At 62.2% G+C, this 56985-nt stretch carries 52 protein-coding genes, 1 other RNA gene and 1 riboswitch (1 of these 54 only partly in view); of the genes, 30 read left to right on the forward strand and 23 right to left on the reverse strand.

All coding sequences use genetic code 11. The features are described 5' to 3' along the window. Positions 1–133: 133 nt before the first annotated feature. The 8 genes from ybgF to ABIB42_RS18625 form a co-directional block, all read right to left on the reverse strand. Positions 134–889, reverse strand: coding sequence for a tol-pal system protein YbgF (gene ybgF / locus ABIB42_RS18590; RefSeq protein ID WP_071363434.1), 756 nt, complete (start codon positions 887–889; stop codon positions 134–136). Positions 890–1000: 111 nt separating this feature from the next. After that, the gene (gene pal / locus ABIB42_RS18595; protein ID WP_005671244.1) at positions 1001–1525 is read right to left on the reverse strand and encodes a peptidoglycan-associated lipoprotein Pal; all 525 of its coding nucleotides are present in this window, start codon (positions 1523–1525) and stop codon (positions 1001–1003) included. A 34-nt stretch (positions 1526–1559) separates the two neighbouring features. Further along, a complete protein-coding gene (tolB, locus tag ABIB42_RS18600; protein ID WP_005671246.1) occupies positions 1560–2831 on the reverse strand; it encodes a Tol-Pal system beta propeller repeat protein TolB in 1272 nt (423 codons plus the stop codon). Positions 2832–2862: 31 nt separating this feature from the next. Next, positions 2863–3738 (reverse strand): cell envelope integrity protein TolA, encoded by an 876-nt coding sequence (tolA, locus tag ABIB42_RS18605; protein ID WP_229409935.1) that lies wholly within the window; start codon positions 3736–3738, stop codon positions 2863–2865. A 112-nt stretch (positions 3739–3850) separates the two neighbouring features. Continuing rightward, positions 3851–4282 carry a biopolymer transporter ExbD gene (locus ABIB42_RS18610; RefSeq protein WP_005671249.1) on the reverse strand — a complete coding sequence of 144 codons (432 nt, stop codon included), beginning with the start codon at positions 4280–4282 and terminating at the stop codon, positions 3851–3853. Positions 4283–4312: 30 nt separating this feature from the next. Then, positions 4313–4996, reverse strand: a complete 684-nt coding sequence (tolQ, locus tag ABIB42_RS18615) for a protein TolQ (protein ID WP_005671250.1) — start codon at positions 4994–4996, stop codon at positions 4313–4315. A 20-nt stretch (positions 4997–5016) separates the two neighbouring features. Next, positions 5017–5421 carry a tol-pal system-associated acyl-CoA thioesterase gene (ybgC, locus tag ABIB42_RS18620; RefSeq protein ID WP_005671252.1) on the reverse strand — a complete coding sequence of 135 codons (405 nt, stop codon included), beginning with the start codon at positions 5419–5421 and terminating at the stop codon, positions 5017–5019. 273 nt (positions 5422–5694) lie between these two features. Beyond that, positions 5695–6441 (reverse strand): SDR family oxidoreductase, encoded by a 747-nt coding sequence (locus ABIB42_RS18625; RefSeq protein ID WP_005671253.1) that lies wholly within the window; start codon positions 6439–6441, stop codon positions 5695–5697. Positions 6442–6610: 169 nt separating this feature from the next. Then, positions 6611–6730: riboswitch (ZMP/ZTP riboswitch) on the forward strand. A gap of 109 nt (positions 6731–6839) precedes the next feature. On the opposite strand from ABIB42_RS18625, the gene glyA reads away from it, so the two are divergent. From glyA to ABIB42_RS18700, 15 genes are all read left to right on the forward strand, one after another. After that, the gene (gene glyA / locus ABIB42_RS18630) at positions 6840–8087 is read left to right on the forward strand and encodes a serine hydroxymethyltransferase (protein WP_429248790.1); all 1248 of its coding nucleotides are present in this window, start codon (positions 6840–6842) and stop codon (positions 8085–8087) included. Between the two features lie 79 nt (positions 8088–8166). Continuing rightward, positions 8167–8634: a transcriptional regulator NrdR gene (gene nrdR / locus ABIB42_RS18635; RefSeq protein ID WP_005671257.1), complete on the forward strand. Its 468-nt coding sequence runs from the start codon at positions 8167–8169 to the stop codon at positions 8632–8634. 109 nt (positions 8635–8743) lie between these two features. Continuing rightward, a complete protein-coding gene (gene pilV, locus ABIB42_RS18640) occupies positions 8744–9280 on the forward strand; it encodes a type IV pilus modification protein PilV (RefSeq protein ID WP_071363430.1) in 537 nt (178 codons plus the stop codon). Further along, the gene (locus ABIB42_RS18645) at positions 9277–10215 is read left to right on the forward strand and encodes a PilW family protein (RefSeq protein WP_429248791.1); all 939 of its coding nucleotides are present in this window, start codon (positions 9277–9279) and stop codon (positions 10213–10215) included. The genes pilV and ABIB42_RS18645 overlap by 4 nt, the downstream gene beginning before the upstream one ends. Before the next feature lie 7 nt (positions 10216–10222). After that, on the forward strand, positions 10223–10903 hold the full coding sequence (locus ABIB42_RS18650) for a pilus assembly PilX family protein (RefSeq protein WP_051205230.1): 681 nt from the start codon (positions 10223–10225) through the stop codon (positions 10901–10903). Continuing rightward, positions 10900–11352, forward strand: a complete 453-nt coding sequence (locus tag ABIB42_RS18655; RefSeq protein ID WP_005671262.1) for a type IV pilin protein — start codon at positions 10900–10902, stop codon at positions 11350–11352. The genes ABIB42_RS18650 and ABIB42_RS18655 overlap by 4 nt, the downstream gene beginning before the upstream one ends. Before the next feature lie 8 nt (positions 11353–11360). Next, entirely contained in the window at positions 11361–11930 is a 570-nt protein-coding gene (locus ABIB42_RS18660; RefSeq protein WP_429248792.1) for a GspH/FimT family pseudopilin, read from the forward strand. Between the two features lie 9 nt (positions 11931–11939). Further along, positions 11940–13076, forward strand: a complete 1137-nt coding sequence (gene ribD, locus ABIB42_RS18665; protein WP_005671264.1) for a bifunctional diaminohydroxyphosphoribosylaminopyrimidine deaminase/5-amino-6-(5-phosphoribosylamino)uracil reductase RibD — start codon at positions 11940–11942, stop codon at positions 13074–13076. Positions 13077–13107: 31 nt separating this feature from the next. Next, on the forward strand, positions 13108–13746 hold the full coding sequence (locus tag ABIB42_RS18670; protein ID WP_429248793.1) for a riboflavin synthase: 639 nt from the start codon (positions 13108–13110) through the stop codon (positions 13744–13746). Between the two features lie 55 nt (positions 13747–13801). After that, positions 13802–15097, forward strand: a complete 1296-nt coding sequence (locus ABIB42_RS18675) for a tyrosine-type recombinase/integrase (protein WP_429248794.1) — start codon at positions 13802–13804, stop codon at positions 15095–15097. Next, entirely contained in the window at positions 15094–15645 is a 552-nt protein-coding gene (locus ABIB42_RS18680; RefSeq protein ID WP_429248795.1) for a helix-turn-helix transcriptional regulator, read from the forward strand. Before ABIB42_RS18675 ends, ABIB42_RS18680 begins: the two co-directional genes overlap by 4 nt. Before the next feature lie 360 nt (positions 15646–16005). Further along, entirely contained in the window at positions 16006–17193 is a 1188-nt protein-coding gene (locus ABIB42_RS18685; protein WP_429248796.1) for a hypothetical protein, read from the forward strand. Between the two features lie 177 nt (positions 17194–17370). Continuing rightward, the gene (locus ABIB42_RS18690; protein WP_429248797.1) at positions 17371–17577 is read left to right on the forward strand and encodes an AbrB/MazE/SpoVT family DNA-binding domain-containing protein; all 207 of its coding nucleotides are present in this window, start codon (positions 17371–17373) and stop codon (positions 17575–17577) included. Positions 17578–17748: 171 nt separating this feature from the next. Beyond that, positions 17749–18153 carry a very short patch repair endonuclease gene (locus ABIB42_RS18695; protein WP_429248798.1) on the forward strand — a complete coding sequence of 135 codons (405 nt, stop codon included), beginning with the start codon at positions 17749–17751 and terminating at the stop codon, positions 18151–18153. Between the two features lie 82 nt (positions 18154–18235). Beyond that, positions 18236–19513 (forward strand): DNA cytosine methyltransferase, encoded by a 1278-nt coding sequence (locus ABIB42_RS18700; RefSeq protein ID WP_429248799.1) that lies wholly within the window; start codon positions 18236–18238, stop codon positions 19511–19513. A gap of 29 nt (positions 19514–19542) precedes the next feature. On the opposite strand, the gene ABIB42_RS18705 is transcribed toward ABIB42_RS18700, so the two are convergent. Next, complete coding sequence (locus ABIB42_RS18705) at positions 19543–20400, reverse strand: hypothetical protein (RefSeq protein WP_429248800.1); 858 nt, start codon at positions 20398–20400, stop codon at positions 19543–19545. A 284-nt stretch (positions 20401–20684) separates the two neighbouring features. On the opposite strand from ABIB42_RS18705, the gene ABIB42_RS18710 reads away from it, so the two are divergent. The 4 genes from ABIB42_RS18710 to ABIB42_RS18725 all read left to right on the forward strand — a co-directional run bounded on the left by ABIB42_RS18710 (position 20685) and on the right by ABIB42_RS18725 (position 26477). Next, positions 20685–22442 (forward strand): AIPR family protein, encoded by a 1758-nt coding sequence (locus ABIB42_RS18710; RefSeq protein ID WP_429248801.1) that lies wholly within the window; start codon positions 20685–20687, stop codon positions 22440–22442. A 409-nt stretch (positions 22443–22851) separates the two neighbouring features. Next, a complete protein-coding gene (locus tag ABIB42_RS18715) occupies positions 22852–23871 on the forward strand; it encodes a DUF5694 domain-containing protein (protein WP_429248802.1) in 1020 nt (339 codons plus the stop codon). A 342-nt stretch (positions 23872–24213) separates the two neighbouring features. Then, positions 24214–25467 (forward strand): hypothetical protein, encoded by a 1254-nt coding sequence (locus ABIB42_RS18720; RefSeq protein WP_429248803.1) that lies wholly within the window; start codon positions 24214–24216, stop codon positions 25465–25467. Further along, on the forward strand, positions 25464–26477 hold the full coding sequence (locus ABIB42_RS18725; RefSeq protein WP_429248804.1) for a hypothetical protein: 1014 nt from the start codon (positions 25464–25466) through the stop codon (positions 26475–26477). Before ABIB42_RS18720 ends, ABIB42_RS18725 begins: the two co-directional genes overlap by 4 nt. Before the next feature lie 264 nt (positions 26478–26741). Here ABIB42_RS18725 and ABIB42_RS18730 read toward each other — a convergent pair whose 3' ends face one another. Both ABIB42_RS18730 and ABIB42_RS18735 read right to left on the reverse strand, forming a co-directional pair. After that, positions 26742–27701 (reverse strand): site-specific integrase, encoded by a 960-nt coding sequence (locus ABIB42_RS18730; RefSeq protein ID WP_429248805.1) that lies wholly within the window; start codon positions 27699–27701, stop codon positions 26742–26744. Between the two features lie 523 nt (positions 27702–28224). Next, on the reverse strand, positions 28225–28722 hold the full coding sequence (locus ABIB42_RS18735; RefSeq protein WP_429248806.1) for a hypothetical protein: 498 nt from the start codon (positions 28720–28722) through the stop codon (positions 28225–28227). A 127-nt stretch (positions 28723–28849) separates the two neighbouring features. On the opposite strand from ABIB42_RS18735, the gene ABIB42_RS18740 reads away from it, so the two are divergent. Then, a complete protein-coding gene (locus ABIB42_RS18740) occupies positions 28850–29107 on the forward strand; it encodes a helix-turn-helix domain-containing protein (protein ID WP_429248807.1) in 258 nt (85 codons plus the stop codon). 49 nt (positions 29108–29156) lie between these two features. Here ABIB42_RS18740 and ABIB42_RS18745 read toward each other — a convergent pair whose 3' ends face one another. From ABIB42_RS18745 to ABIB42_RS18775, 7 genes are all read right to left on the reverse strand, one after another. Then, positions 29157–29669: a hypothetical protein gene (locus tag ABIB42_RS18745; RefSeq protein WP_429248808.1), complete on the reverse strand. Its 513-nt coding sequence runs from the start codon at positions 29667–29669 to the stop codon at positions 29157–29159. 1059 nt (positions 29670–30728) lie between these two features. After that, a complete protein-coding gene (locus ABIB42_RS18750; RefSeq protein WP_005671266.1) occupies positions 30729–31025 on the reverse strand; it encodes a DUF3325 domain-containing protein in 297 nt (98 codons plus the stop codon). Then, positions 31022–32572, reverse strand: a complete 1551-nt coding sequence (locus tag ABIB42_RS18755; protein ID WP_005671267.1) for a PepSY-associated TM helix domain-containing protein — start codon at positions 32570–32572, stop codon at positions 31022–31024. Before ABIB42_RS18755 ends, ABIB42_RS18750 begins: the two co-directional genes overlap by 4 nt. A 9-nt stretch (positions 32573–32581) precedes the next feature. After that, the gene (locus ABIB42_RS18760) at positions 32582–32854 is read right to left on the reverse strand and encodes a hypothetical protein (RefSeq protein WP_005671268.1); all 273 of its coding nucleotides are present in this window, start codon (positions 32852–32854) and stop codon (positions 32582–32584) included. Next, positions 32838–34961, reverse strand: a complete 2124-nt coding sequence (locus ABIB42_RS18765) for a TonB-dependent receptor (protein ID WP_429248809.1) — start codon at positions 34959–34961, stop codon at positions 32838–32840. The genes ABIB42_RS18760 and ABIB42_RS18765 overlap by 17 nt, the downstream gene beginning before the upstream one ends. Before the next feature lie 98 nt (positions 34962–35059). Beyond that, positions 35060–37987: a M16 family metallopeptidase gene (locus ABIB42_RS18770; protein WP_005671270.1), complete on the reverse strand. Its 2928-nt coding sequence runs from the start codon at positions 37985–37987 to the stop codon at positions 35060–35062. Between the two features lie 93 nt (positions 37988–38080). Further along, positions 38081–40747: a two-component system response regulator gene (locus ABIB42_RS18775; RefSeq protein WP_184239929.1), complete on the reverse strand. Its 2667-nt coding sequence runs from the start codon at positions 40745–40747 to the stop codon at positions 38081–38083. 347 nt (positions 40748–41094) lie between these two features. Here ABIB42_RS18775 and ribBA point away from each other — a divergent pair, with 347 nt between their 5' ends. The 3 genes from ribBA to nusB are packed head-to-tail and all read left to right on the forward strand — an operon-like array spanning position 41095 to position 43209. Further along, positions 41095–42207, forward strand: a complete 1113-nt coding sequence (gene ribBA / locus ABIB42_RS18780) for a bifunctional 3,4-dihydroxy-2-butanone-4-phosphate synthase/GTP cyclohydrolase II (RefSeq protein ID WP_005671272.1) — start codon at positions 41095–41097, stop codon at positions 42205–42207. A 32-nt stretch (positions 42208–42239) separates the two neighbouring features. Next, positions 42240–42719, forward strand: a complete 480-nt coding sequence (gene ribH, locus ABIB42_RS18785) for a 6,7-dimethyl-8-ribityllumazine synthase (protein WP_005671273.1) — start codon at positions 42240–42242, stop codon at positions 42717–42719. Between the two features lie 19 nt (positions 42720–42738). After that, entirely contained in the window at positions 42739–43209 is a 471-nt protein-coding gene (nusB, locus tag ABIB42_RS18790) for a transcription antitermination factor NusB (RefSeq protein ID WP_005671275.1), read from the forward strand. A gap of 283 nt (positions 43210–43492) precedes the next feature. Here nusB and ABIB42_RS18795 read toward each other — a convergent pair whose 3' ends face one another. Together ABIB42_RS18795 and ABIB42_RS18800 are read right to left on the reverse strand one after the other, a co-directional pair. After that, positions 43493–44293: a transglycosylase SLT domain-containing protein gene (locus ABIB42_RS18795; protein WP_157225766.1), complete on the reverse strand. Its 801-nt coding sequence runs from the start codon at positions 44291–44293 to the stop codon at positions 43493–43495. Next, positions 44268–44564, reverse strand: coding sequence for a hypothetical protein (locus tag ABIB42_RS18800; RefSeq protein WP_229410226.1), 297 nt, complete (start codon positions 44562–44564; stop codon positions 44268–44270). Before ABIB42_RS18800 ends, ABIB42_RS18795 begins: the two co-directional genes overlap by 26 nt. 351 nt (positions 44565–44915) lie before the next feature. Between ABIB42_RS18800 and ubiD the strand changes: the two genes are divergently transcribed. The 6 genes from ubiD to ABIB42_RS18830 all read left to right on the forward strand — a co-directional run bounded on the left by ubiD (position 44916) and on the right by ABIB42_RS18830 (position 51135). Then, complete coding sequence (gene ubiD, locus ABIB42_RS18805; RefSeq protein ID WP_040778462.1) at positions 44916–46400, forward strand: 4-hydroxy-3-polyprenylbenzoate decarboxylase; 1485 nt, start codon at positions 44916–44918, stop codon at positions 46398–46400. 70 nt (positions 46401–46470) lie between these two features. Beyond that, an RNA gene (ffs, locus tag ABIB42_RS18810) (signal recognition particle sRNA small type) lies at positions 46471–46569 on the forward strand. A 161-nt stretch (positions 46570–46730) separates the two neighbouring features. Further along, positions 46731–48830 (forward strand): DNA polymerase III subunit gamma/tau, encoded by a 2100-nt coding sequence (locus ABIB42_RS18815; RefSeq protein WP_429248810.1) that lies wholly within the window; start codon positions 46731–46733, stop codon positions 48828–48830. A 49-nt stretch (positions 48831–48879) separates the two neighbouring features. Then, the gene (locus ABIB42_RS18820) at positions 48880–49209 is read left to right on the forward strand and encodes a YbaB/EbfC family nucleoid-associated protein (RefSeq protein WP_005671283.1); all 330 of its coding nucleotides are present in this window, start codon (positions 48880–48882) and stop codon (positions 49207–49209) included. A gap of 59 nt (positions 49210–49268) precedes the next feature. Beyond that, positions 49269–49859 carry a recombination mediator RecR gene (recR, locus tag ABIB42_RS18825; protein WP_005671285.1) on the forward strand — a complete coding sequence of 197 codons (591 nt, stop codon included), beginning with the start codon at positions 49269–49271 and terminating at the stop codon, positions 49857–49859. A 106-nt stretch (positions 49860–49965) separates the two neighbouring features. Further along, the gene (locus ABIB42_RS18830) at positions 49966–51135 is read left to right on the forward strand and encodes a glycosyltransferase (RefSeq protein WP_429248811.1); all 1170 of its coding nucleotides are present in this window, start codon (positions 49966–49968) and stop codon (positions 51133–51135) included. On the opposite strand, the gene ABIB42_RS18835 is transcribed toward ABIB42_RS18830, so the two are convergent. Beyond that, entirely contained in the window at positions 51126–51443 is a 318-nt protein-coding gene (locus tag ABIB42_RS18835) for a hypothetical protein (RefSeq protein ID WP_005671288.1), read from the reverse strand. The genes ABIB42_RS18830 and ABIB42_RS18835 overlap by 10 nt on opposite strands. Positions 51444–51721: 278 nt before the next feature. Between ABIB42_RS18835 and ABIB42_RS18840 the strand changes: the two genes are divergently transcribed. Beyond that, positions 51722–54166, forward strand: a complete 2445-nt coding sequence (locus ABIB42_RS18840) for a penicillin acylase family protein (protein ID WP_429248812.1) — start codon at positions 51722–51724, stop codon at positions 54164–54166. A 9-nt stretch (positions 54167–54175) separates the two neighbouring features. Here ABIB42_RS18840 and ABIB42_RS18845 read toward each other — a convergent pair whose 3' ends face one another. Further along, positions 54176–56326, reverse strand: a complete 2151-nt coding sequence (locus ABIB42_RS18845; protein WP_005671292.1) for a putative bifunctional diguanylate cyclase/phosphodiesterase — start codon at positions 56324–56326, stop codon at positions 54176–54178. A gap of 1 nt (position 56327) precedes the next feature. Further along, positions 56328–56985: the 3' end of a response regulator gene (locus ABIB42_RS18850; RefSeq protein WP_429248813.1), read on the reverse strand. The gene runs 2219 nt beyond the window's last position; only the last 658 of its 2877 coding nucleotides appear in the window; its start codon lies beyond the right edge, outside the window; its stop codon occupies positions 56328–56330.

The following is a 56985-nucleotide window of genomic DNA, read 5'->3' on the forward strand; positions in this document are numbered from 1 at the left end:
ATCGCATCTGGCCCCTGTCACCAATCCGTGATCAAATTGGCAAGAGGGACATTTCTACTTTGCGCAACAGGGGACATTTCTATTTAGCGTTGACATTGCCGAGCCCGATCAAACCGCGCTTGAAGCCCGCTGCTTACTTCAGCGAAGCCAACCGATCCCGCGCCGTCTGCGCCGCGCTCGAGTCCGGATACTTGGACACCAGCGTCTGCAGCGACTTCTTCGCGTTCTTGTTGTCCTTCAGCAGGGCGTAGCTGCTGGCAATGTTCAGCATGGCGTCCGGCACCTTGGCGCTGTCGGCGTAGGTGGTGGTCACGACCTGCTGGGCCGCGATGGCCTTCTTGTAGTCGCCCAGTGCGTAATAGGTGTTGCCCAGCCAGTACTGCGCGTTCGACGCATACGCCGATTGCGGATACTGCTTGACGAATTCCTGCAGCGCGACCGAGGCCCCCTTGTAATCGCCCGACTGGAACAGCGCGGTGGCGGCCTCGTAGGCGGTCTTCTCGGTCGGCATCACTTCGGCGGTCTGGCCGTCGATGACTTCCTGGCGCGGCTCGAAGCGTTTCATGCGCGCGTCGAGGTCGGCGTACAGCTGCTTCTGGCTTTCCTGGGCCTTCGACAATTCGTTCTGCAGCACTTCGATCTGGCCGCGCAGGCGGGCGATCTCGCGCATGGTCTGCTCGTGCTGGTTCAGCATCTCGATCTGGACCGTCTTGTCCGACTTGCCGTCGATGCGCGCGGTCAGGTCGCGCGTGATGTTGTCGACCTTGGTGCGCAGGTCCAGGATGGCCTTGCGCGCTTCGTCGTCATCGAACGGGCCGGCCGCGGCATGCAGCGGCATCCACAGGGCCAGGACGAGGCAGGCGAGGCGGGACGGAGACAGTTTGATCATAAGCGTTGCTCTTTCTAAACCGGTTGCTGAGATAAAACGGGGCGGGTAGCAGTCTGCACTGCGTCCCGCCCCCTGTCAATCAACGCTGATCGGCCCGATCAGCCGGATTGATTACTGATAAACGATGTCAGCGCGGCGGTTTTCAGCCCAGGCTTCTTCGTTGCTGCCGGTTGCTTTTGGCTTCTCTTCGCCCAGCGAGACGGCTTCCATCTGGCCTTCCGACACGCCCAGCGACGCCATCGAGCGACGGACGGCTTCGGCACGCTTCTGGCCCAGGGCCAGGTTGTACTCGGTGCCGCCGCGTTCGTCGGTGTTGCCCTGGATCAGGACTTTACGCGAGGTGTTCTTGGTCAGGTAGCCCGAGTGGTTCTGCACCACTGGCTGGCCGTCGGCGCGGACCACGAAGCTGTCGTAGTCGAAGTAGACGCTACGGTTGGCCAGGACGCCTTTTGGATCGTTCAGTGGATCGACGGTGCCGGTTTCCACTGGACGGATGTCACGGCTGTCAGCCACTGGTGCTGCTGGCTCTGGCGACTTTTCAACGACTGGAGTTTCTTCCAGTTTGGTTGGCGACGAGCAAGCGGCCAGCAGGGCGGCAGCGGAAGCGATGAAAGCGAGACTCTTGAAGTTGCGCATGGATTTTCTCCTGTTCTGGTTAAGGTTTTACTTCTTACTTCATGAAAGGACCCCAGCTGGGCTCCCGAATGTTTCCCGCTTTGGTCGTCAAGCGTTGCTTGACCCGTCCATCCACTGACACCACTGCAAGCGAGACGCGCCCGCCGCCCTTGGTTGCATACATGATGTACTTGCCGTTAGGCGAAAAACTCGGTTCGGTGGCCCCATCGGCCAGGCGAAGTTCCCGGCCGCTTGCCAGGTCCATCGCATATAAGGAGAAAGCGCCGCCGCGCTGCGAAATCCAGGCCAGCGTCTTGCCGTCCGACGAGACGCGTGGGCTGATATTGTAATTGCCATTGAAGGTCACGCGGGTCGCATTGCCGCCCGAGACGCTCATCTTGTAGATCTGAGGACCGCCGCTGCGGTCGCTCGTGAAGTAAATGGTCTGGCCGTCGGCCGAGAATTGCGGCTCGGTGTCGATTGCCGGATTGTTGGTCAGGCGGCGATGGCCGCTGCCGCTCGAATTGACGGTATAGATTTCCGTATTGCCGTCCTGCGACAGGGCGACGGCCAGGGTGGAGCCGTCCGGCGACCAGGAAGGCGCGGAGTTGTTGCCTTTTTGGTTCGAAACAACGTTGCGGCGACCGGTCATCAGGTCTTGCAGATAGACCACCGGCTTGCGGTTTTCCATCGAAACGTAGGCGACCTTCATGCCGTCCGGCGACCAGGCCGGCGAGATGATCGGCTCCTTGCCCTGGGTGGCGATGATCTCGTTCTCGCCGTCGGCGTCGGCCACGGCCAGCGCGAAGCGGTTGGCTGCGCGGTCTTCCTTCACATACGCGATGCGGGTCGAGAAGATGCCGCGCACGCCGGTCAGCTTTTCATAGACGTCGTCGGCGATGCGGTGCGCCTGCAGGCGGGTGTAGCGGGGCTGGACTTCGCCGCCCAGCTGCGAGATTTCGCCGCCCTTGACGGTGTCGAGCAGCTTGTAGCGGATCGCGAAGCGGCCGTCCGGCTGGCGTGCCACGCTGCCGACCACCAGCGCGTCGGCGCCGCTGGCCTTGAAGGCGCCCAGGTTCACCTGGCCGGCGTCGGCGTCGCTGATCACCTGGCCGGCGTCGATGACCTTGAACACGCCGCTGCGCTCGAGGTCGGCGCGGATGACGGCCGAGACTTTATCCGGCGCGACGGATTCGTCCGCGAAGGCGGCGATGGCCACCGGAATCTGGTTGCTGCCGACGCCGGCGATTTCGATCTGGATCTGCGCATTGGCTGTTGTCCCGATTGCGAGGGAAACGCTGAACAGCAAAATGTGAAGTTTTTTCATGGTGTCTCTAGTAAAACTGGTTCGAACCGAATCAATCGTAATCTTTCATCGAGAAATTCACGTCAAGCGTACGCTCCACGGTCCCGTCCTTCTTCTTGGGAAGCGGAGATGCTTTCTTGATACCATTTTCCACTGCCCTGTCAAATTCTGGCACACCGCTGCTTTTCACAAGGCGCACCGACATGATTTCGCCGGTTGGCAACTGCTCCACCCGGAACGTGGCGCGCGGATTGCCGGCCACGTCGGTATTGCCCGGATAGGCGGTCGCGCTCTTGATCGCCGCCGTGATCGCGGCGATATAACCGCCATCGCTGCGCGGGCCGGTCGATTTCGCGGCGGTGCCGGTGCTGCCCATGGCGCCGGCCATGCGCTGCAGTTCTTCCTTGCGCAACTTGTCGAGTCGAGCGTCTTCCGCTTTGGCGGCAGCCTCGGCCTTTTTCTTCTTCTCGGCAGCGGCAGCGTCCGCTTTTTTCTTCTCCGCGAGCTCTTTCTTCTTGCGTTCGGCTTCCTCGAGTTTCTTCTTCTCGGCTTCGTCGCGCTTCTTCTGTTCCGCTTCCTCGCGCTTCTTCTGCTCGGCCTCTTCGCGCTTGCGCTCCTCGGCTTCCTTGCGCTTCTTCTCTTCGGCGGCAGCCTTCTTCGCTTCTTCTTCCTTGCGTTTCTTTTCTTCGCGCAGCGCGATCTCGGGATCGGGCGTCGGCGCAGGACGCTCCACCGCCGGCTCCGGTGGAGGAGGTGGCGGCGGTTCCGGCGCGGGCTCGGGTTCCGGTTCGGGTTCTGGTTCCGGCGCGGGCTCGGGCGGCAATTCGGGCGCCGCGGCGGTCTGCACCGACATGTCCCACACCTCGGCCTCGACCGAGACCGGATTGACCTTTTGCCAGCTCACGCCGATCGCCAGGAAGGCCAGCAACGCCGCGTGCACCGCCACCGCCAGCAGGAACGATGGCAGCGGTTTCGGTTCAGGCGGCACGTGGTAGGGCGTGCCGTGGTTGGCGGACTTCGGTGCGGTCATGGCGTCGGCGTCACTGGGTGGCCAGGCCGACCCGGTTGATGCCCATCTTCTTGGCTTCCGAAATCAGCTGGATCACGTCGTCGTACTTGCTGTCGCGGTCGCCCGCGATCAGGACCGGAAAGTCCGGATTCTCGTCGTGCAATGCCTGCAGGCGCTGCAGCAGGGCGGAGCGGTCGGCCACTTCGTCCTGGGCGACTTTTACTTTTCCGTGCACGCCGATCGAGAGCTTGTTGCCCGGCTCGATGGAGATCTGGATATACGTGTCCGGCGGCAGCGCGGATTTCTCGGCGCGTGGCAAATTGACAACACTAGGCGCCTCATTCGCAGGCACCGCCATGAAAATGATGAGCAGCACCAGCATCACGTCGATATACGGCACGACGTTGATCTCGGACTTGAATTTGCGGCGACGTCCGCCGCGCATGCTGCTGGAAAATGCCATCCCGATGCTCTCCCGGTTCTCGTGGGCGGATCAGCGCGACTGGCGCTGGAGGATGTTCGAGAATTCTTCGACGAAGCTCTCGAAGCGGTTCGCCAGGCGGTCGATGTCGTGGGTGAAGCGGTTGTACGCGACCACGGCAGGGATTGCGGCGAACAGGCCGATCGCGGTCGCGATCAGCGCTTCGGCGATGCCGGGAGCGACCACCGCCAGGGTGGCTTGCTCGACGCTGGCCAGGCCGCGGAACGAGTTCATGATGCCCCACACGGTGCCCAGCAGGCCGATGTACGGCGAGACCGAACCGACCGACGCCAGGAAGTTCAGGTGGGTGTCGAGCGAATCGAGTTCGCGCTGGAACGAAGCGCGCATGGCGCGGCGGGCGCCGTCGAGCACCGAGTTCATGTCCAGGGCTTCGCGCGAGGCCTGCTTGCCCTTGATGAATTCGCCCATGCCGGCCTCGAAGATGCGGGCCAGAGGGCCGCTCTGGTCGCGCTGGCTGCTGGCGCTCTGGTGCAGGGTGTGCAGGTTGCCGCCGGCCCAGAAGCTGCGCTCGAACTGCTCGGTCTGGGCGCGCGCGGCGCGGATCGCGAACACCTTGCGGAAGATATAAGTCCAGCTCACGATCGACAGCAGCAAGAGCAAGGCCATGATCAGCTGCACCAGCACGTGGGCATTGGCGATCAGGGATACAAACGAAAGGTCGTGGGTTGCGGTCATGGCTTAACTTATATGATTTTTCAGGCGGCACGCATTTTAGCAGCCACGTCGTCGGGCAGGGAACGGGGACGCGTGGTTCGTACGTCAACGCAGCCGATCTTCACATTGGCCGAATTGAGCAGCACCTCGCCGCACCATGCTTCCTGGAGAAACTGAACCGAGGCGCCGCCCACTTTCGTCACGCTGGTGCGAATGCTCAGTTCGTCGTCGAGACGGGCGGCGTAGCGGTAATCGAGGGTCATGCTCCTGACGACGAAGGCCGTATGGTCGGCGTCGATCAGCGTTTGTTGTTCGATGCCGAGCGCGCGCAGGAACTCGGTACGGCCGCGCTCGAAGAACTTCAGGTAGTTGGCATGATAGACAATGCCTCCGGCGTCGGTATCCTCGTAATAAACCCTGACTGGCCAGTTATACACTGAAGGCATTCTTTGTTGCCGAATTAATGAAAACGGGAAATATTTTACGCGACTTTCCACTTTAATATGTACGCTGACGTACGTTGAAAGCGGAAAAGTTTTGCGGTCTGATAGCACGGGGGCGTGCTTTTGAGCAGTAGTAGACTTGAAACGTGGTTAAAAGACCAATCACTGTAACACTTTCTCACAAATGATAGGTGCGTGATTGGTCTTGCTGGGCAGGGTGGTGAATGCGTAGGGTTGGCGGGGGCGCCGCCGACCCTACCGATATCGCGCGCCTTTTCAGCCGCGGCGCACGTTGAATGGCGAGAATCCCTGGCAGGTCGGCATCAGCTCGATGCTGTTGACGTTGACGTGCGGTGGCAGCGTCGCGATCCAGAAAGCGGTGTCGGCGATGTCCTTCGCGGTCAGCGGTTGCGTGCCCTCGTAGACCCTGGCCGCGGCCGCGTCGTCGCCCTTGAAGCGCACGTTCGAGAATTCGGTGCCGCCGCACAGGCCCGGCGCGATATTGGTGGCGCGTACGCCGGTGCCGACCAGGTCGGCGCGCAGGTTCAGCGTGAACTGCTCGACGAAGGCTTTAGTTGCGCCATATACATTGCCACCCGGGTAAGGATAGTGGCCGGCCACCGAGCCGATATTGATCACCAGGCCACTGCCGCGCGCCACCATGTCCGGCAGCACGGCGCGGGTCATGGTCACCAGGCCCTGGCAGTTGGTCGCGATCATGGTTTCCCAGTCTTCCAACGGCACTTCGTGGGCCGGCGCCGTATTCAGCGCCAGGCCGGCATTGTTCACCAGCACGTCGATCTGTTTCCATTCCGGCGGCAGGCCGGACAGGGCGGCCTCGATCGAGGCGCGGCTGGTGACGTCCAGCGTCACGGCCAGGGCGCTGTCGCCCAGTTCGCGCGCCAGGTCGGCGATGCGGTCGGTGCGGCGCGCGGCCAGGACGACGCGGTGGCCATGTGAAACAAAAGTGCGCGCCATTTCGGCGCCGAAGCCGGCCGATGCGCCGGTGATGAAGACGATCATGATGGGTCCTTGGATGGCAACAGGATGACAGGCGAGAAAGGCAAGGCGCGCTGCCGAACCGTAAAATTGTAGCCGAAACGACCACGGGTCCGCTGGGCGCCGTGCATTCCCGGCCGGCACAGCGGTTTCCTTGCCCTACGATGGGGAGTTCAGTACAATTTGGAGTCCTTACGTCTCACGTAACTGGCGAAACACCGCGTGCGCGCACCATTCGGATGCGCGGCGCGGCAAAGGTGGGCACCCACCGGGGAACGTGAGACGCCATACGCCGTTCGCCTGGGCAGCCATCAACCGGTACGCGTTCGATCGCGGCTGCCTGCGCCCGTGCCTACGGCCCGCCCCGGCTCCCGCCTGTCAATGCCACCAGTTGCCTGGATTACTATCGATTGGAGTTTTACATGTTTGCCAAAGACCATACGCTCGCCAATATCGACCCGGAACTGTGGGATGCAATTCAAAAAGAAAACGCTCGCCAGCAAGACCACATCGAGCTGATCGCCTCCGAGAACTACACCTCGCCGGCCGTGATGGAAGCGCAGGGCTCGCAGCTGACCAACAAGTATGCCGAAGGCTATCCGGGCAAGCGCTACTATGGCGGCTGCGAATATGTCGACGTCGCCGAGCAGCTGGCGATCGACCGCCTGAAGGAACTGTTCGGCGCCGAAGCCGCCAACGTCCAGCCGAATTCGGGTTCGCAGGCCAACCAGGGCGTGTTCTTCGCCATGCTCAAGCCGGGCGACACCATCATGGGCATGTCGCTGGCCGAAGGCGGCCACCTGACCCATGGCATGGCGCTGAACATGTCGGGCAAATGGTTCAATGTCGTCTCGTACGGCCTGACCCCTGAAGAAGACATCGACTACGACGCGCTCGAGAAGCAGGCGCGCGAGCACAAGCCGAAGATGATCATCGCCGGCGCGTCGGCATTCGCCCTGCGCATCGATTTCGAGCGTATCGCCAAGGCGGCCAAGGACGTCGGCGCCTACTTCATGGTCGACATGGCGCACTACGCCGGCCTGATCGCCGCCGGTGAATACCCGAACCCGGTGCCGCACGCCGACTTCGTCACCTCGACCACCCACAAATCGCTGCGCGGCCCGCGCGGCGGCATCATCCTGATGAAGGCCGAGCACGAAAAGGCCATCAACTCGGCGATCTTCCCGGGCATCCAGGGCGGTCCGCTGATGCACGTGATCGCCGGTAAGGCCGTCGCGTTCAAGGAAGCGCTGTCGCCGGAGTTCAAGGAATACCAGAAGCAGGTCGTCAAGAACGCCAAAGCACTTGCTGAGACGCTGATCGCACGCGGCCTGCGCATCGTGTCCGGTCGTACGGAATCGCACGTGATGCTGGTCGACCTGCGCGCCAAGGGCCTGACCGGCAAGGAAGCGGAAGCCATCCTGGGCCAGGCTCACATGACCTGCAACAAGAACGGCATCCCGAACGACCCGCAGAAGCCGTTCGTCACCTCGGGCATCCGCCTGGGCAGCCCGGCGTTCACCACCCGCGGCTTCAAGGAAGAAGACGCGGTCACCGTGGGCAACCTGATCGCCGACGTGCTGGACAACCCGCACGACGCCGCGACCATCGAGCGCGTGAAGGGCGAAGTCAAGAAGCTGACCGACAAGTACCCGGTGTACGCCCGATAAGCGCTCGCTGACCATCGCGATGTAAGGGCCGGTTCGCCGGCCCGCTCAGTATCCATGTAGTACCTGCAGCCCCGGCGCCATGAAATGTCCCTTTTGCCAGCATGAAGAAACACAAGTCCTCGATACCCGCGTATCCGAGGAAGGGGACGCCATCCGGCGCCGGCGCCGCTGCGGCAAGTGCGACAAGCGCTTCACCACCTATGAACGCATCGAGCTGTCGATGCCGATCATCGTCAAGAAGAACGGCAGCCGCACCGAGTTCGCGTCAAACAAGCTGCGCGGCAGCCTGATGCTGGCATTGCGCAAGCGTCCGGTGGCGGCCGAGGCGATCGACCGCGCCGTCGCGTCGATCGAGGAAAAGCTGCTCACCAGCGGCCGGCGCGAAGTCGAGAGCGTGTACGTCGGCGAACTCGTGATGGAAGAGCTCAAGCGGCTCGACAAGATCGCCTATATCCGCTTCGCTTCCGTCTACAAGAATTTCGAGGACCTGGATTCCTTCCAGGCGGCGCTGGCCGAAGTCGGGCATCAGCGCAAGCTCGACAACTGACGTCGTTTCCAAGTTCCGTTTATTGCCGGACGCATGCTTGCGTCGACGCATGGGCGCTTGAACCCTGCCTGATAACGTCTCTGCTCACACATCGTTAGCGGAGGATCTCATGCAGGCGCGTCTCCCCGGCAGCCCGGGCGGTTTCACCATGATCGAAGTCCTGGTGGCCTTGTTCGTGCTCGCGGTCGGCGTGGTCGGCGCCAGCGCGGCGCAGCTGGCCGCGCAGCGCACGCGCCAGCAGGCCGCACTGACCTCCGAAGCGGCGCTGCTGGCCACGTCATTGGCCGCACGCATGCAGGCCAACGCCCAGGTGGCGAGCCTGCCGGACGGCGCCAATCCCTATGTTCCGCTCGATTACAAGGCGCTCGGCGCCGGCCCGCCGGCGGGCGGCGCCCCGTGCTTCGGCGCGGGCGCCTGCGATCCGCTGGCGCTGGCCGCCTTCGACCTGCGCGAGACGCGCCTGGCGCTGCACCGCGGCTTTCCATCGGGCCGCATCGCGGTCTGCCGCGACGACGCGCCATGGGATGACGAGCACGGCCGCTACCGCTGGGCGTGCAGTGGGGAAGCAACTGCTCCGGTGGCGATCAAGATCGGCTGGCATGGCACGCAGGACGGGCCGGGCTACGTGCTGCTGGTGGCGCGATGAGGGTTTTCAATGCGCGCCGGCGCCAGGCCGGCTTGACCATCGCCGAGCTGATGGTGGCGATGGCGCTCGGCCTGGCGGTGCTGCTGGCCAGCGGCTCGCTGCTGATCACCAGCGTGCGGTCGCATGCCGCCGTCATGGAAGCGTCCGAGATGGACGACAGCGGCCGCTACGCCGTGGATGCGCTGGCGCGCGCCATCCGCCTCGCGGCGCACGTCGACTGGGCGGCGCATCCGGCCTCCGATCCGGCGGCGCCGGCACGGCTGGCCGGCCTGGATGCCAGTTCACTGGAGCGCACCGGCGCCGGCATCGATGCGACCTTGCCGGACGAAGCCAATGGCAGCGACGTGCTGGCCCTGCGCTTTCCCGGCAGCGGCGCGCCGCCCAATGGCGACGGCGCCACCCTCGATTGCGCGGGCTTTCCCGTGCACCGCGACGAGGAGGGCTGGAGCATCTTCTACGTCGCGCGCAATGCCCAGGGCGATGCCGAGTTGCGTTGCAAGTACCGGGGCGCCAGCAGCTGGTCGTCCGATGCGGTGGCGGGCCGGGTCGACGGCTTCCAGGTGCTGTACGGCCTCGATGCCGACGGCGACCGCGTGCCGGAGCGCTACGTCAATGCGACCGAGCTGGGCGCGCTCGATGCGGCGCTGGCGCCGGTCGGGGCCACGCCCGACGAACGCGCGGCCGACTTGCGCAAGCGCACGCACTGGAAGCGGGTGGCGCTGGTCCGGGTCGCGCTGCTGCTGCACGGCGCGCGCCTCGATCCGGGCGCGGATGCCGGCATCGTCTACGACTTGTTCGGGCCAGACCATGGCGCCGCATTTTCCGCTGGCGACCAGGGCACGCGGCTGGCGGGAGCGGCGCTCGACGACGCAGGCGAGCCGCGCATGCGCAAGGTCTATGGCGCGACCATCGCGTTGCCGGTGGCGCCGGATTGAACGTCATATGCGCATCCTCCACTCAGCGCCACCCCGGCGAGAAGGCGGCGTCGCGCTCCTGACCGCCCTGGTACTGATGCTGGCGGTGCTCATGACCGGCATCGCGTCCACCCGCGGCGCCTTGCAGGGCGCGCGCGCCGCCGCGCACGAACGCGACCGCCTGCTGGCGCTGCAGATGGCCGACGCCGCGCTGCTCGATGCCGAGCGCGACATCGAAGGCGGCGCCGAACCCGGTTCGGCGCGCGCCAACGCCATCGCCGGCGGCAGCGCGGACGCCTTCGTCGCCGGCTGCGGTGGCGGGCGACCCTATAACGGCTTGTGCGCCTACACGGCCAATCCCGACCAGCTAGCCGAACTGCTGGCCGAAGACGAAGGCCCGGCGATCCTGTTCGGCAGCATGACGGGGCTGCGCATGCCGGACGGCGAGGGCGCGCTGGCGCTCGCGGCGCCACGCTACCTGATCGAGCTGATGCCGGCGACGCCCGACGGCCAGCTGTATCGCATCACGGCGCGCGGCGCCGGCAGCATGCCCGGCACCCATGCCGCGCTGCAGGCCTATTACCGCAAGCCGCCCGACGGTGCGCGCGGGCGGCGCGTGGGCTGGCGTGAGCTGGGCAACTGGAGCGAGGCGTTCGCGCTGCCGGCCGCCAGCGCGGCTGGCCACCCGACTGGAAAGGACAGACGATGACGAACGGCAGCAAGGGATTCACCTTGGTCGAACTGATGGCCGTGCTGGCCATCCTCGCCATCCTCGCCGCGCTAGTCTATCCCTCGTACACGCAGCAGATGGTGAAGGCGCGCCGCCTCGAGGCCCAGCTGGCGCTGCTGGACATCATGCAGCGCCAGGAGCAATACCGCGCGCTGCATCATGCCTACCTGGCGTTCTCGCTCGACGCCGAAGACGCCGACACCGGCCGGTTCCCGACCTGGACCGGCAACAGCGCAGCCGCCAGCGCCCATGAGCTGGACGGCTACGCTTGCCCCGGCCAGGAGATCGCCCACTGCATCGAGCTGCGCGCCCGGCCCGGCACCGCCAATGTCGACGCCGGATTCGCCGACCCCGATTGCGGCGTCCTGACGCTCGACAGCAGCGGCCGGCAAACGGCCAGCGGGCCGTCGGCGCGCTGTTGGCCATGAGGCTCGCCATGATGCGGGCGATGCGGCAGCGCTACTGCGCCGGCCTGTCCCTGGCCGAGCTGGTGGTGGTGCTGGGCATGGTCGCGGTGACGGCGGCGGTGGCGGCCCCCAGTCTGCACGACCTGGTGCGCAGCCAGCAGTTGCGCGCTGCGTCGGGCGACCTGCATGGGGCGATCCAGCTCACCCGTTCGCAGGCGATCGCGCGCAACGAGCGGGTCAAGCTCACGCCCAACGACGCCGCTGGCCGCGACTGGTCGCGCGGCTGGACCGTCTACGTCGACCGCGACGACGACCGCCGGCCGGGCGAGGGCGACGAGATCCTGGCCGTGCGCTCGCCTCTGCCGGACGGCATGCAGGTCAGCTATTCCTTCACCAGCCCTGCGCCGCCGCAATACATCGCCTACAATGGCGCGGGACGCAGCTGCAGCGACACGAACAGCGCCGCATCGCGCCTCGGCACGCTGTCGCTGTTCCATGGCGGCGGGGTGCGCCGTATTAAAATCAATATGCTCGGGCGTGCGCGTCTGTGCAACCCCGCCCGCGAAGACGGGTGCGACGGCGCCGCGGCGCCGCCCTGAAGGAAAAAGATGGCGACCAAGGATATGGCGACAAGCTACAGCGAACTGATCCTGAACGATACCGACGGCATGGCCCTGGCCCTGGACTGGGCGGCGCGCGGCATGTACATCACCGCGCCGAATCCGCGCATCGGCTGCGTGATCGTCAAGGACGGCGTCGTGATCGGCGCCGGCCACACCCAGCCGGCCGGCCAGGCGCACGCCGAGATCCAGGCGCTGCGCGACGCCGCGGCGCGCGGCAACGACGTGCACGGCGCCACTGCCTACGTGACGCTGGAACCATGCAGCCACCACGGCCGCACGCCGCCCTGCTCGAACGCCCTGGTGCAGGCCGGGTTCAAGCGGGTGGTGGCGGCCATGGTCGACCCGAATCCGCTGGTGGCGGGGCGCGGCCTGGCCCAGCTCGAAGCGGCCGGCATCGAGGTCAAGGCCGGCGTGCTGGCCGAGGCGGCGCAAGAACTGAATGTCGGCTTCTTCTCGCGCATGGTGCGCGGCCTGCCGTGGGTGCGCCTGAAGGTCGCGGCGAGCCTGGATGGCGCCACCGCCCTGGCCGGCGGCGAAAGCCAGTGGATCACGGGCGAGCAGGCGCGCGCCGACGGCCATGCCTGGCGCGCACGCGCCAGCGCGATCGTCACCGGCATCGGCACCGTCAAGGCCGACAATCCCCAGCTGACCGTACGCGGCGTCGACACGCCGTTGCAGCCGCGCCGCGTGATCGTCGACAGTCGCCTCGAGATCGACCTGAACGCCCGCATCCTGCAGGGCGAGCCATGCTGGATCGTGGCCGCCGCCGGGAACACGGAAAAAGCCGCCGCCCTGGCGGCGGCCGGCCATGAGGTCTTGACGCTGCCGAATGCGCGCGGCAAGGTCGACCTGCCGGCCCTGATGCGCGAGCTGGGCCGGCGCGAGATCAACGAAGTGCACGTCGAGGCCGGTTCCAAGCTGAACGCCTCGATGGTGCGCGAAGGCTGCGTCGACGAGCTGCTGGCCTACCTGGCGCCGAGCCTGATCGGGCCGGGGCAGGGCATGTTCGACCTGCCCGCGCTCGAGCGCCTGGCGGACCGTCGCCAGATGCGCTTCCACGACGTGGCGCGCGTGGGCGACGACCTGCGCATCCTGGCCCGATTCGTCGAACCGGCCGCCTGACACTGAACTAGAACCAACACGAAGGAATCACATGTTTACTGGAATCGTCGCCGCCGTCGGCAACATCACTTCCGTCTCGCCCCTGGCGGGCGGCCTGGACGCGGGCGTGCGCCTGGTCGTCGACGCCGGCCCGCTGCCGCTGGCCGACGTCGCCCTGGGCGACTCGATCGCCATCAACGGCGCCTGCATGACCGTGGTCGAGAAGACCGACCGGGCCTTCACCGTCGACGTCTCGCGCGAGAGCCTGAACAAGACCGTGGGCCTGGAAGCAACTGGCGAAGTCAATCTCGAAAAGGCGTTGACCCTGGCCGAGCGCCTGGGCGGCCACCTGGTCTCGGGCCACGTCGATGGCCTGGGCGTGGTGCACAGCTTCGCGCCGGTCGGCGAGTCGTTCGAGCTGATCGTCGATGCGCCCCACGAGCTGGGCAAGTTTTTGGCGTACAAGGGCTCGGTCGTGGTCAACGGCGTGTCGCTGACCGTCAACCGGGTCGAAGACCTGGAAGCCGACGGCAACAAGGTCTGCCGCTTCTCGATCAATCTGATCCCGCACACGATCGAGGTCACCACCCTCAAGCACCTGAAGGCCGGTTCGCAGGTCAATCTCGAGATCGACCTGATCGCGCGGTACGTCGAGCGTATGCTAGCAATGTCTAACGCTGTCTCGCGCTGACTAAAATCGTATAAAAATCAATATGTTAAGTGGTGCTTAGACAGCTTTAGACAGATTGATCTATTCAAAGCTCGGCGGTATTATTGACGGTATGAACACGTCAATCAAAGAAAATACCGTCAAGTTGACGGAGCAAAGCGTCAAGTCTCTTCGAGTCGCCGAAAAGGCGCAGAAATTCGCCGATGAGAAGGGTCTATATCTCTACGTTACGCCGACCGGCTTAAAATCTTGGCGCTACGATTACCGCTCGAACGGCAGGCGCGTCACCGTTACCTTCGGGAGGTATCCGGACGTTACGCTTGCGGCTGCGCGCAAGAAGCACTTAGAGGCGCGTGCGACGCTTGCGAATGGCACAGATCCTGCGCAGCAAAAGAAGATCCAGAAGCTCGAGCGGCGCAATGCGCTCAGCAACACATTCGACGATGTGGGCAGAGCTTGGTTTGACGGAAAAGAGGCGCGTCGCTCGGCCGTATGGAGAGAGACCCATAGTCTCTATATGCGTCGAGACCTCTCTCCGTACATTGGACGATTGCCGCTTGCCGATATATCGAGCGAGACGTTTCTCGCTGTGCTCGAAGGTGCACGTGCGCGATCCGGGGCGAAAACTGCCGACCGCATACGTCAGACCGCCGTACAGATTTTCGACTATGGGAAGCGCAAATTGATGGTCTCCGTGAACGTCGCGCGGGGCCTTGCGGGGTGGACCGACGGTGACATGCCAGCTAAGCAGCATCGTGCTTGGCTGAAGTCATCCGAACTGAGCGGCTTTCTTGCAGCGCTCGAATCCTATCCTGGCTACCTCACCACAAAGTCCGCAGCGGTCCTGTTGCTTCTTACGTTCGTGCGAAAACGGGAGCTGATCCACGCAAAGTGGTGCGAATTCGACTTCGATACGAAGATCTGGACTGTCCCTGCCGAGCGAATGAAGATGCCGACCGAGGAGAAGGGACGTCGGCACGCGGGCCATCGAGTTCCTCTAAGCGAGCAAACGATCCGTCTACTTCACGAGCTTAAGCCGCTGTGTTCCGGGTCGGACTACCTCTTCCCCAGCAATTCGAGTCTCGAAAAGCCTATGAATGCAAGTACCCTGAACATGATGTTTAAGCGCATGGGTTACGATGGTCTGCTGACACCTCACGGGATTCGGGCGACCGCCAGCACGATCCTAAACGAGAGGGGCTTCCGTGGCGACATCATTGAACGCCAGCTCTCGCACGTGGAGCGGAACGAGGTGCGAAGAGCATACAATCATGCCGAATTTATCGAGGACAGGCGAGCCATGATGCAGGACTGGGCGGACTACGTCGACAACGCGCGGATAGCGAAACTGGATAGTGTGGAGGCTGAGTGACCGACGATATGTACCTAAGAATCAAGCAAGTGACGGCGGTGACCGGTCTGTCCAGAGCGACGATTTACAACATGATGTCCATCGGTGCCTTTCCGATGAAGACTGCGCTAGGGGCAAGGGCCGTGGGATGGTTGGCTTCTGAAATCCAGAGTTGGATGGCTGGACGTAAGCTGGTCGAGAAGCATGGCGTAGAGGCTAAGCCTGCCAGACCTAAGGAGCGGGATAGACAAGTCCTGTCGCACGTCAAGGAGCAGAAGCATTCAGAGACGCTAGTGCGGCCTAAAGCCGATGCAGTTACAAGCAAATTTTCAGATTGGGGTGATGACGATCCTCCGCCGACGGCTGCTGAAAGCCAGGCGATTTCCGAACGGCTCCGAGTCATCAATGCTATGAGGCGGAAGGAGGAGAAGAAGAGGTCGCCGGTCAGAGTTCGTGGCAATGCACCTTCCGATTCGGACCCTTCGCGGCGATCTGCATCGACCACCGCGATGCGTCTGCGTGGAAGCGGCGACGTTGCGCCGAAGGCGGCGATCAAACGTAAGGTATGAGGTTCGCAGCCGAAAGGTTCTGCGATTTAGCGCCACTTATTTGTCGAGTTTAAGTGCGATTCATGTTTGCGCGCTCCGTTCCAAAGTGCCGCGCGGACCGCTCCGCAAGGCTTGCGGAGGGCTCGGCGAGCCGTTTTGACGATGGAGTCGGCACATGACTTTGCATGCTATATAAAGTGCGCAAAGTCATGTGAACGTTGTCAATTTGCCGCCATGTAAACCGTCGATGTAGCACCCACACTGAACTAAGTTGCCAGCGTACCGCTGCTTAGCGTCGACTTGCCACATTGCCCAGTCGACTACTTCAGACAGTTTTACTATACGCTTTCAGTACCTGACCGACATCTGCGGGAGCCAAGAATGACCGATTCGATCCGGATAAGTTTAGACCTGACTAAGATGAGCACACAGGCTCGCATGGTCGTCGATGGAACCGTTACGCAAGACTTTAACCCTAAAGGCCGGGTGAAGCGCACGTACGACAAGGCGTCGACGCAGAAGAGTCCGATGTCCGATGCGAAGACGTATTGGCGCGTGCGTACAGAGCAAATTGGCAACCAGGTTGTTCCTTACAAAGTCGAGGCGAATCTCAATATTCCGAATGCCGTCGCTGGTCAGAACGTTCTCCATGGTACGAGCGTGTTCGCGTCGGCTGTGAGCGCGCTCTACTTCCTGAAAATCTGGATGGCCGAATCCGGCGTGCCTGGCAACGAGCTGGACAAGCTTACCTTGACCGACGTCCGCCTTCTAGGAGTAACGCTTTCGTACCCGCAACATTGTGTTGACCGGGCCGACGCGAGTGAACTGGTTAGAGCTATCGGAGATTTGGGTCGGATCCTATATGGTGATAAATGTGTCGTGCTTAGTTCAAGCAACGAGACTGTCTACCTCGAGCGGCGGGACTACATGCTTACAATCTACAACAAGACGAATTTAGCTCACTGTGCGTTTAAGGAAAGTACACCGGTGTCGTCTCTACAGGCAGTCTCTCCCACGATCGTTCGCACCGAAGTCAAGTTAGAGTCTCGATATCTTCAGGAAAACGGCCTGACTTCGGTAGAAAGATGGCGGAACGCTTATGCAGAACGGCGGTACGAACAGTTGTTTAACGAGTTGGTGCGTCGAACGCTGCGTCTAGACGACCGCCTTCGCTACAAGGCTCCACGGCCGGAGGTTTTCAGTAGATTGAGTGCTCTTGAAGCTCATATTCTACGAGGATACCTGAGAGGGCTCGACCCGCGAGCTGCTAAAACGGTCCTCACTAGTAGCCGCCCGGCCGCTCGCTTTCATGAGCTGCGCAAGTCCCTTATGCACAAGTCGCAGGTCGATATCGACATCCCTTGGAGTCTTCACAGGAAGCTTAGATCTGCTGAGCTAGGGGAGCGGCTGAGTTACTCGGGCGATTTCGACTCCGCGCCAAAGGATGTCGACTGGGTTTTCTCGCAATCGAGTTGGGATGGCTTGCGGGGGACCATGTACGAGCTCTACGAACAGGCGCTAGCAAAAGCGCTTCTTCGCACTAAAACCCTCACGTCTGCGGATTGGTGAGATCCAGCGCGGTGGGTGGCGAGTCGAGTACGTGCCGTGGCACAGCTTCCAAAGGGCAGGGCTACGCTGGTTGGAGCGGGTAACGGCGATGGCGCCCTCATGTAACGACCGTTTGCGCGGCAAGGCAGCGAGTACTTCAATTTGTATACATTGGCTATACATTGCGAAAGGAAAGACATGTCCAAGATCTGCAAGTGGGGCAACTCGTTGGGCCTTCGACTGCCGGCGTCCATCGCCCAGCTAGCCGGACTGAAGAGCGGCACGTCCGTCAGCGTGCGTCTCCTCGACAATGGGGCAATTCTCGTAATCCCGCTTAGCCATGTGGCGCCTGTGGGCGGGATGCATCTGGTCACCAAAACCAACAAAGCTCCTAGGGAATGGTAACGCTGCGAAAGGTCGCTGCACGTGCAGGACATAGCTAAAAATGGTACGCAGTCAACAGTGTTTGCTTGCGATAGATCAATGCCTAGACTGCGACGTTCTCGCGGCGTAGATAGGTCAGCGAGGCGCCGGTCAGCATGATAAACTAGCTGATCGTCACTCCTTCATATCCCCGTGGTCGATACACGTTCTCCGGCTCAACGGCGGCTCATCATGAGCTCCGTAGGTTCAAAAAATACTGGTCCCGAGAAGCTTGTTAGAAGCTTGTTGCATCGATTGGGGTATCGGTTCCGAATTCATCGCAAGGACTTACCAGGAACACCAGATATCGTTCTGCCCAGTAGGCGAAAGATCATCTTCGTTCACGGTTGTTTTTGGCATGGTCATAGTTGCAACAAGGGCAAGCTTCCGAAGTCTAGGACGGAGTTCTGGTCGGAAAAGGTATACCGGAATCGCGCCAGGGACGCCGACGCTGAGCTGCGCTTGAAGGCACTCGGCTGGGACACGCTCACGGTATGGCAGTGCCAGTTGCGCGATTTGGAGCATTTGGAGCAGACACTCACGGATTTTTTAAAGTAGACCAATATTCGATCGACTTTTCGACGATCCTTGGTTATCATGATGCTAGCGTATTAATCGGTTTTAAGCAGGAGTTTTATTGATGGCACGTCCTATTGGGGTTGATCTTTTTGCGGGTGCTGGTGGTCTGTCTCTAGGTTTTGAGCAGGCAGGGTTTGATATTGTTGCAGCCGTCGAGATCGATCCAATTCATTGCGCAACGCATGAATATAACTTTCCCAAAACGAAGACTATTTGTGCGAGCGTTGTGGACCTGACTGGTTCACAGATTCGCGAACTTGCGAAGATCGGCGATGCTGAGATCGATGTGGTTTTTGGTGGGGCGCCATGTCAGGGTTTCTCTATGATCGGTAAGCGTGCCTTCGACGACTCGCGTAATCAGCTCGTGTCGCATTACGTCCGATTGGTTCGGGAGATGCAGCCGAAATACTGCGTGTTCGAGAATGTAAAAGGCCTGACACTTGGAAAGCACGTACAGTTCTTGCAAGAGTTAATCGATGAACTGAGCAAGAGCGGTTATAAGGTGTTGTTGCCATATAAAGTTTTGAACGCGTCGAAGTTTGGAGTTCCACAGTCTCGCGAACGTTTATTTCTGATGGCCGCCCGAGCTGACCAGGTTATGCCGGAGTATCCTGAGGAGTTGGGTGTACAGACCACAGTGCGTGACGCTATTGACGATCTTCCTGACGCAGATGGTTTTCCGGAGCTTGCTAATGTCGATGCCGTCAAAACCAAGTGGAAAACTAAATCGAAGTACGCGCGACAGCTTCGTAATCTAGAATTCGATGCAAACGATTATAGCCATCCTAGAATTTTTGACTCGAACGTTCTTACGTGCAGTTTGATTACTGAGCACACCGAAGTTTCTAAAGCTCGCTTTTTAGCGACGGAGCCAGGCAAAACGGAAGCAATCAGTAGGTTCTTAAGGCTGCATCCGGACGGATTGTGCAACACACTCCGCGCCGGAACCGATAGCGCTCGCGGTGCTCACACTTCTCCAAGACCTATCCATCCGGTGCATGCACGCGTATTGACCGTTCGCGAAGCAGCAAGACTTCACTCTTATCCAGATTGGTTCCGTATGCATGCAACCAAATGGCATGGGTTTAGGCAGATTGGCAACAGCGTGCCGCCGCTACTCGGACGTGCCGTTGCTTCGTCTGTTATTCGCGCGCTTGGTATTATTCCACACAAACCGGAAAGCAAGCTTAAGTTGGGCGACACTGCGCTTCTTACCATGAATATGGGTCAAGCGGCTTCCCTATTTTCCGTTGCGAAAAACGTAATCGCGCAGCGCGCACGCAAGTCTGAGCAAGGCATTAAAAAGGAAAATCCAGAGCAAGTAGTGTCGGCTGCATGACCGTTTAGTGATTCGAGAGCGATGACTTTTTAAATCCCTTTGACTGTGGGTTGCAAGATAAACATCGTTTCTCGATGGAAGGTCGGCGTGGTGAACGTTTGAGCTTCGGATCGTCGTACTGCCTTAAATTCTACAACGTAGATTCCTTTATTTCTCACTCCCACTATAGCGGTTGGAATAATCAAGTCATTAGGCGTTGCGTCAAAAGCTTCCTGCACTTGGCGCGCGATCTGCTCGGTCAAAATCCGCTGGTTTCCCTGCTTTGCTTCGACAGTGATTAACACGCTTCCGTGGGCTTCGCTATCTTCAAGATCTTGCTTTGCCAGAAAAAGTGCATCGATTTGCACGGTGCGAAGTTTGATATCCATCTGCAAATGATTGAGCTCTAGTGCATTGATTTGACGGTTTTCACCAATCGCAAAATGCGTCTCAATCACTCTCAAATTTACTGCGACTTGCAGAAGCCAGGATTCGTCTTTTCTTCCCAAAGCCCTCGAGGCCAAAGGTAAACTTAAGCTTTGTATAGGGAACGTCGGAGTTTCGTCGGAGGGAGAGTAATCCTCATCAAATTCGGTTTTTTGTCCAGCGATGTACGGTACAAACTCGAATATATCCCCGCCACCGGTCTTCTGCTTACCGACAAAACCTCGATTGCGAACGCTCTCTGGCCAAATCTTCGACCCAGACGTCGAGCGAACGATGTCTTTCATAAAGTTGAATGGGTTGCTGTTCAACTTAATATTCATCCCAAGCTCGTCGTTACAATAGCGCTTAGCAGACTCAAGATCCTCTGCTGTAACAACAGTCCTTTTTAGCTGTGCAGTAGTTTGATCGTATAAAAGCTCAAAAATGCGTTCGATTACGGCTGTTTTCTGACTCTTAGCCATGACTAGGGCCTGTACTATGAAAACGCCTAGTGTACCAAGAAAGCTCAGCAGCAGGATAGCTTGACGGTAAGCGTGAGATCCGATGTTCAAGGCTATTGCACTTTTACCCGAAGTGCATACTTGTCTGCGCCGTTTGCTGATGTACATCTGCGAACACATAGTCGCGCTGGCTAGACAGGCTCGGTAAAATTTTAATCTTATCCCCTACAGGATGGCCGGAGAACTGGGGTATCAACAGGGTGTTGCTAGCATATTCTCAAGTTCCGCGCAAGGATAAAATAGGCTTGACTGATTCGGATCTCAATATGATACTAAATGCCCAAGTGTCTTTTTATATCCCAACTATGAAACATCTTGAAGTATTCCGGAAAAGTACCGACCTTATTCAAAAATATGGCGAGGGGAATGCTCACCAATTGTGGTGTATGGCAGCTTATCTGGATGAGCCAGATTTGGACAAGTTGGCGGCAGATGGACTGACTGATGGTGCAGGCGATAAAAAGATTGATTTCATCTATGTGTTGAATTCGACCTTGTATATATCGCAGGGTTACTATTCGGTAAAAGAAGATTTTAAAATCGCAGCTCCAGCTAACAAGGCGTCGGATTTAAATACCGGTCTTGCATGGCTGACTGTCGGCGATACGAAAGACGTTCCTGAGAAGCTTCGAGTAAAGATCGTAGATGTCAGGGAGCTTATTGAAAGCGGGGAGATCGATGCTATTGAGCTTCTCTATACTCACAATTGTGCAGAAAGTGAGAATTCGCGTAAGGAACTTGATACGGCGGCGGCCTTTTTAAGGAAGGCATTTGCGGGTAAGGACATCACAATCAGTCATAAAGAATTAGGGTGTAGCTCAATGGAGAAGCTATATATAGCTTTTTCTCAACAGATTGTTGTCCGAAATAAGGTTGTGTTCGACGGGGAAATAATCAGTACGCAGGAAGGTGATGGTTGGAAGGCACATGTTGGATTCGTGAATGGGCGCTGGCTTTATGATTTATTTCAGGCGCACGGGAACGAACTATTCTCAGCGAACTATCGCGGCTTCATGGGCATGAGTCGACGTAAAAAAATTAATAATGCAATACGTTCGACAGCTGAAAATACTCCCAATGACTTCTTTGTGTATAACAATGGCATTTCAATACTTACTACTGCCGTTGATGATGATAAGAAAACTCTTGAAGGCATATCAATCATTAATGGAGCACAAACCACGGGATCAATTTCTTCGGCTAGCGATCTAGAAGCACTTAGTAAAATCAAAGTTCTTTGCAAGATCATTGTCTGTAACGACCAAGAGAAAGTAAAGAAAATTGTAGAGTACAATAATACTCAGAACTACATTACCACTTGGGATCATTACAGCAATAGTGCAGAGCAGAAACTGCTAGAGCAAGAGTTTAAAAGGTTCGGTCATTCATATTCGTTGAAGCGCGGATTTGATAGTGCTAGCGCGGAAATTGGAATTGAAATGGTTGCTCAGCCATTAGTCGCACTTCATGGGGATTACGTAAGTGCGAACCGAGGTAAGAATTATGTTTTTGAAACGAAAATTGTCTACGATAACGCATTCCACGAAACTAAAGCTCAACATCTTCTCTTGGCTTTAGCTATTTCAAAGTCAGTTGAAGTGGTAAAGAAAGATTTGAATGACAAGCCGGCTCCAACCGATCAGGAAAAGCAGTGGCTCGATTTCCTCCAGGGATTGCGCTCTAAGAACTTTGTAGTTGCAGTGATTGGCGGACTGCTTTCTAATATTTGTGGAAAGCCGTTAGACCCCGGAACCGCAAAATTTACGTATAACGAGTCTCTGAAGGCTAATAACGAAATCGATGCTTTAATTCAAAAATGGGTCCCAGTAACGCGAATGACGCTGCCATTTATTGTCCAAGGAATAGGTGAAGATTTTGCAAGCTACCTTAGTCAAGAGAATGCACTGAAAAAGCTTGTCGATCAAATAGGCACTCAGCTTGCTGCTTTGCGAGCAATTCAGCCTATGCCAGCGTTAACTGCCATTGCCCAGTCAGTTCAGTGATACTGACTTAGCGAATTGGAACAGTATGCATGATGTATCGATGCTAGCTAAAACACACTATTATCGCTAGTGAAAAGCGCTTGCAATGTATCGCCGACAACGAGACTACAATACGCGATGCAGTGCTAGTCGCGTTTAATTTGTGAGCGCCCAACAAAATCTGTTTCTTGCTCTGGCGGCGATGTGCTCATTCGCGGAGCCTCATCGAGCGCCCGCTTTTGGCCGAAAGTGGTTGTTTGATGAGGGGACAAGACGCGCATTTTGAGCCGCTTTTCTTCGATAAAATGTCTTTCCAAGTAAGTAGCTCTTCAATGAGGATCAGAAAGGAATTAATCGGATGCGGCAACCATTGACTGGTTTTGTCGTGGGCGTCATGATGTGCGTCGCAAGTGTATGCGCCCAGGAGCGCATGGGGACATTCGACCCGGGAAAACTAAAGGGGCCAGCAAAGGGTGTACCGAGCGAAGTAATCGTTCTCGGCACACCTCGCCTCCCGCACCTGCAGGATGCTTTCAAGCCTTCCAGCCTCAAGATTCTTAACGAGCGCCTGCTTGGCTGGAAACCTCACATCATCGCCATCGAGGCGTTGTCGGGCACTCAATGCGCCTTCATGCGTCAGCATCCTCAACGTTATGCGCAATCGGTCGAGAGGTACTGTCCCTGGGACCCGGCGCCGGCACGCGCTGCGACCGGTTTCGATGTGGCTTCTGCAACCGCCGAGATTGAACGCTTGCTGGCAAACTGGCCATCCACCCCAACACCATCACAACGTCGTCACCTTGCATCCATGTTTCTTGCGGGAGGTGAACCAGTTTCTGCCTTGGTTCAATGGCTGCGACTGCCGGAAGCAGAGCGACGTACTGGCGAAGGTCTCGATACCACCTTGGTCGCATCGCTCACGAAGCAGCGTGGCAGGCGACAAGAGCGCGGCGAAGATACGATGATCGCTTCTCCGCTTGCAGCCGCTCTCGGGCTTGAGCGCGTCCATAGCATGGACGATCATACAGCCGATAGCCCTGCATCAGACCCAAAGGCATTCGACTATGCCCTCAGGAAGGCATGGAACAACCCCGCGACCGCGAAGTACATCCAAATGGTGGAACGCTTCTATGCAGGTGTCGGTGAGCCTGAAGGGATCATGAGGCTGTATCGCCACTTGAACGACCTCACCTTGTCCAAGCTCATCTACGACAGTGAATTCGGTGCAGCACTTGCAGAAGACTCTCCACGTCAATATGGGTGCGATTACGTCGCTTATTGGGAGACACGTAACTTGCGCATGGCTGCGAACATCGGTGAGGCCATAGGCCACCAGCCCGGCAGCCGCACGCTGGTTATCGTTGGTGCCTCACAAAAGCCTTATCTCGAAGCTTACTTGGACAACATGCTTGACATACGCGTTCTATCTTCGGATCAAGTACTTCGTTAGCTCATAAGCCACTCAGTCCGCTTCGGGTCAATTTCTGCCCTTCGTGACAATCTGCTGACTTTCCCCTCGAGCGATCTGCTATCCTCATGTCGCCGACCGGTTTCGGTCAGAAGTGAGCATTCGATTTGATAGAAAACATAAGGAAGTATTCGTCCGGTCTATTCGTGCATTTCAATGAAACCAAAGCTTAAAGAGACGCTGTAGCTACTTTTTTGCTTTTCTGAGATCTTCACGGCACTACGACACATCGTCGCTACCCTATTCTGGCCCGAGCCGCCTGATGGTTACGTCGGTATGTGTCTTCACGAGCTGATGATATATCGCATTCGAGGAGCGACCTAAATGGACGACAAAACAAGTGGTGCATGGATAATTCACCATGCACTCAAACTTCATTCGACCCTGAGTCAGGATTTCGATGCCATCAGCTTCGCTGGCAAGAGCGGCACACTACTCTCCGCAATCTCGGCAGAGAAGCAACTTCAAATCCCACAGGGCCGGCTGGAGGCACTGGCTAAAGCCAACCACATTAGCCCCAAGACCGAGTTACCGACCATCGTCGCCGAGTTGACACGCCAGCGCCTTATCCTACCGGGGACTGGGGCCATCGAAGTCATCGGTTTGACTGGGCAAGGCGTGCTCGAATCGACCGCGCGCATCTTTAACGAGAGCAGTCATGAGAAGCACGAGGAAATCGTTATCACGGTCTCGGATGCTGCATCGGAAAATCCGCTAACGGACAAGTCGGCGGTCGAAGCGTTGTCCGATGAATTTAAGCTGGCGAACAAAGACGTTTTAGACACGCTCGAACTTGGCTGCAACATCGGTTTTTTTGATTCAGAGCACATTTCACCAACCGAGAAGCTGCTCTTCAACGGCAACCTGTTCCGCCGAGAAGACGCACGTAAGATCAATGGTGTGCTAAGCACTTTAAATGCTGGCGATGCTTCCTTGTTAAATGAACTGAATGCGAAACTACAGGCCACCGGGTGTCTGCCGCTCCAAGCCGCCACGGACATGCTCGGCCAGGATCTGTTTGACCGCTTGCATTCCATAGGCATGTTCGACGTAAATGTGGTCGGCAACGACCAAGGCAAAAATTACTTCGTGACGAGACCCGCTGCCTTCTCGAAATTCAGCGACTCGATTGCCGACGATGCGCTGGACTTAGCTAAGGCCCTCGTCGCATCGCTGACGTATGGCATGACCATCAGTAGCTTTTACCGCGGGCGCATCCAAATGGTGTCTGCACTGATGAACAAGCTAATTGTCGGGGGCACGGTGGGTCCAGCAACCGCCATCGGCAACGACTATCAAGCGCTTGAGTTTAAAGGCGTGCTCGAGGTGACGGCGGCACATGGCGGCATGTTCAATATGAGATTGCTGAAACCTGAGGTTGGCCGACTGGCCCTCTCGGTCATCCAGGAAGGAGACATAACGGCAGAGGCCGTCGCAAACCTGCCAGGAGCCAAGGTGACTGAATACCTCGGGCCTGAGGTGACCCGCGAGGTAAAGCGAAAAAATTCTACCGAGGCGGTCAAGCTGAAGGCGAGGAACATGCTGCAAGAGATCAGAACGGGGGGACTGCGCAAATGATCGAACACATACCAAAAGGCCCTGCTGCTGAAGAAGCCCTGCGCAACTACTTCCTAAACATTGGCTACTTCGTAGCCCGTGGCTGTAAGTTTACTTATAACCGCTTCGACGTGACAGATGTCGATCTCTGGCTATACGCTAGGAATTCGCCATTGAGCCGCGAACGGGTCAACGTCGACATTAAGAACAAGAAGACGCCGCAAGCCCTTGAGCGCATTTTTTGGGCGAAAGGGTTGCAGACTGTCCTTGGGCTTGACTCATGTGTTGTCGCGACCACGGACAGCAGGTCTGATGTGCGTAAATTTGGACTACAGCATGACGTGAAGGTTCTTGACGGAAAGTTTCTTGCTCGCCTAACCTTAAGTGCAAAGAGCCTACAGGACCGCATTAGTGAAGAGGAATTCCTACATGAGCTCGACGATGGATCTCTCGGGCGACTTAGCGGCGACTGGCGCGTTCGATATGAGCTCAGCAAATCCCGCCTTCTGCAGTCACTAAATTTCGACGGCTGCAATGCTTGGCTAGAAGATATCGGCCTACTGCTGTCGGATATTGGAGCAGGTACACCGCGCTGGAGGCTCCTTTACATCACTTGCGCACACCTACTCATCGCCGTTGATTTCATTCTTAGGGAGCACATCACGTCCGACCACGATCAGAGGAAAGCCTTCATCGACGCTGGTGTCCGCTACGGCGAATCTGGCCAAGTCTTCACAGAAAAGGTCAGCCGTATGGCTGCGTCACTTGTTGAAAGCGTAGCAGCTCAGCCAGGCTTGGCAAAGACCGTGCAACAGGAGATCGAGTATGAGTCGTCTCAGATTAAAGCAGAGATCCTCGCTGACTTTTTTGCGAAGAATACATCCGGCTTCTTCGATATCGCGTTACAGCTCGAAGCCGCAGCATTTGCGCCGACGGTATCAAAACCCAGCGCTCTTGTAGCAACATGCCAAGGGGTTATCGGGGTGTTAGCGGACTTCTGTGGCGTGGATCGAAAAATAGCAATTCAATAATAACTTGAAGGCGGATGTGACGCGTTGAGTAACAAGCTGCACGGGTTCGATCCACGTTTTCCTCAAGCGTGAATGGCCGCTTCGGGCCCAGGCTGTGTAAAAACGCGAATAGACAGCACGCTGGCGACGCCCGACCTCTCAGAACGGCCGCTACGCCGGTTTCTCAAGGTCGGGAGTGGTTAAAGAGACCCCTGAAAACATGAGGATCTAGCGTTTTTACACAGCCTGGGTCGGAAGCGAACTATCATGATTGAGTTTTAGCAGCTAGAGAAGGCTTGGGATTTTCCGTTTATTTACTGGTCTGATATACCGTGCCAGCGTCACATCTGACCGATGACCAGTTTGTTCTCGTATCTGATATGGCTGGAGTCCTGCGATTGCTGCCTCGGTACAATAGCCCGCTCTCAAACTGTGTCCCGCCACGTGTCTGGCAGCGTCCTCACCGCGCATCTTCTTGACATACAACTTGACCAGAAGAGCGACTGTTTGAGGAGTAAGCGCCTGTTCTCCTGCGATACGGTCATGTCGACTCAGACGTACGAAGAGAGGCCCTGAAGCGATACATGAGATGACCAGCCATTCGTCTAACGCTTTTACTGGGCAGCGTTTGCCTCGTGCGTAGGGTATAAACACAGTTCGACCTTGACCCTCCTGGTCGGTCTTGGACCGTCGTATAGTTAGCTCAATCCCGTTGTCGTACCTGGCGATGTCGTCAGTTCTTAGAGCAACCAGCTCTGACCGACGGAATGCGCCTGAGAAGCCAAGAAGCAGCAAAGCTTTATCACGTGCGGCTCTCATCGGCGGCTGGCATTCGATGTGCACAATCATTTCCAGCAGATCTTCTTTTACTAGAGCGGTCACGCGTCGCTGACTCACCCCCAGCGTGCGACGAATGCCTTGCATTGTCCGTTTAACCAGCTGGTCTTTTACTGGTGAAGGCAGGCCGGCGTCGACGTGCGCGCGGTGAATCGCGATGAGGCGATGCTGAAGAGTGGCGACTGACAGACTGCTCGCGAAGTTGGCAAGATAGTCTGCGGTCGCTGCTGGCGTGGCTGGTATCGTGCCGCCATGTTGCTTGAAGTGTCGAATGTCTGCGTCATACGAGCGCGTAGTCGCGTTTGATTGCGCGGCGGCTGAAAAGCTAGCTACAAGCCGTGACGGCGCGGCCTGCGGTACTACGCTCGCGGCCTGAGCGGAATCGGGTACTTGTCGTCGTGCAGCCATGCTCAGTACTCCGACGGTAACAACAAAGTTGTTGCAGAACGATCCGCCTCGGAAATTATCCAGAGACTCTCACTGCCTATCTCGTATGCGGAAAAGATCCTTAACCGACGACCGACTGCAAAATAGTTCTCTTGAACATCGGCTGACGAAAGGGCTCCGAAGTCTCCGCATTGGTGTCGCGTAAGGTATGTGGTGGCGTTCATCCCGACTCGATCTAGCAGGTCGAGTGCGCCCGGCGTTGCAACTACGGTGCCTAGTGGAAACAGCGGTGAGTTGCGCAGCACTATGTTCTGAACTTGAAGGGTTTTGTCCATGATTTTCCTAGAATTTTGCAAACGTACAGACGTACAGAGGCCACTGGCTGTGCCGCCAGTGGTCCTCGGTTATAAGAGAATTTCGTGCAGAATTTGCCGCGATGGACTACGGCGGGAATTGAGGAACTACATGTCCGCTAACCGCGAACTTGAGGAGGGCGCAGCAGGCGCTGCGACGGCAACACTTGCTGAGAGAAGTGTGCTGCTTTTTACATGATTGGCTCAAATGTTAGGCCGCCGATCTCCTGGGCGAGCTGCCACCCCTTCTCGGATTTAACCATCACAGCAGAACCCGCAACTTTATACTGCTTAGACAGCGACAGCCCAGGCAACCGGGGCTCAGGAATGGCAACTGCTCCCCCCTTGTTCAGGAGGACGACCCAGTAAATGTTACATGCCTGTGTCGATGCGACTGACCTCGGCTGCGTTGAGTCCTCCCAAGCTTTCTCGGGACTGTCTTTCAGTGTAAGCATCGCCGTGAAGTCAACGCGATAACTGTCATTTTCAGCTACGCCATCGGCTTTGCTCACATCAGAAATTTTCCAGAGAGCACAAGCGCCTAAATCGGCGATGACATATGGCTCAACGTCTGACGCGTCTGGCTTTGACGAGCAGCCTGTAGTAAGCGTTACTAGTGTGAGAGGAAGCAGCAAAGATGCGATAGCCCTTGTGAGGGGACTGACTGTTGATCGGGTGATTTTAATCAAGATGAACTCCGATGATGAAGTAGAACAGATGTGGTGAACTTATAAGTTCAGATTATTGCATGGCGTTTATGAAAATAGAACTTATAAGTTCTGGTCTCAGAACTTCCCAGGCACGAATCTACGCCCTGTGGAAACTCGACAACAGCCCCTTGGCCGCGCTCAGCTCATCTTCGCGGCAAACGTTAGACGAACGCGTAAGCTACGCGGCTACACCCAGCAACAGCTTGCTGATCTCGCTCAGCTAGAATCGAGCTACATTTCATCCGTTGAGCGAGGGGTGAGGAACATTACGATCTGCAATATGGAGCGGATTGCAGTAGCGCTAGGAGTAACGATCAGGGATCTGGTCAGCGGGGCGCCTCCTGGGAGCGTACCAGGCGACTAGATATGACCCATTCTCAAACGAGTGGTATGTAAACAGTTGATCGACTACATCACTTCTTCCCAGGGCTCGACGTCTTATTCATCGGATGAACCCCGATATACCAGGCCGGGGCTAGTGTGGTGATGTCCGTCCTAATGACCAGCTCTTGACGGATGGCCGTTGGGTCAATGATGTATTCGACGGTTTTTTCGTCGTGACTGCATTTTGCGCGATGGAAAACGACATAGCGTCCAACTTCCCAGTCTGCGTCGTAATCGACCAGAGCAATGCACAAGTCAGGCAACTGCGAAGGCTTCTCGCTTTCCTTCCATACGGTTGCAACCCATGAGTACTTTGCAAACAGCGCAGTAATTAGGTGTTCGTCGATAAGATGGTAGAAGGGACCAACTTTTGGAAGGCCGAGCTCTTCGGCCCTTTTCCAGACGTCCTCGATATTGGTCGAAGCGATTGTAGCGATGGCGGCAAGTGAGCAAATGTGCCGGTCTTTCGTCGTGACAGGTTTGAACGCTGGCTGAAATCCAGCTGTCGAAGACGTGACGATGGTAGGGATAACTGCGGTCATAGTGACTCCATGCGGTAGGTTGGGATATGCGCGGCTGCACCTTCCCCTTAAGGATGGCGAAAGATTCAGGAGGGGATTGCTTCGAGTGACGCTGCAAAGCGCGTATTTCTAAAGCGAATTGGCTGCCGCCGATAAGCGTTGCTGAACACGGCGAATACTACGAGCGTGGTTCGGCAACTGTATTTTCCCATAAAAACTAGACATTTTGTCAACTTATTAACTTTGTATGGGGAGTATTTTTCATGCGAGGGACCCATGACTTTTCGGCTTTCTCACCGTCTCGACGTCATCACAGTGCAACGATGATGGCAGGGAACGATTTAAACGGCCAGGGCGATGTTTTTGATCGCAAGTGCTGTGTCGGTTAGCTTTGTACGCCGAAATCGGCGCCTGGGGCGGCTCCTACAGCGGCGTGAACTGCAGTGTTAGAAAATACGCAACTGAGCATATATTCGGACTCCGCTTATTTCCGTAAGAGCGACATGCAATAGTTGCAATATCTTACGCAATCGGATTTCCCGCCATCATCGCGGCTTGCGGAACATACAGACTGCAATATGCCGCTCTGTTCAGCAGGCAGGCTGTTGCTCTGCCCACGCGCACAGGAGGTAGGGCTCTAGGAGCCTTGCAGAATCTGCGTCAACTCCTTGATACAATGTTAGACACGGCATTAGTCGAACTGCTGGCGCTAACCGACCGCGCAGTCGTTTCCACTGTACGATTTTTTGCATCCATTCTGATCGATTCGTACCGCTCGCTTGAACACCTTCGGTTCTGCAATCTGCTCAAGCCAAAGAACGTTCTCGAGGGAGAGATCGAGGGGGCAGCGGACTCAACTCAGCTTGATTTTAGGGTCTTCTATTACTCGTGAAGGTAGTGTTACCGAGCTCACCGTAAGGGTTGACCGACGCCGCTTCATCCCGGCTTAGCCGGCTACGGTATATTTGACGGTATTTCAAGAAGAGACCGTGTAGAAAGCGGCAACCATGCGGGTTGTGACACTATTGAACATAATCGCGCGCTACGTCGAGCGCATGCTGTCGGCCGCGCGCTGACGCACTAGCGGCCTGCAGTGCGCCAGGTGATGGTGAAGGCGACGGCGATCGACGCCGCCGAGATCAGCACGATCCACAACAGGCTGCCGAAGCTGGCACCGTCACGCCAGACGCACAGGCCGTAGGCCAGCAGCAGCAGGCACGGGCCGGCGCGGCGCAGCCAGCGCGGCGCCGCAGAGCCGTCGCGCCGCCATCCCATCCGTTCCCAGTGTTCCTGCATCGCCAGCGCCAGGCAGGCGAAACCGGCGTAGCTCGCCAGGCAGGCGGACAGCAGCAGCGTCGCGTTGAAGGCCATGCTCATGACCGCGCCTCCGCCCCCGGCACGCGGGCCTGGGCCGGCTTGCCGGCCAGCCGGCGCGCGCTCCATGCCGCCAGCAGTGCCAGCGCCAGCAACATCAGGTCCACGCCGGCCACTGACCATTTCCCGTCCGCGAGCGCCCTGGCGACATGGTCGCCTGTCGTCGCCGCGTTGAGCAGCACGCAGGCGACGGCGAGCAGGCAGGCAGTCCAGGCCTGTTCGCGCCACGCCGCCTTGCCGCGCCACCAGGCGTGGGCGAAGCTGGCCAGCCAGGCGAGATAAAACGTCCAGACCTCCAGCGCGGCGCGCTGCTGCCCATCCGGCAGCAGGCGATTCGCCGCCAGGAAGGCGAGCGTCGCGATGACGATCCCGGTCACGCTGCCGACCGTCAAACCTTCCACCGCGCGCACCCCGGCCAGCCCCTTCGCGGCATGGCGCGCGCGGCGCGCCTCGAGCCAGAACAAGAAGCCGGTGGCGATCAGCACGCAGCCGGCCAGCCCGGCCAGGAAGTACAGCCAGCGCAAGGTCCAGTGCTCGAACTGGATGAAGTGGATGCCCGAGATGAAGCGCTGGGCCGACATCACGGGCGCCGCCTGGAAGCGGTGCAGCACCTCGCCGCTGGCCGCGTCGAAGAACATCTGGTCCACGTTCATCGTGACCTCGCGCGCGTAGGAGCGGCGCAGCTCGACGTAGCTGTTGGCGTCGCCCGGGTGCCAGACCCGCACGAAATATGGCTGAGATTCTGGCTGCGCGCCGCCCCATTCGCGCCGCGCGACGTCGGCCATCGTATCGAGCGAGGCCAGGGGGCCGGGCGCGTTGGCCCTGGGCCGGCTGTACTTGCCGTAGGCATCGGCAAAGAACGCGGCCTTGGCCGCCTTGCCTTCGCCATAGGCGCCGGTGTACGCCTGGGGAAAATAAATCATCATGAAGATGACCATGCCGGACAGTGTGATGATGAAGTGGAAGGGCAGGCCCAGCACGCCGACCAGGTTGTGCAGATCGAGGCTGCTGCGCTGCAGGGATTTGCGCGGCCGGAAGGTGAAGAACTGGCTGAAGATCTTGCGATGGATGATCACCCCCGATACCAGCAACAGCAGCATGCCCATCGCCGCCACGCCGACGATCCACTTGCCGATCTCCAGCCACTGCAGGTGCAGGCCGTAGTGGAAGGGGAAAAAGAAGCCACTGCCGCCCAGCGTGCCTTGCTCAGGGAGGAAGGCGAGCCGCTGCGGGTCCAGCTGGCGCGGCGCCGGTTCCTCATCCGCCGCCTTGTAGGTGAAGCGCAGCACCGGGGTGCGCTGGGTCGGCAGGTCGACCCGCCACTGGCTGGCGCCGGCGGGAACCTCCGGCAGCACGGCGCGCGCGACGGCGTCGAGCGATATGGGCGCGGTTGCGGGCGCGAGCCGCGTGGCCGGCATCATCCAGCGGTCGATCTCGCGGTCGAACACGCTCAGGGTGCCCATCCAGAACACGGCGAACAGCACGCTGCCCAGAACGACGCCGGCCCAGGTATGCAGCCACGCCATCGATTTGCGGAAGGTGTCTTTCATATTGGCTTCCTAGCCCGCCAGGTGGATCACGGCGGCCATCATGACCGCACCCGCCGCCAGAACGGCCAGTTGCCGCGCGATGCTGCGCACGGTGAAGGCCCACACCAGCAGCGCGAGATAGAACACGAAACCCAGCATCGACGACAGCGCGACGGCTTCCGAGCGCGCCATCCCGAAGCGCGCCAGCACGGCGCCGGCCGCGATCACCGTCAGGGCGGTGAGCAGGTAGCCACCCGCCACCGCGCCGGCGATCCTGAGTCCGCGTTCAGAAGCCGAGCGCATAACCGACGGTCACGGTGCGTCCACGGCCGGCGAAGTAGCGCGACGGCTCGACCAGCGCGCTCTGCGAGTAATACGTGATGTAGTCCTTGTCGAGCAGGTTGGCGACGCCGAAGCGCAGGTCGCCCTTGGCGAGCTTGTAGCTCAGGGCCGCATCGACCAGCGTGTATCCCGAGAAGCGCTTCGCCGGCTCGTCGAAGTCCTGCGAGAACGCATGCTGGGCCTGCACCAGCGACGACAGGCGGTCGGTCCAGTTCGCGCTCCAGCTGGCCAGCACGCGGTCCGGCGCCACGTTCAGGCCATCGAGCTTCGCGTCCAGGCTGCCGTCGTTATCGCTGTCGTAGCGGCCCTTGGTGCGCGCATACGACAGGCTGGCGCGGTGGATGGCGTTGAAGCGGTGCGCGATCTTGGCCTCGACGCCTTCCAGCCGCGTCTTTTCGCGCGCCATCATGAACACGCCGCCGACCGAGACGACGCGGGCGCCGAAGTCGGAATCGGAACGATAATAACTGGCGTCGAATTCCCAGTCGCCCTTGCGCACGCGGGTGCCGGCTTCCACGCCGTCGGTCAGGATCGGCTCCAGGTTGCGCAGGCTGCCGATGCTCTGGCCCGGCGTGTTGATCGAGCGGAGCGTGCGACCGATGTCCGGCAGGCCGAAGCCTTCCGAGTAATTGGCATACAGGGTGACGTCCTTGAGCGGCTCCAGCACCAGGCCCGCATTGAGCAGCGTTTCGTTGAACTTGATCTTGCCGCCTTCGACGAAGGTGTTGTTGTAGGCGGCCAGCGTGCGGTAGCTGTCCACTTCGAGGTCGGCGTTCTCGCGCCGCGCGCCGGCGTGCAGCGTCAGGTTATCGAGCAGCTTGAATTCGCCCTGGGTGAACAGCGACAGGTTGCGGTACTTTGACTCAGGAACGAAGGTGCGCTTGGTGCCGTACATGTCCTGCTTGCCCTCGTCGACCAGGGTGTCGAAGCCGAAGGTGAGCTTCAGGCGTCCGTCCAGCAGTCCCTCTCTCGTCAGGCCGACCTTGCTACCGTACTTCGAGGCGACCGAACGCGACTGGTCGTACAGGGTGCCGCGCGGCGCGATCGTCACGTCCTGGAAGGTGGCCGAGTTGTCGGCGCCGAACAGGCCGACGAATTCCTGGCTGTAGGCCATCGCCGACAGTTCCATGCCGGCCAGGCTGGTGTGGGTGTAGCTGGCGCTGGTGGTCCAGACGTCGTTCCAGGCCGGCGTGCCCGGCGGCGTGCCTTCGATCGAAGTGGATGGAATGCTGCGCGCGCGGTCGCCCGGCACGCCGAGGTAGCTGGCCTTCGACTTGATCCGGTAGCGGTTGACCGAGAACTGCAGGCGCTGGTGTTCGTCCGGCCGGTAGCCGATCTTGGCCAGCACGTCGTAGCTGCGCGAATCCATCAGGTCGCCCTGGGTCACGTCGACGCCGATCGAACGGCCGGCGCCGTCCAGGTACAGCCCCTGGTCCTCGTAGCCGACCGAGAACAGGTATTCGAGCTTGTCCCCTCGGCCGTCGAGCCGGTAGGTGGTCTTGTAGCCGAGCAGGTCGCCGTTCACGTCAGACGTTGGCGTCGTCACCTGCACGTCGACGTGCTGGTTGAAGCTGCCCGGAGCAGGGCGGCGCGTGATGATGTTGATGGTGCCGCCGGTCGCGCCGAGGCCGTTGATGGCGTTCGGGCCCTGGACGATCTCGATGCGGTCGACCATCGCATAGTCGATGGTGTGGGCCTCGCGTCCGGTAGGTCGCACCGGATTCGATTGCGGCACGCCGTCGACCAGGATCAGTGGGGTGCGCCCGCGCAGCGTCTCGCCCGAGCCGTTCATCTTGCCGCGGCTGGGCGTGTACGAGGGCAGCAGGTTGCTGAGGACGTCGGACGTGTTGGTGGAGATGGTCAGCTGGCGCGCGATGTCTTCCTTGCGGATCACGACCACCGTCTGCGGCGCCTTGTCGACTTCGACGTTGGAGCGGGAGGCGGCGATGACGACCACGGCGCCGTCGCCATCGGCCGGCTGGGCCTGGGCGGCGAACGCCAGCAAGACGAGTGGAATGAACGCTGCGAGTGGATGACGCGGGAAAGGGAAGGTCTGCGAGAACTGCACGAACGGCTCCGATCTACTTGATAATGAGAATTATTATCAAGTAGATCAGAGGCCGATGTCAATCGCCACTGGCAATCGGTGGATGGGATGGCGCGTCGTCAGCTTCCCGCAGCGCGCGTTGTTCCTGCCTTGGCTACCTTGGCCGCCGCCTGCGTCTCCGGATTGAGCACCACCTGCACATAGTTCCTGGTGTCGAAATAGCGCCGCGCGGCCATCTTTATGTCGTTCGCGGTCAAGGCCTGCACCTGTTTTTCCACGGAGAGGATCGAGGCCGGATCGGTGCCCTCGGTCAACGCCGACTGCAGGTTCGCCACCCAGTAGCCGTTCTCGCGCAGCGAGCGGCGGTGATTCTGGATCCAGCCGGTCTTGACCTTGTCCAGCTCCGCCGCGTCCGGACCGTCCTGCTGCAGGCGCGCGATCTCGGCGAAGGTCGCGGCGATCACCTTGTCCACGTTTTCCGGTCCGGTCGGCAGGCTGATGCCGACCGAGTAGTTCCCGTAAGGGATCTTGCTCAAGGTGCCGCTGGCGCCGCCGCCGTAGATCATCGCCATCTTTTCGCGCAGCACCTCGATGATGCGCAGATTGGTCACTTCGATCAGCGCCGACAGGCGCAGCTGCTCGGCTTCGGAGAATTCGGCCTGGCCGGTGAAGTTGAGTGCGATGCTGCTCTTCGGCTCGGAGCCGCTGCGCACCTCGCGTTTCACGATGCCGGTGGCCGGGCGCAGGCCCACGTCGCGGTAGGCGACCGGGATGTCCGGCGTCGGCAGGGTGCCGAGATAGGTCGCCAGCAGCGGCCGGATCTGGCGCTCGTCGAAGCTGCCGACCAGGATGAAGGTCAGGTCCTTGGCGCTCGAGAAGCGCTGGCGGAAGATGTCGATGCTGCGATCCAGGTCGATCTTGGCGTATTCCTCGGCATCGAGCGTGCGCGGCGCGCGCGGGTGATTGTTGTACAGGGCCGCGACCAGCGCGTCGTTGAAGTAGCGTCCCGGCAGGCCGCTCTGGTTGCGCGCGATCTCGGCCTGCTTGTCGATATAGGCGTGGAACAGGCCTTCGTCGCGGCGCACGCCGGCGAACTTCAGCCACAAGAGCTGCAGCATGGTCTCGATGTCGGTGGCGCCCGAAGCGCCCGCGATCACGTCGGTGTAACTCCCCAGCCCCACGGTCACGCCGGCCGCCTTGCCGGCCAGGATCTTGCGCATGTCGAGCGGAGTAAAGTCCTTCACGCCCATGCTGGCCACGATCGCGTTCGAGAAGCGCGCATTGAGGATGTCGCCGTCGGGGAACAGGCTCTGGCCGCCGGGACGGGCGGCGCTCAGCATCACCTGGTCGTTGCGGAAGTCGGTCGGCTTGAGGATGACTTTCACGCCGTTGGACAGGGTCAGGCGGGTCAGGCCCAGCGCCTTGTCGTGTTCCTCGGCGGTGATCTTTCCAGGCTGCGCCGGGCGCTCCATCAGGCGCGTCGCCAGCAGTTTCTCGTCGTGCCGTTCAACCGGCGTGCGCGCGGCCTCGCTGACGGCGGCCAGCAGCTGCGCACCGGTCGGCGCGTCGGGTTGATTGTCCCCTTTGCTCACGCCCGTGTACAGCACCAGCTTGCCGGAATCCGCCGGAATGGTGCGCCGCGCGTAGTCGTTCATCTCGGCGAGCGAAATGCCGGGCACCAGCTGCTGCACGTAGCGCCACTCGGTGTCGATGCCGGGGATCGCCTCGTCCTGCAGGAAGTTGCGGATGTATTCGGCGGCGTAGGTCGCTGAGTCGCTCTTGGCGCGCTCGTTCCATGCCTGCTCGTAGGTGCGCATCAGGTTCTTCTTGGCGCGCTCCAGCTCCTGCTCGCCGAAGCCGTGCTGGCGCGCGCGCTCGTTTTCCTGGACCAGGGCGGTGATGGCCGGCAGGGCGCCGCGCGGGCCGATGGCGGCCGACGAATTATAGGAGTGATAGCGCGGCGTCAGCTTGCCGAGCGAGCTGCTCGCGCCCAGGTAGGGCGCGTCGGGCAGCTGCGCCAGTTCGGCCAGGCGCTGGTTGAGCATGGTGCCGAACAGCGATTGCACCAGTTCGTCGCGGTAGGCGCCGATGGTGCCCAGCTCGCGCACCGGCTGCACCGGGTAGCGGATCAGCACCGCGTTGCCATTGGCTTCCGGGTCGGTGACGACCAGCGCCTCGGTGTCGGCGCGCGCCGGAATCGCGGCGTAGTCGCGTGGCCGCGGATTGGCCGGGTTCTTCAGATGCGCGAAATGCTGTTTGACGAGCTTCTCGGCGCGCGCCGGGTCGACGTCGCCGACCACCACCACCGCCATCAGGTCGGGGCGGTACCAGTCGCGGTAGAAGCGGGTCAAGGCATCGGGTTTAAAATTTCTTAATACGTCTTCGCGCCCGATCGGCAGCCGTTCGGCATATTTCGAGCCGTTGAACAGGCGCGGATAGATCTGCTTGCCCATGCGGTCCGAGGCGCCTTTGCCGAGGCGCAGCTCTTCGAGCACGATGCCGCGCTCCTTTTCGATGGCGTCGGCATCGAAGCGCACGCCATGGGCCCAGTCTTCCAGCACCTGGAAAGCCTTGCTCACGTGTTCCGGCTTGTCGGTCGGGATCGGGAGGATATAGACGGTTTCGTCGAACGAGGTGTACGCGTTCAGGTCGGCGCCGAAGCCCACGCCGATCGACTGCAGATAGGACACCAGCTCGTGCTTGCGGAAATTGGTGGTGCCGTTGAAGGCCATGTGCTCGACGAAGTGGGCCAGGCCGCGCTGGTCTTCATCCTCGAGGATGGAACCGGCCTTGACCACCAGGCGCAGTTCGAGCTTGCGTTCAGGGCGCGCATTGCGCTGGATGTAGTAGGTGAGGCCATTGTCCAGCTTTCCGACCTTGACTTGCGGGCCGACCGGGATGGGCGATTCCATCTGCAGCGCAGGCGCCTGCGCTGCCTGCGGCGCCGGCGCCTGGCCTGCCTGCGGCGCGCCATGCGCCAGCGGGGACAGGCCCAGGACCGCGGCCAGCGCCATCGACGGCAGGCCGCGTACGAAGTTGTTGCTCATTCAATGGTTCCTGGGTGACTTGTTTATTGCATTCTACATGGCGCACAGGCAGGCACGGATGGGCTTAAGACTGCCCTAAACATCGTCGCCGGTTCACAGCACGACCCGTCCTTTGGCCAGCAGCTCGGCCATCTCGAAGGCCGGCACCGGCCGCCCGTACAGGTAGCCCTGCAGGACGTCACAGCCGAGGGAGCCGAGGAAATCGCGCTGGCCGACCGTTTCCACGCCTTCGGCCACCACCGCCAGCGACAGGCCCTGGGCCAGGGCGATCGTGGCCTGGGCGATGGCGGCGCTGCGCTGTTCGGTGGCGATGTTGCGCACGAACGTCTGGTCGATCTTGAGTTTGTCGAGCGGGAAGCGCGACAGGTAGCCGAGCGACGAGTAGCCGGTCCCGAAGTCGTCCAGCGACAGCGAGACCCCCAGCGCGCGCAGCTCGGCCATCTGGGCCTCGGCCGCCGCGCTGTCGCCCAGCATCACGCTTTCGGTCAGCTCGACCTCGAGCCATTGCGCTTCGAGACCGCTGTCGTGCAGGGCGGTGCGCACCACCTGGGCTACGCTGCCGGCCTTGAACTGGCTGGCCGAGACGTTGACCGCCACCCGCACCGGCGCCAGGCCGGCGTTTTGCCAGGCCTTGTTCTGGAAACAGGCCTGGCGGATCACCCATTCGCCGATCGGGTGGATCAGGCCGGTGTCTTCGGCCAGCGGAATGAAGTCGGCCGGCGACACCGGCCCGATCTCTTCGCTGCGCCAGCGCAGCAGCGCTTCCATGCCGACCACGCGGCCATCCAGACGCGAGACCTGCGGCTGATAGTGCAGCGACAATTCGTCGCGCTCGATCGCGCGCCGCAGGCGCGTCTCCAGCGCCAGCCAGCGCAGCGCCTCGGCGTTCATCTCGCCCTTGAAGAACCGGAAGCCGTTGCGGCCCGACTCCTTCACGTGGGCCAGCGCGGCGTCGGCCGCCTTGAGCAGGTCGCCGGGGACGTCGCCGTCGCGCGGATAGACGCTGATCCCGATGCTGCCGGTGACCACCACGTCGTGTTCGCCGACCAGCAGCGGCTGGGACACCGCTTCCATCAGGCGCCGGGCGCAATAAATCACGTCGTCGGTGTCGTCGAAGCCCGTCAGCAGCAGCACGAATTCGTCGCCCGACAGGCGCGCCACGGTCTCGGTCGGGCCGGCCACTTCTCCGGCGCGGCGCGCCACCTCGCGCAGCACGGCGTCGCCGGCCGCGTGGCCCAGGCTGTCGTTGATGCGCGACAGGCGGTCGACGTTGAACAGCAGCAGCGCCACTTGGCTGGCATCCTGGCGCGCGGCGGCCAGCGCCTGCTGCATGCGGTCGTTGAACAGCGAGCGGTTCGGCAGCAGGGTGAGCGCATCGTGGTTCGACAGGAAATCGAGCTGGTGATGGGCGGCCTTCAGCGCCGACAGGTCGGTCGACACCGAGACGTAGGCGGTGCGCCGGCCCTGCTCGTCATGGACCGCGCTGATGCTCATGCTGGCGGGGTAGATCTCGCCGTTCTTGCGCCGGTTCCAGATCTCGCCGCGCCATTGGCCGTCGTGCTCCAGGCAGTTCCACATGCCGGCGTAGAAGGCGTCGTCGTGGCGTCCCGATTTCATGAGCCTGGGGTTCTGGCCCATCACCTCGGCCTCGCGGTAGCCGGTGATCTCTTCGAAGGCCGGGTTGGCGGCGACGATGTTGGCGTCGGCGTCGGTCATCAGGATCGCCTCTTGCGTGCTGTCGAACACCTGGCGCGCCAGTTCCAGCCGGTGCTCGCTGTCGCGCAGCGCGGCGTCGGCGTCGGCGCGCGCCAGCGCCTCGAGTTGCAGCTGGGCGGCGTGGCGCTGCACGACCTCGTACAGGTTCAGGTTTTCGTAGGCCACCGCCAGCTGGGCCGCCAGGGCCGTGGCCCAGCGCTCCTCTTCGTCCGAGAACGGCGCCGCGCCGACCCGGCGGGTGCAATACAGCCAGCCAAGCGGATGCTGCAGGTCGTGCACTTGCAGGCCGAGCAGGTGGCCGACTTCGGGGTGGTGCTGGGGCAGGGTGGTCAGCAGGGCGTCGTCGCCGTCAAGCCGCAGCGGGGCGCGCGCGCGCAGCAGCACGCCGGGCAGGTCTTGCTCGTTCAGCGCGTAGGCCTCGAGCAGGCCGCCTTCGACGCCATGGGTGGCCATGTGGCGCACGGTGCGTTCGGTGCTGGCCAGCAGGCACAGGGCGACGCAATCGGCGTCCAGCACGCGCCGCGCGGCGTCGACGAAGGCATCGGCCAGGGCCTCGACGCGGCGCTCGCCCACCAGCATCATGCACATGCGTTCCAGCTCGGACAGGCGCGCGCACAGGTCGAACGGCAGGTCGCGATCGTGCTTTGACGGCAGCGCCGGCGCCGGCGCGCCGTGCGCCACGCCCAGCTCGGCCGCCACCGCCGCGAGGATGCGCTGCGGCTCGGAAGGCTTGCCCAACACCGTGGTCACGCCGCAGCGCGCCGCCATGGCCATCGTCTCGCGCTCCGAATAGACGGCCGAGAAGAAGATGACGCGGGTCGCGCGCAAGGCGGGATCGGCGCGCAGCTGCTGGACGAATTCGTAGCCGTCCATGGTCGGCATCAGGATGTCGGTGATGATCAGGTCGGGGCGCTCGGCGCGCGTGATGGCGAGCGCGCGGGCGCCGTCCTCGGCCTCGAGGATCCGGTGTTCGGTGTACCCGAGGAGGGCCGCGAGATAGCTGCGGTTGCTCGGCCGGTCGTCGACGATCAGGATCGTGGCCATCAGCGCCGCCCTCCGCATGGAGCGGCGCCAGGATGGCTGACGGGGAGGACTACCGGCATGGCAACTCCGAAAAATGGGACGCACCCTCTGGATGGGTACGGCAAAGATGTCTTAATAATAATCCAGTTGGGCGTGGGCACGGTACGATGTTGCACGTGAAAACATCGAGCTTAACAATTTAAATCCGCAAAATCACTAGATGTTGCTTAAAAGTAACATCGGCCGGCGAGGTCGGGGCGTCGCGCTGGCGATTTGGGAACAGGCAGGGGCCGACAATGCGGTTGAAAGCCTGTAAATCCATTAAAATAGCGGATTACGCATAACACCCCCGTTTCAAGGAATCCCGTATGTCTATTTCCAGCACCGAGGACATCGTTGCCGAACTGCGCGCCGGCCGCATGGTCATCCTGGTCGACGAGGAAGATCGCGAGAACGAAGGCGACCTCGTGCTTGCCGCCGACTTCGTCACGCCCGAGGCGATCAACTTCATGATCCGTCACGCACGCGGCCTGGTCTGCCTGACCCTGTCCGAGGAAATCTGCGACCGCCTGGCCCTGCCGATGATGACCTCGCGTAACGGCACCTCGTTCGGCACCAATTTCACCGTGTCGATCGAAGCGGCCGAAGGCGTCACCACCGGCATCTCGGCGGCCGACCGCGCGCGCACCATCCAGGTGGCGGTGAACAAGGGGACGACGCCGGACGACCTGGTGCAGCCGGGCCACATCTTCCCGCTGCGCGCCCAGAAGGGCGGCGTCCTGATGCGCGCCGGGCATACCGAAGCGGGGTGCGACCTGACGCAGATGGCGGGCCTGACCCCGGCCTCGGTGATCTGCGAGATCATCAAGGAAGACGGCACCATGGCGCGCCTGCCCGACCTGATCGAGTTCGCCAGGGAGCACAACCTCAAGATCGGCACCATCGCCGACCTGATCCACTACCGCAGCCAGAACGAATGCCTGGTCGAGCGCGTGGCCGAGCGCACGCTGTCGACCGAGGCCGGCGAGTTCCAGCTGGTCGCCTTCCGCGACGCCCCGAGCGGCTCGGCCCACCTGGCCCTGGTCCACGGCGAGCTGTCGCCCGAGAAAGAGGCGCTGGTGCGCGTGCACCAGCCGGTGTCGATCCTCGACCTGCTCGAGAACCGCGCCACCACCCACTCGTGGGACATGGCCTCGGCCATGAAGACGATCAAGGCCAGCGACGCCGGCGTGATCGTGCTGCTCAATTGCGGCGAAAGCGCAGATCAATTGTTCGCCCAGCTGGCGCCGCAGGACGGCAAGGCCAGCCGCGCCGGCGCCCGCGCCGCGTCGATGGACTTGCGCACCTACGGCATCGGCGCCCAGATCCTGCGCGCCCTAGGCGTGGGCAAGATGCAGCTGCTGGCCAATCCGCGCAAGATGCCGTCGATGACCGGTTTCGACCTGGAAGTCACCGGCTACGTGCCGCGCCTTGACGCCTGAACAATCAACCAATCAACAAGAAGAGGTCAGCCATGACGGTAGGAACTTTTGAAAGCAATCTGCAGGGCGAAGACCTGCGTATCGGTATCGTGCAGGCCCGTTTCAACGCCGACGTCGGCCACGGCCTGCTGTCGTCCTGCCTGGCCGAACTCAAGCGCCTGGGCGTGGCCGACGAAGACATCCTGCACGTGACCGTGCCGGGCGCGCTCGAAGTGCCGCTGGCGCTGCAGCGCATGGCCGTGACCGAACAGTTCGACGCGCTGATCGCCCTGGGCGCGGTGATCCGCGGCGAAACCTACCACTTCGAGCTGGTGTCGAACGAATCGGGCGCCGGCATCACCCGCATCGGCCTCGACTACGGCATCCCGATCGCCAACGCGATCCTGACCACCGAGACCGACGAGCAGGCCGAGGTCCGCATGGCCGAGAAGGGCGGCGACGCCGCACGCGTCGCGGTCGAGATGGCCAATCTCCTGATGGCGCTGGACGAGCTGGTGCCAGAGGACGAATAACAGTAAAGGCAAGAAAACAATGACTGACAAGAGTACGCACGCCAACCCGAGCAAGAACCGCACGCCGCGCCACCGCGCGCGCGAGTTCGCGCTCCAGGGTCTGTACCAATGGCTGCTGAACAATGAATCGGCGCGGGTGGTCTCGACCAATATCCGCGGCGCCCACGGCTTCGACAAGGCCGACAGCGAGTTCTTCTCGGCGCTGCTCAATGGCGCGATCAGCACCTCGGTCGAGCTGCGCGAGTCGATCGCTCCGCTGATCGACCGCGCGATCACCGAGCTGTCGCCGATCGAGCACGCGGTGCTGCTGCTGGGCGCCTACGAGCTGAAGAACCATCCCGAGATTCCCTACCGCGTCGTGATCAACGAGGCGGTCGAGCTGACCAAGTCGTTCGGCGGCATCGACGGGCACAAGTACGTCAATGGCGTGCTGGATAAATTGGCCTCGCGCATGCGGCCGGACGAAGTGGCGGCGAACGAGCGTCGTTGATCGTTTCGCTTCCAGCTTGACGAGAAAAAGCCACCGTGCGCGAGCCGGTGGCTTTTTCGTTGGTAGGTGGTCCGCCAGCGAATTGGATTCCCGCCTGCGCGGGAATGACGTGCTTGGGTACGTGTGCAAAGCCGCGTTGGTGGTGTTCGGGCGGAGAGATTACACGTCGTTCCCGCGCAGGCGGGAACCCAATTCGTCCGAGCAGCCGAAACAACATCTATATAGAACAGACGCAAAAAAGCCACCGCCGCAGCGGTGGCATCCAAGGACTTCCCTCGTGATCTTACAGGCCGGCCAGCGGCTCGACGTTCGGCACCTGCGCGCCGGTGGTGGAGGCGGTGGTGGTTTCCTGCATCGGCTTCGCTTCCGGCTTGGCCGTATCCGATTCAGGCTGCTTGGCGGCGACGATGGTCACCGGCGCCGGCGAGATGCGCGGGGTGCGCACCGGGACGTTCTGGCCTTTCGAGACCTTCTTCAGCAGCTTGTACTCGGCCAGCACCTTGTTGCCATAGCCCGAATCGGTTTCCAGGTCGGCCGCGCCGACATAGGTCTTCAGGCCGCCTTCGATCGAGCCGGTGCGCTTGACGTAATCCTTCAGGATCAGGGCGCCGACACGGATGTTGGCCACCGGGTTCAGTGCTGCCTGCGGACCGCCCACGTCCTCGAACTTGTCGTGGTGGACCTTGGCCATGACCTGCATCAGGCCCTTGGCGCCCATCGGGCTTTCGGCGAACGGGTTCAGGCCCGATTCGATCGCCATCACCGCCAGGATCAGGAGCGGATCGAGTTTCAGCTCGTGCGCCGTCAGGTAGGCGGTCGAGACCAGCATATTGGCGGCGTCGCCGGCCACGCGATAACGCTTGGACAGCCAGTTGGTGACGTATTGCTGCTGCTTGCTATTGCCCAGCATCGTGTGCGAATCGCGCAGGTGCGTCGTTTCGACGGCCACTGCCTCGACCACCGCCTTGGGCGTCGGCGCGACTGGCGCAACCGGTGCGGCCACGGCAACGACGACTGGCTGCGGATGCAGCATCTCAGAGACGCGTTTGGCGAAACTGTCATTGGTGTACAGCAGCGCCAGCATGGCGACTGCGGTCAGACCGAATACGGTCAGGGTAGTGCGTGCGGTTTTCAATAGTCCGCTTGCCGTTTTGCTCACGGAAGACCACGTGATTGGCTGGCTGGCCATGGATTGCACGAGCCTTGCGCTCGTGATAAAACGATGAAACATCGAATTTTCCCCTTGTCGCGGCAAAAGAGATCCCGTCGTGTCGCTCTAAGCGAAACGCAGAATGTGTTTTGCCGTGCATCAGAAAATCGTTTGTCGCCGCGACGCGGCCGACTAACGCCGTCATTGCTTTGCTTCAGCTGGCTGCTAACCCGTAGGGCAGGGACCAGTGGCTCAACAACTGTCTCGGGGGTTTGGGCAGACGCCCAAGAGAAAACACTCCTTAAAATGTCATATGGGGCCCCGACCCCGTGAATGCATGAGAACGGCTAAAATTGTGGCAAAAAAAGTAAGGCCGTCTCATCAAGTAGGACGGATTGTAGGGGCGGAGCTTATATCAAGTCAACCCTAGCACGTTCGGCTCTTATAACTTTTGGTTCTGATGAGGCGGCCTTCCAAATGGAAAGACTTGACGAATCAATCACTTGGCACCACCCTCTCACTTACGTTCTGCAATCGAAGAAATGCACAAAACTTGATGAAATATACAGACTTGCGAGATTTTTTGGCCCAGCTCGACCGCATGGGCGAGCTCAAACATATTGACATTCCGGTATCGCCCAACCTCGAAATGACCGAGATCTGCGACCGCACCCTGCGCGCCGAAGGTCCGGCGCTGCTGTTCCGGCAACCGACCGGGCACACGATCCCCGTCCTCGGCAACCTGTTCGGCACCCCGAAGCGGGTGGCGCTGGGCATGGGGGCGGAAGATCTGAGCGAGCTGCGCCAGATTGGCCACGTGCTGGCGCGCCTGAAAGAGCCCGAGCCGCCCAAGGGTTTCAAGGACATCATGGGCATGGGTTCGCTCGTCAAGGCCGTATGGGACATGGCGCCGAAAGAAGTAAAAGGCGCTCCCTGCCAGGAAATCGTGTGGGAGGGCAAGGACGTCGACCTCGGCCGCCTGCCGATCCAGCACTGCTGGCCGGGCGACGTCGCGCCCCTGATCACCTGGGGTCTGGTGATCACCAAGGGCCCGAACAAGAAACGCCAGAACCTGGGCATCTATCGCCAGCAGGTGCTGGGGCCCAACAAGGTGATCATGCGCTGGCTGGCGCACCGCGGCGGCGCGCTCGATTTCCGCGAGCACGCGCTGGCCAATCCGGGCAAGCCGTATCCGATCGCGGTAGCGCTGGGCGCCGACCCGGCCACCATCCTGGGCGCCGTGACGCCGGTGCCGGACACGCTGTCCGAATACCAGTTCGCCGGCCTGCTGCGCGGCAGCCGCACCTCGCTGACCAAGGCGATCGGCAGCGAATTGATGGTGCCTGCCTCCGCCGAGATCGTGCTCGAAGGGCATATCTACCCGGATGAGAACCACCCGTCCGGCTTCGAGCACGCGCTCGAGGGGCCGTATGGCGACCACACCGGCTACTATAATGAACAGGACAGTTTCCCGGTGTTTACCATCGACCGCATCACGATGCGGCGCGATCCGATCTATCACTCGACCTATACCGGCAAGCCGCCGGATGAGCCGGCCGTGCTGGGCGTGGCGCTGAACGAAGTCTTCATCCCGCTGCTGCAGAAGCAGTTCACCGAGATCACCGACTTCTACCTGCCGCCGGAAGGCTGCAGCTACCGCATGGCGGTGGTGCAGATGAAGAAGCAGTATGCGGGCCACGCCAAGCGGGTGATGTTCGGCGTCTGGAGTTTCCTGCGCCAGTTCATGTATACCAAGTTCATCGTCGTGGTCGACGAGGACGTCAATGTGCGCGACTGGAAAGAGGTGATCTGGGCCATCACGACCCGCGTCGATCCGACCCGCGACACGGTCATGGTCGATAACACGCCGATCGATTACCTCGACTTCGCTTCGCCGATCAGCGGCCTGGGCAGCAAGATGGGTATCGATGCCACTAATAAATGGCCGGGTGAAACCAATCGCGAGTGGGGCACGCCGATCGTGATGGCGCCTGCGGTCAAGCAGAAGGTGGATGAAATCTGGGGGCAGTTGGGGCTCTGACACGAGAAGGCCGGCGCCGCGGCGCCGGCCATATTTCCCCAATCGTTCGCGGTCAGGTATAATGGGTGCTGGCGGGCCCCTGCGCATTGTGGCATGGTTTACCTGGTCAGGTCGGGAACGAAGCAGCCAAAGCCGTTCACCGCAAGTGCCGCAGATCAGGCTCGCCTCTTATCTTCTCTCTTCCGCAGCAATTCCCTTTCTGCTATTCCCTTTCTGTTGTCGCATCGCATTGGCGTTCGCACGCCCATTGCCGCCGTTTTTCATTCCGGTTACACAAGAGCCTGCCCGCGGATTGTTCGCGACGACCGCCATCTGCGGTAAAATCGTGGCATGTCCTATCAAGTCCTCGCCCGCAAATACCGTCCCAAGAACTTCGAAACGCTGGTTGGCCAGGAGCACGTCGTCCGTGCGCTGACCCATGCCTTGCGCACGGAGCGGCTGCACCACGCCTATCTGTTCACGGGCACGCGCGGGGTCGGCAAGACCACCCTGTCGCGCATCCTGGCCAAGTCGCTCAATTGCACCGGGCCGGACGGGCAGGGCGGCATCACCGCCGAGCCGTGCGGGCAATGCGAGGCTTGCCGCGCGATCGACGCCGGCCGCTTCGTCGACTATATCGAGATGGACGCGGCGTCCAACCGCGGCGTGGACGAGATGGCCCAGCTGCTGGAACAAGCGGTCTACGCGCCGAGCAATGCGCGCTTCAAGGTCTATATGATCGACGAGGTGCACATGCTCACCAACCACGCGTTCAACGCGATGCTCAAGACGCTCGAGGAACCGCCGCCGCACGTCAAGTTCATCCTGGCGACCACCGATCCGCAAAAGATTCCCGTGACGGTGCTGTCGCGCTGCCTCCAGTTCAATCTCAAGCAAATGCCGCCGGGTCATATCGTCGGCCACCTCGAGAACATCCTGGGCCAGGAGGGCGTGAGCTTCGAGCAGCCCGCGCTGCGCCTGCTGGCGCAAGGCGCGCACGGCTCGATGCGCGACGCGCTGTCGCTCACCGACCAGGCGATCGCCTATGCGGCCGGCCAGGTCACGCTCGATGCGGTGCAGGGCATGCTCGGCGCGCTCGACCAATCCTATCTGGTGCGCCTGCTCGACGCCCTGGCGGGGCAAGATGGCGCCGACCTGATGGCGGTGGCCGACGAGATGGCCAGCCGCAGCCTGTCGTACAACGGCGCGCTGCAAGACCTGGGCACCTTGCTGCACCGGATCGCGCTGGCGCAGTCGGTGCCCGGCGCCGTGCCGCAAGACTTGCCCGAGCTGGCCGACATCATGCGCCTGGCCGGCGTCTTCGAGCCGCAGGAAGTGCAGCTGTATTACCAGATCGCCGTGCATGGCCGCAACGAGATCGGCCTGGCGCCGGACGAATATGCGGGCTTCACCATGACCCTGCTGCGCATGCTGGCCTTTCGCCCCGGACAGGGCGGAGCCGAAGCATCGGCCGCGCCGCCCGCCGCCGCTCCGTTAGGCGCGTCGCCAGCGCGCGCCGCCGCGGCGGCCGCGGCCAGCCATGCGGCGGTGACGCCGCGTTCGGCCGCACCGCCTTCCGCACCCGCGGCGCCTGCGCCTGCGCAGCCCAATGCCCCGACGGCCGCCCCCGGCGCGCCGGCGATGACGTCGGCGCGCGCCGCGATCAATGCGGCGCTGGAGGCGGCGCGCGCCGCGTCGGGCATCCGTACCCCACCCAAGCGTCCGACGGCCGAACCGGTGACGCCGGCGCCGGCGGCGTCGCCATCGGCGCCCGGACCGTCGGCCGCGTTGCCGCCCCATGGCGCCGGCATGCAGGCACGGGCCGCTTCCGCACCGCCGCCATGGGATGGCGCTCAGCCGCAAGCCATGGCCCAGCAGCAGCCGGCCATGCAGGCGCGCCAGCCAGCAGCGCAACTGGACGACGACGTGCCGTCCTGGGTCACCGATTTTTCCGATGACACCGCCGTCGCCGCCGAGGCGCCGACCGTGGTCGCGCCCGCGCCCCAGGTGCGGGCCCCGGCCGCGCCGCCGCACGCCTATGTCGTCACGCCCGTGCCAGAGATCGCCTGGGACGGCAACTGGCCGGCGCTGGCCGGCAGCCTGCCGCTGCGCGGCGTGGCCCAGCAGCTGGCGCTGCAGACCGAACTGGTCGCCTGCGTCGTGCACGACCGCTCGGTCACCTTCAAGCTGCGCGTGCCGGTCGATACGCTGCGCGCCAGCGGCAACAGCGAGAAGATGGCGGCTGCGCTGCAAGAACATTTCCCCGACTTCCGCGTGAACGTGGAGTCCGAGATCGGCCCGGTATGGTATACAGCCGGGGCCGAACAGAAAGCGGCGCGCGAAGAGCGCCAGCGCCTGGCCGAATCCATCGTCGCCGCCGATCCTTTCGTGCAGGAGCTCGAGCGACGCTTCGACGCGTTCGTCGTGCCCGGCTCGGTCAAGGTCGCCTGAGCGTTTCGCTGCCGATCAATCACCCATCCGACTTTTGGAGAAACCCACCATGATGAAAAACCAGCTCGCAGGCTTGATGAAACAGGCGCAAGCCATGCAGGACAATATGAAGAAGGCGCAGGAGCAGCTGGCTCAGATCGAAGTCGAAGGCCAGTCGGGCGCCGGCCTGGTGAAGGTCGTCATGACCTGCAAGAACGACGTCAAGCGCGTCACCATCGACCCGTCGCTGCTGGGCGACGACCGCGACATGCTGGAAGACCTGGTCGCGGCCGCGTTCAACGACGCCGTGCGCAAGGCCGAGGCGACCGCCGCCGAGAAGATGAGCGGCCTGACCGCCGGCATGCCGGGCCTGCCGCCTGGCTTCAAGATGCCTTTCTGATCCACGCAATCACTCACTGATGCCAGTCCCGGCCGGCGCCTGCCGGCGGGACGCCCCACATGTCGACCTCGCTCGAATTTCTCATCGAATCGCTGCGCCGCCTGCCGGGCGTGGGCCCCAAGTCGGCCCAGCGCATGGCATTCCACCTGCTGCAGCACGACCGCGAGGGCGCCGCGCAACTGTCGCGCGCGCTCTACCAGGCGGTCGACACGGTGCACCACTGCGCCAGGTGCAATACCTTCTCCGACATCGACATTTGCGAGCTGTGCGCCGACCCGGAGCGCGACCACACGCTGCTGTGCGTGGTCGAGACCCCGGCCGACCAGATCATGATCGAGCAGACGCTCACCTGGCGCGGCCTGTACTTCGTGCTGATGGGCCGGTTGTCGCCGCTGGACGGCATCGGCCCGCGCGACCTCGCCCTGGACAAGCTCGTCAACCGCGCCACCGATGGCGTCGTCGGCGAAGTGGTGCTCGCGACTAATTTCACGAATGAGGGCGAAGCCACCGCCCACTACATCAGCGAAATGCTCAAGGCGCGCGGCCTGAAGGTCAGCCGCCTGGCGCGCGGCGTGCCGGTGGGCGGGGAGCTCGAGTACGTCGACGCCGGCACGATCGCGCGCGCCATGCTCGACCGCCGCAGCGCATAATGTTCGCAATCCCGATCCGGTAGCGCGGTCCCTGGGCGCGCGTGCTGCGTGCGCGCAAGCTTGGTTGGTCGGCCGCTGCTATCGTGGATTTTTCTGCGAGCCCGCCATGCATATCGTCGACCTCACGATGTTCTATGCCGCGGAAGGCGGCGGCGTCAGCACCTACCTGAACGCCAAGTCGCGCTGGCTGCGGCGCCGGGCGCGGGCGCGGCATACCATCCTCAGTCCCAACATCGAGGCCGAGGCCTCGCCCACGCGCCTGCGCGTGCCCGGCCTGGCCTTGCCCGGCTTCCACGGCTACCGCATGCCGGTGTCGGTGGCCGCGATCGAACGCCGCCTGTGCAGGCTGCGGCCCGACCTGGTCGAAGTCGGCGATGCCGGGCACTGCGCCTGGGCCGCGCTGCGCGCGCGCGACCGGCTGGGCATCCCGGCCGTGGCCTTCTATCACTCCGACCTGCCGCGCCTGGTCGAGAACCGCTTCGGCCCGCAGGCGGCCCAGCTGGTCCGGCGCTATCTTGCACGCCTCTACAGCCAGTTCGACCTGGTGCTGGCGCCGAGCCGGCTGATGGTCGGGCAACTGCGGGCGATGGGGGTGGAGGGCGCGCTGCACCAGCCGCTCGGCATCGATTGCGGCGTCTTCCATCCGGATCTGCGCGATGGCGCCTTGCGCAGGCAGCTGGGGCTGGCGCCCGGGGTGCGCCTGCTGGTCTATGCCGGGCGCTTCACGGCGGACAAGAAACTGGATGTGCTGATCGCGGCGATGCGCCGGCTCGGCCCCGGTTTCCACCTGCTGATGGTGGGGGCCGGCGAGACCGCGCTCGACGCCGCGCCGGGCGAGCGCATCAGCCGCCTGCCGTTCCAGCGCGACCAGCGCGCGCTGGCCCGCATCCTGGCCAGCTGCGACCTGCTGGTGCATCCGGGCGATTGCGAAACCTTTGGATTGATCGTGCTCGAGGCCATGGGGTGCGGACTGCCGGTGGTGGCGGCGGGCGCCGGCGGCCTGGCCGAACTGGTCGACGACGACACGGGCGTGCTGGCGCGGCCCAACTGCCCCGACAGCCTGGCAGAGGCCATCAGGCAGCTGGCGAGCCGCGACCTGGCGGCGCTCGGCGCCAATGCGCGGCGCAAGGTCGAGTCGTCATTCGACTGGGAAGCGGTGTTCGCCCAACTGCAGATGCACTACTGCAATTTACTGCCGCAAGCCGCAGCGGACTGCGCGCCCTGGAGCCAGGGGCAGGGTGCGCGGTCCTATGCCCGGGCCGGGTATTACCAGTAGGGCCCCCAGTAGCCGCCGCGATAGCGCGGACCCCAGGCGCCATACGCGCCGGCGCCCGTGCCCACGCGCTGCAGTTCCTCGCGCGTGCCCAGGTGCAGCACGCATTCGCGCCAGGGATCGGTGTTCGCGCTATAGCCGAGCTGGCTGCACGCCGGGCCATAGATATTCATGAGTTGCGCCATGTCGGCCTGTGCGCGCGCCGCTTTTTCTTGCGGCGTCGAACAGGCCGCGGCCAGCAGGGCCAGGCCGATGGCTGCGGACGTGCGCACGATGGCAGGCATCCTTGCGCCTTTGATGACGTTTTGCATGACAGTTCCTCCCGCCGCATCGCGCGGCATGATTCCAGAATAGCATCGCCGGCACGTACCGCGTGTGATGGCAAACGCATTTGTGAGATTTCTTCACGCGCTTCAGGTTCGGATATTGGGGCGGATGTGGCCGCCTTCAACGACAGCAGCAGGTACGGCGCCGCCGACGTCCTGGATGCGCCCGTTCAGCGACCTGCGCCCGGGTATTTTTATCTCGCCAATCCGCATCGGCCGTGATTTTTCTGGCAAGATACGCCCCCAAAACAAGGAGGAGACGTATGAGCGGTTCCCTGGGCAAGTCCCGATGGAAGACCTGGACCCTGCGCACAGTCGGGGCGCTGCTGGCGCTCGTGCTGCTGGCCTTGCTGGCGGCCTGGCTGTTCCTGCGCGCCAGCCTGGCCCAGCTCGACGGCGAGCGCAGGGTGGCCGGCCTGGCGGGCCAGGTCAAGGTCGAGCGCGACGCCGCCGGGGTGCCCCTGATCAGCGGCGCCAGCCGGCTCGACGTCGCCTATGCGACCGGCTTCGTGCATGGCCAGGAGCGCTTCTTCCAGATGGACTTGCTGCGCCGCACGGCGGCCGGCGAGCTGGCCGAGCTGTTCGGCGCGGCGGCGCTGGCCACCGACCGCACGCACCGCCTGCACCGCTTCCGTGCCCGCGCGCTGGACACGCTGGCGCGCCTGCCGGCGCCGGAACGTGCGCTGCTGGAACGCTATGCGCAAGGCGTCAACGAGGGCCTCGGCGCGCTCGGCGCGCGGCCCTTCGAATACGCGCTGACCGGCGCGGCGCCGCGGCTGTGGACGGCGCCCGATTCGCTGCTGGTGGTGTGGGCCATGTACATCGACCTGCAAGGCGCCCAGCAGGCGCGCGAACTGGCGCGCGGCTGGCTGCGCGCGCACAGCGACGCGGCGCAGCTGGCCTTCCTGTTGCCCGAAGAGACGCGTTACGACGCGACCCTCGACGCCACGGACCAGGGCGCGGCAAAGGCGGCCGGCCCCTTGCCGCCGCGGGCGCCGGCCTGGTGGGGCGCGGCGCCAAAGGAACCGGGCGCGCCGGTCAGGCTGGCCGGCCTGGAGGTCACCGATTCGGTCGGCAGCAACAACTATGCGCTGGCCGGCAGCCGCAGCAGCACCGGCGCGGCGATCGTGGCCGACGACATGCACCTGGGCCTGCGGCTGCCGAACATCTGGTATCGCCTCGCGCTGCGCTTTCCCGATCCGGGCGCGCCCGGCGGCCAGCGCCGCCTGGCCGGCGTCAGCCTGCCCGGCGCGCCGCCGTCCGTCATCGTCGGCAGCAACGGCCAGGTGGCCTGGGCCTTCACCAACAGCTATGCCGATTCGCTCGACCTGGTCGAACTGCGGATCGACCCGGCGCGTCCGAACCAGGTCGGCCTGCCGGGCGGCTGGGAGACGCCGCGTGAGCACGTCGAGGCGATCGCCGTGAAAGGCGCCGCGGCCGAGCGCATGGTCGTGCGCGAGACGTCGCTCGGCCCGATCCGCGAGGTGGCGGGGCGCAGCTATGCGCTGCACTGGATCGCCCACGATCCGGCCGCGCTGAACATGAATCACCTGAAGCTCGAGACGGTGGCCAACGTCGGGGAAGCGCTGGCCGCCGCCGCCAGCAACGGCATCCCGGCCCAGAACTTCGTCGCCGGCGACGTGCACGGAAACATCGGCTGGACGGTCGCCGGCATGCTGCCGCGGCGCGCCGCCGAAGGCCAGGCGGCCGGCCTCGCGGCCGGCTTTCCGCTCGCCGCCGGCAGCGCGGCGCAGACCTGGAGCGAGGCGCTGCCGTACGCGGACTACCCGCGCATCGTGAACCCCGCCGATGGCCAGATCACGACCGCCAACAGCCGCCAGCTATCCGGCGCCGGCTACGCGCTGCTGGGCGACGGCGGCTACGACCTGGGCCAGCGCAACCGCCAGCTGCACGAGGGCTTGCAAGCCATGGGCGACCAGGTCGACGTGCGCCGCGCCTTCGACGGCGCCCTGGACGACCGCGCGATCCTGGTCGGCCAGTGGCGCCAGCGCGCGCTGGCCGCGCTTGACGCGCAGGCGCTCGCGGGTCACCCGCAGCGCGCCGAGTTCCGGCGCCTGCTCGAGACCAGCTGGAGCGGGCGCGCCAGCGTGGAGTCGATCGGTTATCGCCTGGCGCGCGACTTCATGTGGTCCGTGCACGACCTGCTGTACGGCGGCGTCAACGCGGCGCTGAAGGAGATCGATCCGAAGGCCAGCGCGGCCGCGGCCAGCGCGCGCTGGCCGGCGGTGGCGGCGCGCCTGCTGGACGAACGGCCGCAGGGCTGGTTGCCGGCCGGCCATGCTTCGTGGCGCGACCTGCAACTGGCGGCGGTGGACCGCGCCATCGCGGCCCTGGTCGATGCCGGCACGCCGCTGGCCGAGGCCACCTGGGGCCGGCGCAACACCGCCGACATCGCCCATCCGATCAGCATGGCCGTGCCCGCGCTGCGCCCCTGGCTCGCCGCGCCGGGCCAGCCGCTGGCGGGCGACGCCCACATGCCGCGCGTGGCCGGCCCCAAGTTCGGCCAGTCGGAGCGGCTGACCGTGTCGCCGGGGCGCGAAGAGGAGGGCCTGTACAATATGCCGGGCGGGCAGAGCGGCCATCCGCTGTCGCCGTTCTTCCTGCTGGACCACGCGGCCTGGATCGAGGGCAAGCCGGCGCCGTTGCTGCCGGGGGCGGTGAAGCACACCCTGCGCTTCGTGCCCTGAGGCCGCGCCCTACTTGGCCGGCAAGGCCTGCTGCGCATGCTGCAGCATCTCGGTGATCTTCTCGGCGCTGGAAGGGTGGCCGAGGTAGTAGCCCTGCACCATGTCGCAGCCCAGCTCCTCGAGCAGCAGCAGCTGCTCGCCGGTCTCGACGCCCTCGGCCACCACCACCATCTTGAGGCCGTGGGCCATGGCGATGATGGCGCGCGTGATGGCCGCGTTTTCCGAATCCTGGGGCAGGCCGGCGATGAAGCTGCGGTCGATCTTGAGGGCCCGCACGTCGAAGCGCTTCAGGTAGTTCATCGATGAATAGCCGGTGCCGAAGTCGTCGATCGACAGGTGCACGCCGATGCCGCGCAGCTGCTCGAGCGTGACCAGCGTGGCGCGGGCATCGTCCATCAGGGTGCCTTCGGTCAGCTCCAGTTCCAGCAGGCGCGGCTCTAACCCGGTCTCGTTCAGGGCCGACAGCACGATCTGCGACAGGTTCTCGTCCTTGAACTGCTTGGCCGACAGGTTGACCGCGATGCGCAGCAGGCGCCGCGTCAGGCGCTGCCAGGCGCGCGCCTGGCGGCAGGCGGTGCGCAGCACCCATTCGCCGATCGGGACGATCAGGCCGGTCTCTTCGGCCAGCGGGATGAATTCGGTCGGCGGCACCAGTCCGCGTTCGGGATGGCGCCAGCGCACCAGGGCCTCGACCCCGACGATCTCGGACGTGCGCACGTCGCGCTGCGGCTGGTAGACCAGGTACAGCTCGTCGTTCTGCAGCGCGCGCCGCAGGCCCACCTCGAGCTTCACGTGGCTCATGATCTGCATCGTCAGCGAAGAGCTGTACAGCTTGGCGTTGTTCTTGCCGCAGTTCTTGGCATGATACATCGCGGTGTCGGCGAACTTGAGCAGTGATCCACAATCATCGCCGTCCTCGGGGAACAGCGAGATGCCGATGCTGGCGGTGACGAAGATCTCGTTGCCCTCGATGAGGAAAGGGCGCCGCATCGCTTCCTTGACGCGGGTGGCGACGTTCAGCGCATGCTCGACCCGCTCCAGGTCGGGCAACAGGATGGTGAATTCGTCGCCGCCCAGGCGCGCCAGGCTGGCGGCATCGCGCTCGACGCCTTCCCCGCGCGACACCAGGTCGCTCGGCCGGGTGGTCTCGCGCAGCCGTTCCGAGACCATCTTGAGCAGCTGGTCGCCGGCGTTGTGGCCCAGCGTGTCGTTGATGCGTTTGAAGGCGTCGAGGTCCATGAACAGCACCGCGAACTTCTTGTTGCCGATCTTGGCGCGCTGCAGCTCGCGCTCCAGCGTCTCGAGGAAGGCTTGCCGGTTGGGGATGCCGGTCAGGCCGTCGCAATAGGCCAGGCGCCGGATCTGTTCCTCGGCGCGCTTGCGTTCGCTGATGTCGCGCACCAGGCCCAGCACCTCGGACGGGCTGGTCGCCACCAGGCGCGCCTCGAAGTGCAGCACCTCGCCGCATTCGATCAGTTCGTATTCGACCGAGCGCACCTGCTGGGTGGCGAGCACGGTCCTCATCTGCTCCAGCATGCGCGCCGCGATCTCGGGCGGCAGCGTGTCGGACAGGTGCTTGCCGATGAAGCGCGCGCTGGTCGGGGGCGCGCCGGTCGGCCGTCCCGGACACGCCTGGCCTGGCCGCTCCTGGCCGGGCTCGTAGTCGAGATAGAAGCCGTCCGCGTTCAGGCGAAAGAAGGTGTCGGGAATGGCTTCGAGCACGGCGCGGTTCTGGGCGTCGGCGATGCGCAGGCGGGCGATGGCGTCACTGGCGCGCAGCACGTACAGCACGCGGTGGCCGAGGATCGGCCAGTTGATCGGCTTGGACACGAAGTCGGTGGCGCCGACCTCGTAGGCCTGGGTCACGGCCTCGACGTCGTCGCTGCCGGTGACCATGACGATCGGGACGCAGGCGCCGTCCTTCTCGGCGGCGCGGATCGCGCGGCAGGCCGTGAAGCCGTCCATGCGCGGCATGTCGACGTCCATCAGGATCAGGTCGGGCAGGCGTTCGCGCGCCAGCTCGACCGCTTCCTGGCCGTCGCCGGCCTCGATGCCTTCCATTCCGACCTGGGCCAGCATCTCGAGCATCAGGAGGCGCATGACGGGATCGTCGTCGGCGACGAGCACCGTTCCGCGCTGGGTGGAGGCAAAGGCTGGCATGTCAGGATTCCTTTTCAAGCATGGCGTGGAGCGACTGGCGCACCGAGTGGAATTCGCGCTCCATCTCGGCCAGCAGGGGCGCGGCGCCGTCGACGCTGCCGCCGCGGCCGAGCTGTTCGAGGTCGCGGCAGGCCGCGGCCAGGCGCGCCGCCCCGATGTTGGCGCTGGCCGACTTGAGGCCGTGGGCGATGCGGCGCAGGCTTTCGGCGTCGCTCGTGGTCAATGCCTGGCGCAGCGCCTGCAGGTGGCGCGGGGTGTCGCCCACGTAGGCGTTGATCACCTTCTGCACCAGGACGTCGCCGGCGTCGCGGCTCAGCGCGCGGATGTTCTCGAGGGCGGCGCGGTCGACCGGGTCATTCTGCGGCGGCGGAAGGGGTGAAAGCGAAGGTGGAGGTGGCGGGGGCGCGAAGTCCAGCGCCAGCTCGGCTTCGTCGTCGTGGTGGCGCTCGGCCAGCACCGGCAGCGCCACCCAGCGCCCGATCACGGCCGCCAGCTGCTGCTGGGTGAAGGGCTTGGACAGGTAGTCGTCCATGCCGGCCGCGAGGCAGGCTTCGCGGTCGCCCTGCAGCGCGTTGGCGGTGATCGCGATCACGGGCAAGGCGCGCGCGCGGCCCATCTCGCGCTCGTGGCGCCGGATTTCGCCGGTCGCCGCGAAGCCG

Origin of the sequence: Massilia sp. UYP32, from assembly GCF_050434365.1 — a bacterium.
In the GTDB taxonomy this organism is placed as follows: Bacteria; Pseudomonadota; Gammaproteobacteria; order Burkholderiales; family Burkholderiaceae_D; genus Telluria; species Telluria timonae.

Excerpts from the sequence above, each read along its gene's own strand:
- ybgC (WP_005671252.1), bottom strand. The coding sequence starts at position 5,421 with ATGCCTTCAGTGTATAACTGGCCAGTCAGGGTTTATTACGAGGATACC.
- ABIB42_RS18730 (WP_429248805.1), bottom strand. The coding sequence starts at position 27,701 with ATGGCTGCACGACGACAAGTACCCGATTCCGCTCAGGCCGCGAGCGTA.
- ybgF (WP_071363434.1), bottom strand. The coding sequence starts at position 889 with ATGATCAAACTGTCTCCGTCCCGCCTCGCCTGCCTCGTCCTGGCCCTG.
- ribH (WP_005671273.1), top strand. The coding sequence starts at position 42,240 with ATGACGGTAGGAACTTTTGAAAGCAATCTGCAGGGCGAAGACCTGCGT.
- ribD (WP_005671264.1), top strand. The coding sequence starts at position 11,940 with ATGGCGACCAAGGATATGGCGACAAGCTACAGCGAACTGATCCTGAAC.
- nrdR (WP_005671257.1), top strand. The coding sequence starts at position 8,167 with ATGAAATGTCCCTTTTGCCAGCATGAAGAAACACAAGTCCTCGATACC.
- ABIB42_RS18800 (WP_229410226.1), bottom strand. The coding sequence starts at position 44,564 with ATGACGGCGTTAGTCGGCCGCGTCGCGGCGACAAACGATTTTCTGATG.
- ABIB42_RS18625 (WP_005671253.1), bottom strand. The coding sequence starts at position 6,441 with ATGATCGTCTTCATCACCGGCGCATCGGCCGGCTTCGGCGCCGAAATG.
- ABIB42_RS18845 (WP_005671292.1), bottom strand. The coding sequence starts at position 56,326 with ATGCCAGCCTTTGCCTCCACCCAGCGCGGAACGGTGCTCGTCGCCGAC.
- nusB (WP_005671275.1), top strand. The coding sequence starts at position 42,739 with ATGACTGACAAGAGTACGCACGCCAACCCGAGCAAGAACCGCACGCCG.
- ABIB42_RS18660 (WP_429248792.1), top strand. The coding sequence starts at position 11,361 with ATGATGCGGGCGATGCGGCAGCGCTACTGCGCCGGCCTGTCCCTGGCC.
- ABIB42_RS18795 (WP_157225766.1), bottom strand. The coding sequence starts at position 44,293 with ATGCTGGCGCTGCTGTACACCAATGACAGTTTCGCCAAACGCGTCTCT.
- ABIB42_RS18720 (WP_429248803.1), top strand. The coding sequence starts at position 24,214 with ATGGACGACAAAACAAGTGGTGCATGGATAATTCACCATGCACTCAAA.
- tolQ (WP_005671250.1), bottom strand. The coding sequence starts at position 4,996 with ATGACCGCAACCCACGACCTTTCGTTTGTATCCCTGATCGCCAATGCC.
- ABIB42_RS18700 (WP_429248799.1), top strand. The coding sequence starts at position 18,236 with ATGGCACGTCCTATTGGGGTTGATCTTTTTGCGGGTGCTGGTGGTCTG.
- ABIB42_RS18610 (WP_005671249.1), bottom strand. The coding sequence starts at position 4,282 with ATGGCATTTTCCAGCAGCATGCGCGGCGGACGTCGCCGCAAATTCAAG.
- ABIB42_RS18745 (WP_429248808.1), bottom strand. The coding sequence starts at position 29,669 with ATGACCGCAGTTATCCCTACCATCGTCACGTCTTCGACAGCTGGATTT.
- glyA (WP_429248790.1), top strand. The coding sequence starts at position 6,840 with ATGTTTGCCAAAGACCATACGCTCGCCAATATCGACCCGGAACTGTGG.
- ABIB42_RS18820 (WP_005671283.1), top strand. The coding sequence starts at position 48,880 with ATGATGAAAAACCAGCTCGCAGGCTTGATGAAACAGGCGCAAGCCATG.
- ABIB42_RS18830 (WP_429248811.1), top strand. The coding sequence starts at position 49,966 with ATGCATATCGTCGACCTCACGATGTTCTATGCCGCGGAAGGCGGCGGC.
- ABIB42_RS18650 (WP_051205230.1), top strand. The coding sequence starts at position 10,223 with ATGCGCATCCTCCACTCAGCGCCACCCCGGCGAGAAGGCGGCGTCGCG.
- ABIB42_RS18655 (WP_005671262.1), top strand. The coding sequence starts at position 10,900 with ATGACGAACGGCAGCAAGGGATTCACCTTGGTCGAACTGATGGCCGTG.
- ABIB42_RS18690 (WP_429248797.1), top strand. The coding sequence starts at position 17,371 with ATGTCCAAGATCTGCAAGTGGGGCAACTCGTTGGGCCTTCGACTGCCG.
- recR (WP_005671285.1), top strand. The coding sequence starts at position 49,269 with ATGTCGACCTCGCTCGAATTTCTCATCGAATCGCTGCGCCGCCTGCCG.
- pilV (WP_071363430.1), top strand. The coding sequence starts at position 8,744 with ATGCAGGCGCGTCTCCCCGGCAGCCCGGGCGGTTTCACCATGATCGAA.
- ABIB42_RS18775 (WP_184239929.1), bottom strand. The coding sequence starts at position 40,747 with ATGGCCACGATCCTGATCGTCGACGACCGGCCGAGCAACCGCAGCTAT.
- ABIB42_RS18760 (WP_005671268.1), bottom strand. The coding sequence starts at position 32,854 with ATGCGCTCGGCTTCTGAACGCGGACTCAGGATCGCCGGCGCGGTGGCG.
- tolB (WP_005671246.1), bottom strand. The coding sequence starts at position 2,831 with ATGAAAAAACTTCACATTTTGCTGTTCAGCGTTTCCCTCGCAATCGGG.
- ABIB42_RS18840 (WP_429248812.1), top strand. The coding sequence starts at position 51,722 with ATGAGCGGTTCCCTGGGCAAGTCCCGATGGAAGACCTGGACCCTGCGC.
- ABIB42_RS18645 (WP_429248791.1), top strand. The coding sequence starts at position 9,277 with ATGAGGGTTTTCAATGCGCGCCGGCGCCAGGCCGGCTTGACCATCGCC.
- ABIB42_RS18755 (WP_005671267.1), bottom strand. The coding sequence starts at position 32,572 with ATGAAAGACACCTTCCGCAAATCGATGGCGTGGCTGCATACCTGGGCC.
- ABIB42_RS18670 (WP_429248793.1), top strand. The coding sequence starts at position 13,108 with ATGTTTACTGGAATCGTCGCCGCCGTCGGCAACATCACTTCCGTCTCG.
- ABIB42_RS18685 (WP_429248796.1), top strand. The coding sequence starts at position 16,006 with ATGACCGATTCGATCCGGATAAGTTTAGACCTGACTAAGATGAGCACA.
- ABIB42_RS18835 (WP_005671288.1), bottom strand. The coding sequence starts at position 51,443 with ATGCAAAACGTCATCAAAGGCGCAAGGATGCCTGCCATCGTGCGCACG.
- ubiD (WP_040778462.1), top strand. The coding sequence starts at position 44,916 with ATGAAATATACAGACTTGCGAGATTTTTTGGCCCAGCTCGACCGCATG.
- ABIB42_RS18725 (WP_429248804.1), top strand. The coding sequence starts at position 25,464 with ATGATCGAACACATACCAAAAGGCCCTGCTGCTGAAGAAGCCCTGCGC.
- pal (WP_005671244.1), bottom strand. The coding sequence starts at position 1,525 with ATGCGCAACTTCAAGAGTCTCGCTTTCATCGCTTCCGCTGCCGCCCTG.
- ABIB42_RS18750 (WP_005671266.1), bottom strand. The coding sequence starts at position 31,025 with ATGAGCATGGCCTTCAACGCGACGCTGCTGCTGTCCGCCTGCCTGGCG.
- ABIB42_RS18705 (WP_429248800.1), bottom strand. The coding sequence starts at position 20,400 with ATGGCTAAGAGTCAGAAAACAGCCGTAATCGAACGCATTTTTGAGCTT.
- ribBA (WP_005671272.1), top strand. The coding sequence starts at position 41,095 with ATGTCTATTTCCAGCACCGAGGACATCGTTGCCGAACTGCGCGCCGGC.
- ABIB42_RS18715 (WP_429248802.1), top strand. The coding sequence starts at position 22,852 with ATGGGGACATTCGACCCGGGAAAACTAAAGGGGCCAGCAAAGGGTGTA.
- ABIB42_RS18770 (WP_005671270.1), bottom strand. The coding sequence starts at position 37,987 with ATGAGCAACAACTTCGTACGCGGCCTGCCGTCGATGGCGCTGGCCGCG.
- ABIB42_RS18815 (WP_429248810.1), top strand. The coding sequence starts at position 46,731 with ATGTCCTATCAAGTCCTCGCCCGCAAATACCGTCCCAAGAACTTCGAA.